This is a genomic window from Moritella dasanensis ArB 0140 (assembly GCF_000276805.1).
GTDB lineage: Bacteria > Pseudomonadota > Gammaproteobacteria > Enterobacterales > Moritellaceae > Moritella > Moritella dasanensis.
Genome location: NZ_AKXQ01000021.1, coordinates 1 through 57,671, shown reverse-complemented (window position 1 = coordinate 57,671; position 57,671 = coordinate 1). Strand labels below are relative to the sequence as shown.

General features: G+C 41.0%; 57 protein-coding genes (1 of these 57 running past the window's edge). 29 read left to right on the top strand and 28 right to left on the bottom strand.

Annotated elements, in window-relative coordinates; all coding sequences use genetic code 11:
* A protein-coding gene (locus A923_RS0116295) for an aminoacyl-histidine dipeptidase (RefSeq protein ID WP_017222754.1) crosses the window boundary here: on the bottom strand, positions 1 to 1,445 show its 5' portion. It extends 13 nt beyond the left edge of the window; 1,445 of the gene's 1,458 nt are visible here — the first part of the coding sequence; it begins with the start codon at positions 1,443 to 1,445; the stop codon falls past the left edge of the window.
* A 324-nt stretch (positions 1,446 to 1,769) separates the two neighbouring features.
* Between A923_RS0116295 and gpt the strand changes: the two genes are divergently transcribed.
* The 5 genes from gpt (at position 1,770) to A923_RS0116270 (ending at position 6,287) form a co-directional block, all read left to right on the top strand.
* Positions 1,770 to 2,231 (top strand): xanthine phosphoribosyltransferase, encoded by a 462-nt coding sequence (gpt, locus tag A923_RS0116290; protein WP_017222753.1) that lies wholly within the window; start codon positions 1,770 to 1,772, stop codon positions 2,229 to 2,231.
* Positions 2,232 to 2,472: 241 nt separating this feature from the next.
* Positions 2,473 to 2,883 carry a sigma factor-binding protein Crl gene (crl, locus tag A923_RS0116285; RefSeq protein ID WP_017222752.1) on the top strand — a complete coding sequence of 137 codons (411 nt, stop codon included), beginning with the start codon at positions 2,473 to 2,475 and terminating at the stop codon, positions 2,881 to 2,883.
* Positions 2,884 to 3,070: 187 nt separating this feature from the next.
* On the top strand, positions 3,071 to 4,174 hold the full coding sequence (gene proB, locus A923_RS0116280) for a glutamate 5-kinase (protein WP_017222751.1): 1,104 nt from the start codon (positions 3,071 to 3,073) through the stop codon (positions 4,172 to 4,174).
* Positions 4,175 to 4,184: 10 nt separating this feature from the next.
* Positions 4,185 to 5,441 carry a glutamate-5-semialdehyde dehydrogenase gene (locus A923_RS0116275; RefSeq protein WP_017222750.1) on the top strand — a complete coding sequence of 419 codons (1,257 nt, stop codon included), beginning with the start codon at positions 4,185 to 4,187 and terminating at the stop codon, positions 5,439 to 5,441.
* Between the two features lie 111 nt (positions 5,442 to 5,552).
* Positions 5,553 to 6,287: a hypothetical protein gene (locus A923_RS0116270; RefSeq protein ID WP_017222749.1), complete on the top strand. Its 735-nt coding sequence runs from the start codon at positions 5,553 to 5,555 to the stop codon at positions 6,285 to 6,287.
* Between the two features lie 164 nt (positions 6,288 to 6,451).
* Here the strand turns inward: A923_RS0116270 and lipA are convergent, their stop codons facing one another.
* The 14 genes from lipA to leuS form a co-directional block, all read right to left on the bottom strand.
* Positions 6,452 to 7,417 (bottom strand): lipoyl synthase, encoded by a 966-nt coding sequence (gene lipA / locus A923_RS0116265; protein WP_017222748.1) that lies wholly within the window; start codon positions 7,415 to 7,417, stop codon positions 6,452 to 6,454.
* On the bottom strand, positions 7,410 to 8,066 hold the full coding sequence (gene lipB, locus A923_RS0116260; protein ID WP_017222747.1) for a lipoyl(octanoyl) transferase LipB: 657 nt from the start codon (positions 8,064 to 8,066) through the stop codon (positions 7,410 to 7,412). Before lipB ends, lipA begins: the two co-directional genes overlap by 8 nt.
* 83 nt (positions 8,067 to 8,149) lie before the next feature.
* Entirely contained in the window at positions 8,150 to 8,419 is a 270-nt protein-coding gene (gene ybeD, locus A923_RS0116255; RefSeq protein ID WP_017222746.1) for a DUF493 family protein YbeD, read from the bottom strand.
* Between the two features lie 92 nt (positions 8,420 to 8,511).
* The gene (locus tag A923_RS0116250; protein ID WP_017222745.1) at positions 8,512 to 9,678 is read right to left on the bottom strand and encodes a D-alanyl-D-alanine carboxypeptidase family protein; all 1,167 of its coding nucleotides are present in this window, start codon (positions 9,676 to 9,678) and stop codon (positions 8,512 to 8,514) included.
* 144 nt (positions 9,679 to 9,822) lie between these two features.
* Positions 9,823 to 10,614: a septal ring lytic transglycosylase RlpA family protein gene (locus A923_RS0116245; RefSeq protein ID WP_017222744.1), complete on the bottom strand. Its 792-nt coding sequence runs from the start codon at positions 10,612 to 10,614 to the stop codon at positions 9,823 to 9,825.
* Positions 10,604 to 11,599, bottom strand: a complete 996-nt coding sequence (gene mltB, locus A923_RS0116240) for a lytic murein transglycosylase B (RefSeq protein ID WP_017222743.1) — start codon at positions 11,597 to 11,599, stop codon at positions 10,604 to 10,606. Before mltB ends, A923_RS0116245 begins: the two co-directional genes overlap by 11 nt.
* A gap of 9 nt (positions 11,600 to 11,608) precedes the next feature.
* Complete coding sequence (gene rodA / locus A923_RS0116235) at positions 11,609 to 12,709, bottom strand: rod shape-determining protein RodA (RefSeq protein ID WP_017222742.1); 1,101 nt, start codon at positions 12,707 to 12,709, stop codon at positions 11,609 to 11,611.
* Positions 12,709 to 14,568 (bottom strand): penicillin-binding protein 2, encoded by a 1,860-nt coding sequence (gene mrdA / locus A923_RS0116230; RefSeq protein WP_017222741.1) that lies wholly within the window; start codon positions 14,566 to 14,568, stop codon positions 12,709 to 12,711. The genes rodA and mrdA overlap by 1 nt, the downstream gene beginning before the upstream one ends.
* A 5-nt stretch (positions 14,569 to 14,573) precedes the next feature.
* On the bottom strand, positions 14,574 to 15,044 hold the full coding sequence (gene rlmH / locus A923_RS0116225) for a 23S rRNA (pseudouridine(1915)-N(3))-methyltransferase RlmH (RefSeq protein ID WP_017222740.1): 471 nt from the start codon (positions 15,042 to 15,044) through the stop codon (positions 14,574 to 14,576).
* A gap of 4 nt (positions 15,045 to 15,048) precedes the next feature.
* On the bottom strand, positions 15,049 to 15,378 hold the full coding sequence (gene rsfS, locus A923_RS0116220) for a ribosome silencing factor (RefSeq protein ID WP_017222739.1): 330 nt from the start codon (positions 15,376 to 15,378) through the stop codon (positions 15,049 to 15,051).
* A 68-nt stretch (positions 15,379 to 15,446) separates the two neighbouring features.
* The gene (gene nadD / locus A923_RS0116215) at positions 15,447 to 16,130 is read right to left on the bottom strand and encodes a nicotinate-nucleotide adenylyltransferase (RefSeq protein WP_017222738.1); all 684 of its coding nucleotides are present in this window, start codon (positions 16,128 to 16,130) and stop codon (positions 15,447 to 15,449) included.
* Entirely contained in the window at positions 16,130 to 17,167 is a 1,038-nt protein-coding gene (gene holA, locus A923_RS0116210) for a DNA polymerase III subunit delta (RefSeq protein ID WP_017222737.1), read from the bottom strand. Before holA ends, nadD begins: the two co-directional genes overlap by 1 nt.
* Entirely contained in the window at positions 17,167 to 17,916 is a 750-nt protein-coding gene (locus tag A923_RS0116205; protein WP_017222736.1) for an LPS-assembly lipoprotein LptE, read from the bottom strand. Before A923_RS0116205 ends, holA begins: the two co-directional genes overlap by 1 nt.
* A 222-nt stretch (positions 17,917 to 18,138) precedes the next feature.
* Positions 18,139 to 20,745: a leucine--tRNA ligase gene (gene leuS, locus A923_RS0116200; RefSeq protein ID WP_017222735.1), complete on the bottom strand. Its 2,607-nt coding sequence runs from the start codon at positions 20,743 to 20,745 to the stop codon at positions 18,139 to 18,141.
* A 330-nt stretch (positions 20,746 to 21,075) separates the two neighbouring features.
* Between leuS and A923_RS0116195 the strand changes: the two genes are divergently transcribed.
* Entirely contained in the window at positions 21,076 to 21,582 is a 507-nt protein-coding gene (locus A923_RS0116195) for a zinc ribbon-containing protein (protein WP_017222734.1), read from the top strand.
* Positions 21,583 to 21,678: 96 nt separating this feature from the next.
* Here A923_RS0116195 and A923_RS0116190 read toward each other — a convergent pair whose 3' ends face one another.
* Entirely contained in the window at positions 21,679 to 21,912 is a 234-nt protein-coding gene (locus tag A923_RS0116190; protein WP_017222733.1) for a hypothetical protein, read from the bottom strand.
* A gap of 275 nt (positions 21,913 to 22,187) precedes the next feature.
* Between A923_RS0116190 and A923_RS0116185 the strand changes: the two genes are divergently transcribed.
* The gene (locus A923_RS0116185) at positions 22,188 to 23,414 is read left to right on the top strand and encodes a hypothetical protein (RefSeq protein ID WP_017222732.1); all 1,227 of its coding nucleotides are present in this window, start codon (positions 22,188 to 22,190) and stop codon (positions 23,412 to 23,414) included.
* Positions 23,415 to 23,591: 177 nt separating this feature from the next.
* Positions 23,592 to 25,046, top strand: a complete 1,455-nt coding sequence (gene thiI / locus A923_RS0116180) for a tRNA uracil 4-sulfurtransferase ThiI (RefSeq protein ID WP_017222731.1) — start codon at positions 23,592 to 23,594, stop codon at positions 25,044 to 25,046.
* Between the two features lie 112 nt (positions 25,047 to 25,158).
* On the opposite strand, the gene A923_RS0116175 is transcribed toward thiI, so the two are convergent.
* A complete protein-coding gene (locus A923_RS0116175; protein ID WP_017222730.1) occupies positions 25,159 to 26,058 on the bottom strand; it encodes a ketopantoate reductase family protein in 900 nt (299 codons plus the stop codon).
* Positions 26,051 to 26,398 carry a VanZ family protein gene (locus tag A923_RS0116170; protein ID WP_017222729.1) on the bottom strand — a complete coding sequence of 116 codons (348 nt, stop codon included), beginning with the start codon at positions 26,396 to 26,398 and terminating at the stop codon, positions 26,051 to 26,053. Before A923_RS0116170 ends, A923_RS0116175 begins: the two co-directional genes overlap by 8 nt.
* Before the next feature lie 160 nt (positions 26,399 to 26,558).
* On the opposite strand from A923_RS0116170, the gene A923_RS0116165 reads away from it, so the two are divergent.
* Positions 26,559 to 27,041 (top strand): YajQ family cyclic di-GMP-binding protein, encoded by a 483-nt coding sequence (locus A923_RS0116165; protein ID WP_017222728.1) that lies wholly within the window; start codon positions 26,559 to 26,561, stop codon positions 27,039 to 27,041.
* 110 nt (positions 27,042 to 27,151) lie between these two features.
* Here A923_RS0116165 and A923_RS0116160 read toward each other — a convergent pair whose 3' ends face one another.
* Positions 27,152 to 28,531 carry an AmpG family muropeptide MFS transporter gene (locus tag A923_RS0116160; protein WP_017222727.1) on the bottom strand — a complete coding sequence of 460 codons (1,380 nt, stop codon included), beginning with the start codon at positions 28,529 to 28,531 and terminating at the stop codon, positions 27,152 to 27,154.
* Between the two features lie 128 nt (positions 28,532 to 28,659).
* Entirely contained in the window at positions 28,660 to 29,001 is a 342-nt protein-coding gene (locus A923_RS0116155; RefSeq protein ID WP_017222726.1) for a hypothetical protein, read from the bottom strand.
* 345 nt (positions 29,002 to 29,346) lie between these two features.
* On the opposite strand from A923_RS0116155, the gene A923_RS0116150 reads away from it, so the two are divergent.
* A complete protein-coding gene (locus A923_RS0116150; RefSeq protein WP_157532865.1) occupies positions 29,347 to 29,871 on the top strand; it encodes a peptidylprolyl isomerase in 525 nt (174 codons plus the stop codon).
* A gap of 156 nt (positions 29,872 to 30,027) precedes the next feature.
* Here the strand turns inward: A923_RS0116150 and A923_RS0116145 are convergent, their stop codons facing one another.
* Both A923_RS0116145 and A923_RS0116140 read right to left on the bottom strand, forming a co-directional pair.
* Positions 30,028 to 30,588, bottom strand: coding sequence for a YajG family lipoprotein (locus A923_RS0116145; RefSeq protein WP_017222724.1), 561 nt, complete (start codon positions 30,586 to 30,588; stop codon positions 30,028 to 30,030).
* 1 nt (position 30,589) lies between these two features.
* Positions 30,590 to 31,717, bottom strand: a complete 1,128-nt coding sequence (locus A923_RS0116140; protein WP_017222723.1) for a methyltransferase — start codon at positions 31,715 to 31,717, stop codon at positions 30,590 to 30,592.
* Positions 31,718 to 31,791: 74 nt separating this feature from the next.
* Between A923_RS0116140 and A923_RS0116135 the strand changes: the two genes are divergently transcribed.
* From A923_RS0116135 to cysQ, 18 genes are all read left to right on the top strand, one after another.
* A complete protein-coding gene (locus A923_RS0116135; RefSeq protein WP_017222722.1) occupies positions 31,792 to 32,103 on the top strand; it encodes a BolA family protein in 312 nt (103 codons plus the stop codon).
* 412 nt (positions 32,104 to 32,515) lie between these two features.
* The gene (locus A923_RS0116130) at positions 32,516 to 33,856 is read left to right on the top strand and encodes a Na(+)-translocating NADH-quinone reductase subunit A (protein WP_026006283.1); all 1,341 of its coding nucleotides are present in this window, start codon (positions 32,516 to 32,518) and stop codon (positions 33,854 to 33,856) included.
* A gap of 2 nt (positions 33,857 to 33,858) precedes the next feature.
* Positions 33,859 to 35,067, top strand: a complete 1,209-nt coding sequence (locus A923_RS0116125) for an NADH:ubiquinone reductase (Na(+)-transporting) subunit B (RefSeq protein ID WP_017222720.1) — start codon at positions 33,859 to 33,861, stop codon at positions 35,065 to 35,067.
* A complete protein-coding gene (locus A923_RS0116120; protein ID WP_017222719.1) occupies positions 35,060 to 35,833 on the top strand; it encodes a Na(+)-translocating NADH-quinone reductase subunit C in 774 nt (257 codons plus the stop codon). Before A923_RS0116125 ends, A923_RS0116120 begins: the two co-directional genes overlap by 8 nt.
* Positions 35,826 to 36,455: an NADH:ubiquinone reductase (Na(+)-transporting) subunit D gene (locus tag A923_RS0116115; protein ID WP_017222718.1), complete on the top strand. Its 630-nt coding sequence runs from the start codon at positions 35,826 to 35,828 to the stop codon at positions 36,453 to 36,455. Before A923_RS0116120 ends, A923_RS0116115 begins: the two co-directional genes overlap by 8 nt.
* Before the next feature lie 3 nt (positions 36,456 to 36,458).
* Positions 36,459 to 37,067, top strand: a complete 609-nt coding sequence (gene nqrE / locus A923_RS0116110; protein WP_006033405.1) for an NADH:ubiquinone reductase (Na(+)-transporting) subunit E — start codon at positions 36,459 to 36,461, stop codon at positions 37,065 to 37,067.
* Positions 37,068 to 37,115: 48 nt separating this feature from the next.
* Positions 37,116 to 38,336, top strand: coding sequence for an NADH:ubiquinone reductase (Na(+)-transporting) subunit F (nqrF, locus tag A923_RS0116105; protein WP_017222717.1), 1,221 nt, complete (start codon positions 37,116 to 37,118; stop codon positions 38,334 to 38,336).
* A 45-nt stretch (positions 38,337 to 38,381) separates the two neighbouring features.
* Positions 38,382 to 39,371, top strand: a complete 990-nt coding sequence (locus tag A923_RS0116100; protein WP_017222716.1) for an FAD:protein FMN transferase — start codon at positions 38,382 to 38,384, stop codon at positions 39,369 to 39,371.
* 8 nt (positions 39,372 to 39,379) lie between these two features.
* Positions 39,380 to 39,604 (top strand): (Na+)-NQR maturation NqrM, encoded by a 225-nt coding sequence (gene nqrM, locus A923_RS0116095; protein WP_017222715.1) that lies wholly within the window; start codon positions 39,380 to 39,382, stop codon positions 39,602 to 39,604.
* A gap of 179 nt (positions 39,605 to 39,783) precedes the next feature.
* Positions 39,784 to 42,078 carry a M4 family metallopeptidase gene (locus A923_RS0116090; RefSeq protein ID WP_017222714.1) on the top strand — a complete coding sequence of 765 codons (2,295 nt, stop codon included), beginning with the start codon at positions 39,784 to 39,786 and terminating at the stop codon, positions 42,076 to 42,078.
* A gap of 237 nt (positions 42,079 to 42,315) precedes the next feature.
* On the top strand, positions 42,316 to 43,446 hold the full coding sequence (locus A923_RS0116085; RefSeq protein ID WP_017222713.1) for a TDT family transporter: 1,131 nt from the start codon (positions 42,316 to 42,318) through the stop codon (positions 43,444 to 43,446).
* A 212-nt stretch (positions 43,447 to 43,658) separates the two neighbouring features.
* Complete coding sequence (ompW, locus tag A923_RS0116080; RefSeq protein ID WP_017222712.1) at positions 43,659 to 44,321, top strand: outer membrane protein OmpW; 663 nt, start codon at positions 43,659 to 43,661, stop codon at positions 44,319 to 44,321.
* 241 nt (positions 44,322 to 44,562) lie between these two features.
* Positions 44,563 to 45,615, top strand: a complete 1,053-nt coding sequence (gene dinB / locus A923_RS0116075; protein WP_017222711.1) for a DNA polymerase IV — start codon at positions 44,563 to 44,565, stop codon at positions 45,613 to 45,615.
* Between the two features lie 175 nt (positions 45,616 to 45,790).
* Positions 45,791 to 46,699: a sulfate adenylyltransferase subunit CysD gene (gene cysD / locus A923_RS0116070; protein ID WP_017222710.1), complete on the top strand. Its 909-nt coding sequence runs from the start codon at positions 45,791 to 45,793 to the stop codon at positions 46,697 to 46,699.
* Positions 46,700 to 46,714: 15 nt separating this feature from the next.
* The gene (gene cysN / locus A923_RS0116065) at positions 46,715 to 48,136 is read left to right on the top strand and encodes a sulfate adenylyltransferase subunit CysN (RefSeq protein ID WP_017222709.1); all 1,422 of its coding nucleotides are present in this window, start codon (positions 46,715 to 46,717) and stop codon (positions 48,134 to 48,136) included.
* A gap of 9 nt (positions 48,137 to 48,145) precedes the next feature.
* On the top strand, positions 48,146 to 49,876 hold the full coding sequence (locus A923_RS0116060; RefSeq protein ID WP_017222708.1) for an SLC13 family permease: 1,731 nt from the start codon (positions 48,146 to 48,148) through the stop codon (positions 49,874 to 49,876).
* Between the two features lie 7 nt (positions 49,877 to 49,883).
* A complete protein-coding gene (cysC, locus tag A923_RS0116055; protein ID WP_017222707.1) occupies positions 49,884 to 50,525 on the top strand; it encodes an adenylyl-sulfate kinase in 642 nt (213 codons plus the stop codon).
* An 18-nt stretch (positions 50,526 to 50,543) separates the two neighbouring features.
* Positions 50,544 to 51,332 (top strand): 3'(2'),5'-bisphosphate nucleotidase CysQ, encoded by a 789-nt coding sequence (cysQ, locus tag A923_RS0116050; RefSeq protein WP_017222706.1) that lies wholly within the window; start codon positions 50,544 to 50,546, stop codon positions 51,330 to 51,332.
* Positions 51,333 to 51,363: 31 nt separating this feature from the next.
* Here the strand turns inward: cysQ and A923_RS0116045 are convergent, their stop codons facing one another.
* The 6 genes from A923_RS0116045 to metN all read right to left on the bottom strand — a co-directional run bounded on the left by A923_RS0116045 (position 51,364) and on the right by metN (position 56,758).
* On the bottom strand, positions 51,364 to 52,197 hold the full coding sequence (locus A923_RS0116045) for a TIGR03899 family protein (protein ID WP_017222705.1): 834 nt from the start codon (positions 52,195 to 52,197) through the stop codon (positions 51,364 to 51,366).
* Between the two features lie 213 nt (positions 52,198 to 52,410).
* A complete protein-coding gene (locus A923_RS0116040; RefSeq protein WP_017222704.1) occupies positions 52,411 to 52,959 on the bottom strand; it encodes a YtfJ family protein in 549 nt (182 codons plus the stop codon).
* A gap of 145 nt (positions 52,960 to 53,104) precedes the next feature.
* Positions 53,105 to 54,028, bottom strand: a complete 924-nt coding sequence (locus A923_RS0116035; RefSeq protein ID WP_237716230.1) for a hypothetical protein — start codon at positions 54,026 to 54,028, stop codon at positions 53,105 to 53,107.
* 212 nt (positions 54,029 to 54,240) lie between these two features.
* Entirely contained in the window at positions 54,241 to 55,047 is an 807-nt protein-coding gene (gene metQ / locus A923_RS0116020) for a methionine ABC transporter substrate-binding lipoprotein MetQ (protein ID WP_017222700.1), read from the bottom strand.
* 30 nt (positions 55,048 to 55,077) lie between these two features.
* On the bottom strand, positions 55,078 to 55,734 hold the full coding sequence (locus A923_RS0116015; RefSeq protein WP_017222699.1) for a methionine ABC transporter permease: 657 nt from the start codon (positions 55,732 to 55,734) through the stop codon (positions 55,078 to 55,080).
* Positions 55,724 to 56,758 (bottom strand): methionine ABC transporter ATP-binding protein MetN, encoded by a 1,035-nt coding sequence (metN, locus tag A923_RS0116010; protein WP_017222698.1) that lies wholly within the window; start codon positions 56,756 to 56,758, stop codon positions 55,724 to 55,726. Before metN ends, A923_RS0116015 begins: the two co-directional genes overlap by 11 nt.
* Before the next feature lie 264 nt (positions 56,759 to 57,022).
* Here metN and gmhB point away from each other — a divergent pair, with 264 nt between their 5' ends.
* A complete protein-coding gene (gmhB, locus tag A923_RS0116005; RefSeq protein ID WP_017222697.1) occupies positions 57,023 to 57,577 on the top strand; it encodes a D-glycero-beta-D-manno-heptose 1,7-bisphosphate 7-phosphatase in 555 nt (184 codons plus the stop codon).
* Positions 57,578 to 57,671 lie beyond the last annotated feature (94 nt).

Below are 57,671 nucleotides of genomic sequence, written 5' to 3'. Positions count from 1 at the left end.
ATCGCTTTTAAGATCGCTTGTAAGTATTTCCAGAACATGCCGACTGTTTCGATGTTCACTTTCTCGTCTGGAGAATGTGGGAAACAGATCGTTGGGCCAAATGACGCCATGTCCATTGTTGGGTATGAAGTCTTGAATAAACCACATTCTAGACCTGCATGAATAACCATGATTTTTGGCACTGAACCAAATTCTTTTTCATATACGTCACGCATGATCTGCATCACTGGTGAACTAGTATCAGGTTTCCAGCCTGGGTAAGCACCGCTAAATGTTACGTCGGCACCCGCAAGTTCAAATACTGATGCGATCATTTCTTGTGCATCAAGACGGCAAGAATCAGCTAAAGAACGGATCAAGCATTGAATATGCACGGTTTTACCGCGAGATTGGATAACACCAAGATTAGATGATGTTTCAACAACACCTTCAATCTCATCACTCATGCGCAGTACACCATTGAATACACCGTTCAGTGCAGCAATAAGGCGAGTCTGGCAATCTTGAGTCATCACTACTGCTTCATTTGGAACAGGGATGAGTGAGATTGAAAAATCAGGTTCTGTTGCAATAAGCTCTTTTTTCACTGCCTGAGCAAAGAATTCTAAACACGCTTTAAATTCTTCACGTTGTGTTGGTGCAACCGTAATAACGGCAAACGCTTCACGTGGAATGGCGTTACGTAGTGAACCGCCATTTATCTCAACCAAGCGAACGCCCATATCACGACCAGCTTCTTTTAAGAAACGAGCCAGTAATTTATTGGCATTACCACGACCAAGGTGAATATCAACACCCGAGTGACCGCCTCTTAGACCAGAGATAGAAATTTCAAATGTTTGGTGATCGGTCGGCGTGTCTTCACGTTCGATAGGGAAAGAGACGGTGGTATCGATACCGCCAGCACAACCCATGTAAACTTCGCCTTCGTCTTCTGAATCTGTGTTTAGTAGGATCTCACCTTCTAACCAACCCGCTTCAAGGCCAAATGCGCCAGTCATGCCAGCTTCTTCATCGATTGTCACTAATACTTCAAGTGGGCCATGTTCAATATTGTCAGAGAAGATAACCGCAAGGCTTGCTGCTAGACCAATACCGTTGTCTGCGCCTAATGTGGTGCCACGGGCTGTAACCCATTCGCCGTCAACATAGGCATCGATAGGGTCTGTCACAAAGTCATGCACTGTGTCAGAATTTTTTTGTGGAACCATGTCCATGTGTGCTTGCAAAACCACACCTTTACGGTCTTCCATGCCTGAGGTTGCGGCTTTACGTAGGATAAGGTTACCGACTTTATCTTCTTTGCATTCGATATTATGATCTTTCGCTAATTGTTGGATCCACGCAGAGACTTTCTCTTCATGTTTTGAAGGGCGTGGGTTAGCACACATTTGCTCAAAAATATTCCAGACAACTTGCGGTTCTAAATTATTTAAATTTGCCACTTGGGTAGCTCCTTAATTGGAATTAATCATTATATTTAGCATGAAACAAAGGATGTTCCAGTTTATTAAGATAGTAAAGCGTAATATTCCAAATGTACTGTGTTAATCTATCGTTATGCGATACCGTAAACAAGTTGCTGTTTTATCCTACTCCATAAGGGGTGATTACTGGCTAATAACTTGTCCTGAGGGTCAAGTACTGGTATCTTTGTGGGTTACAAATTGAGTGTGCAAATTGGAATTTTTTGTGCATAAACCCGTCGTTGATGATTTTATATAGCTACACATTAGTTCGTTCGCTAAGTGTATATAGAGGTTGGTTAAATGAGTGATAAATTTATAGTATCTTGGGATGATTTACAGCGTGATACGCGTAAACTTGCTCGTAAGCTGCTTCCTGCAACACAGTGGAAAGGTATTATTGCGGTTAGCCGTGGTGGTTTAGTACCTGCTGCTATTCTTGCGCGTGAATTAGAATTACGTCATGTAGATACAGTTTGTATCTCAAGCTACGACCACGATCATCAGCGTGATATGACCGTATTAAAATCAGCACCGGGCGACGGCGAAGGTTTTATTATTATTGATGACTTAGTGGATAGTGGTGACACCGCGAAGAAAATTCGTCAGATGTACCCTAAAGCTAAATTAGTGACTGTTTACGCTAAGCCACTTGGTGAGCCTTTAGTTGACGATTTTGTTACTGCTATCGCGCAAGATACTTGGATCGAGTTACCTTGGGATATGGCTATTGAGTTCGTAGAACCAATCTGTAAACAAGGTTAATTAAATAATCGAGAATATACGTCAGTCTGTATTCTCGTTGTTAAACAGTGTCGTAAATCGCGACACTGCATTTTATTAGTATTATACTCTGCACAAATCAAGTTAATTAGTCGTTTTGTTTGCCCTGCCATTATTGTTAACTATACTTAATAGTTATCCCCTGACATTTATAGTGAATTATTGATAGCGCTTAGCTCATCACGCCTTGCTCATCACGAACAACCAATGAGAGATAATTATTATGGCAATACCGACTGACCCAAACTTGATCTATTTTCGTAAACGTATTCGTATTTTGAATGCGCTTGGCCCTTATTTAAGAGAAAATAATTGCCAGCCCACCGACTTTTACTTCGATTGTTTTAGTGTCTGTATTGATGCCAACGCGGAACCTGAAGAACGCCAATTTTACGGTTGGTGGTTAGAGATGGAACTCGTGGAGGATACGTTTGAATATCACTATCAGTTTGGGTCGTATAATACAGCCGGTGAGTGGATCGTAACACCAATTCCTAAAGCCTTTCAGCAGGACGTAACACAATCGCTTAATGCATTTTATGAGAAGTTATCTGTTTGTTTGACAGAGCAATTGCACTTTAACCTTAAACCTTCCTCTATCTTAGCCAAGACCTTGATATTATCTGCCGCATAGCATCCTAATTATGTCGTTATTTTCATCAATTCTATCGGATCCTGCGGTTTGCCAATCAATGCCACGTGAGATCTGATAAAAGTACAGTGTTTCATTGTACTTTCCCCGCCTATCAAGCTTTCCGCTATTGTATAAAAGTGTTTCTCAGGTCAAAATACTAATTAAGTTAGTAACGAGAATGAGTTAAATGGCTAAGAAAACCATCGTGGTGAAATTAGGAACCAGTGTATTAACCAGTGGCACAGCGAAATTAGATCGTGCCCACATGGTAGAGCTGGTTCGTCAATGTGCGCAATTGTACAAACAAGGGCATGATATTATTGTTGTTACGTCAGGGGCTATTGCCGCTGGACGTGAGCATTTAGGTGCCCCTGAATTGGCCCCCACCATGGCGAATAAACAGATGTTGGCCGCGGTAGGTCAAAGTCAGCTTATTTTTACTTGGCAAAGCCTGTTTAATATCTACGGCCTGAATGTCGGCCAGATGTTATTAACACGTGCTGATCTTGATGATCGTGAACGATTTTTAAATGCGCGCGATACCATGCGTGCATTATTGGATAATCGCATTGTGCCAATTATTAATGAAAACGATGCGGTAGCAACAACTGAGATAAAAGTGGGCGATAACGACAATTTATCCGCGCTAGCAGCAATTTTAGCCAATGCCGATACCTTGATATTATTAACCGATCAACAAGGTCTGTTTACCGCTGATCCACGTCATAATCCTGATGCAAAATTGATTGAAGTGGTTGATGTGATTGATGATAAATTACGTCAATTAGCGGGTGGCTCTGTGGGTGGTCTGGGTACGGGTGGCATGGCGACGAAGTTACAAGCTGCAGAGATTGCTTGCCGTTCGGGTATTGATGTGGTGATTGCCGCTGGTATTGCTGAAGACGTGGTATTACGGGTTGCTGACGGCAAACGTGTTGGTACTTTATTCCCTTCGCATATTAGTCCATTAGAAAGTCGTAAACAATGGATCTTGGCGGGCCCGCCACCATCCGGTATCGTCATTATTGACGACGGTGCTGTGAATGCGGTAACGCAAAAAAACAGCAGCTTATTACCAAAAGGTATTACCGAAGTTTCGGCAACATTTAAACGTGGCGATGTGATCCAGTTGCAATCATTGCAAGGTAAGTTACTTGGACGCGGTATCTGCCGTTATACCAGTGATGAGCTTGCCACCATTGCTGGCTGTCATTCGTGTGATATCGAAAGTAAGTTAGGTTACGGCTACGGTGCTGTTGCTATACATCGCGATGATTTAGTTTTATTTTAAGGAAGATAACGTGTTACAAGAATTAGGAAAAAAAGCCAAGCTTGCGAGTTACGAATTAGCAACATTAACCACGGCGCAAAAAAATAACGCGCTGGAATGTATTGCTTGTGAATTAGAACAAAACCAAGCACAGATCTTGGTCGCGAATGCGCAAGATATCGATGCTGGTAAAGCCAATGGTTTAACCGATGCGTTACTGGATCGTCTATTATTAACAGATGACCGACTTGCAGCGATTATCGCTGATGTACGTAGCGTTATTGCACTGCCTGATCCTGTTGGCGCAGAGTCAGAAGGTAAGGTATTAGAAAACGGTTTACGCTTATCGAAACGTCGTATTCCATTAGGCGTGATGGGCGTGATTTATGAAGCCCGTCCGAATGTAACAATTGATATTGCGGCACTAAGCTTAAAAACCGGTAATGCGGCGATTTTACGTGGCGGTAAAGAAACGGTTCATTCTAACTTGGTGTTAGTCAGTTTGATCCAAGCGGCGTTAGAAAAAGCCCAGTTACCAAAAGACTCTATTCAGGTGATTGCAGATCCAAACCGTGAGTTGGTGACGGCACTATTGAAAATGGATAAATATGTCGACATGATCATCCCACGTGGTGGACCAGGTTTACATCGTTTATGCCAAGAGCAAAGTACTATCCCTGTGATCACTGGTGGTATGGGTATCTGCCATGCATTTGTTGATGCTTCTGCTAATGTTGAAGATGCACTGGCGATTATTGAAAATGCTAAAGTACAGCGTCCATCAGCTTGTAATGCATTGGATACGGTATTAGTACATAAAGATATTGCAGTGAGCTTCTTGCCATTATTAGCGGAACGTTTAGAGCAAAATGCAGTGGAGTTACGTGCTGAACCAAAAGCACACATTGCCTTATCAAACGTTAATGCGAAAAACTTGCATGTTGCGACTGCTGATTGTTTTGATCAAGAATGGTTGGCGTTGGTATTAGGCGTTAAAGTTGTTAATGATGTTGAAGACGCGATTGTACATATCCGTGAGCATTCAACAGAGCACTCTGATGCGATCTTAACGGATAACCTAACCAATGCGACGCGTTTCTTGAATGCGGTTAACTCAGCGGCTGTTTACGTCAATGCAAGTACACGTTTTACCGATGGCAGCCAATTTGGTTTAGGCGCGGAAGTCGCGGTATCGACACAAAAATTACATGCTCGCGGTCCGATGGGACTCGAAGAGTTAACCACCTATAAGTGGATTGCTATTGGTGATGGTTTAATTCGCCCATAAGTTTTGTAGTGCTAATTTGATTAGTCGTTTGAATTTGATTAAGTGCTAAGGCAGTCCCGTTATATGTGACTGCCTTTTTTATATTCGCTAAGGAAAAATGTGGGAGAACTTATGACTCAACAAGATGGAAATAAAGTGGCGGCACGGTTTAATACATCGACGGTATTCGCTGCAGCCTTGATGGCTGCTAGCTTAAGTTATTTTTCCTATGCGGTAGTGAATTTAACCAAAGAAGTGACCGAAGTACGTAAGGCCCTCCCTGACATATTAAAGCAAATAGATGATATTTCGGTACAAATACCGGCGATAGTCGCACAAGTTGAAATGATAAATACGCAAAATATCCCGGATATACTCGCTGAATTCGAAGCTGTGCGTGATACTGTGCCTGTCATTTTGGCTGAAACCGAGGCCATCCGTGTGGCGATACCAGCGATTTTACAAGAGGTGGAAGCTGTTCGTCTTTCTGTACCGGCGGTTTTGTCTGAGGTTGCAGCGGTTAGAGCTGAACTACCTGCGGTATTAAAACAAGTTAATGCTGTTAACAAGCAGATACCAAGCATTTTAACGCGAGTGGATGCGGTGAATAAACGTGTAGATGATATTAATCTCTTGATCCCACCTATTTTAACGCAGGTAGAGAAAGTGCGTGTGGACATCCCGCCGACATTAACCCGTGTTGAAGACTTGGTCGAAGCCAGTGATATGATTGGTGAAAATGCGTCTAAGGGTGCAACGAAAGGGGCGATTAAAGGTGTTTTTGAAATTCCGGTAGATGCGACGAAACGTTTATTTACTGCGCCAGGTTCTTATTTTGAGAAAGAAGCAACGAAGGCAACCGAATAACAAGCATCCGAATAAAATGGCGTTTCTGAGTGTGATAGCAGAGGTATTGTGCTGAAAGTCGTAGAGTGTCTGGATATTGGATATTGACGGAATAAATTAAAGCTAACAGCGGATTTAATTAATCGTGTTAGCTTTAATTCAATTTAATACCGAAAGGTTAAGAATTAAGAAACTGCTTTACCTTGTGCTTGCAAGTCTGCATGGTAAGACGAACGCACGAATGGACCACAAGCTGCATGCTCAAAGCCCACTTCTTTTGCGAGTACGCCTAGTGCATCAAAGTCATCTGGATGAACGTAACGTTTCACTGGTAAGTGATGACGGCTAGGCTGTAAATATTGTCCTAGTGTCAGCATCGTTACATCATTTGCAGCAAGATCTTTAATTACTTCTGCAATCTCTTCGTTAGTTTCACCTAAGCCCATCATTAGACCTGACTTAGTTGGTACTGTTGGGTGCATTTCTTTAAAGCGTTTTAATAAACGTAAAGACCACTGGTAATCAGAACCTGGACGCGCCATCTTGTAATGCTGTGGTGCCGTTTCTAGGTTATGGTTAAATACATCTGGTGGTGTATCTTTAAAGATTTCTAATGCTTTATCCATACGACCTTTGAAATCTGGCACCAAAATTTCGATTTTGATTTCAGGGTTCAATAGGCGAATTTCTCGGATACAATCGGCAAAATGCTGAGCACCACCATCACGTAGATCATCACGGTCTACTGAAGTGATTACCACATATTTAAGCTTCATCTTGGCAATGGTTTGTGCCAGTTTTAGCGGCTCTTCTTGCACTAGTGGTAATGGCTTACCATGGGCAACATCGCAGAATGGGCAACGACGTGTACAAATTGCACCCATGATCATGAAAGTTGCAGTACCGTGGTTAAAGCACTCAGATAAATTCGGGCACGATGCTTCTTCACAAACTGAATGCAGGTTGTTTTCACGCATCACGTTCTTAATTTCTTGGATGCGAGCAGAGCTTTTCGGTAGACGGATTTTCATCCACGATGGCTTACGCAGAATTTCATCAGTATCAGAAGCAATAATTTTCACTGGAATTTTAGCCATTTTATCTGCGTCGCGAAGTTTAACGCCAGGCTCTAATCGAACTGTTTTACTCATGCTCTGTTAATCCATCTTTGAAAGTTAATTGGGTGTAGTCTAGCAGGGAACATAGGTGTTCGACTAGCTTAGGTTGTATTTCTTCTAAGCTGGTAGCACCACCAAGATCACTTGTTTGGGTCATTTCCATACCCGCATAACCACAAGGGTTAATGCGCAGAAAAGGGGATAAGTCCATGTTTACATTCAATGCTAAGCCATGGAATGAACGCCCTTTTCTGATCCTTAAACCTAATGAAGCAACTTTTTTATCTGCGACATAAACACCGGGTGCGTCTGCGCGTGGGTAGGCTTCAACACCAGATTCTGCCAGTGTAGCAACAATACCATTCTCGATATGGGTAACAAGAGCACGCACGCCAAGCTTACGACGCTTAATATCGAGTAAGAAGTACACCACTTGCTGACCAGGACCGTGATAAGTCACTTGACCACCCCGGTCGGCTTGAACGACTGGAATGTCGCCTGTCGCGAGGATATGTTCAGCTTTGCCAGCCTGACCTTGGGTAAATACAGGATCGTGCTCAACAAACCAAAGTTCATCTTCAGTATTGTCGTCTCTATTTTCAGTAAACGACTTCATCGCGTCAAACACAGTGCTGTAAGGTTGGCGATTAAGTTGACGAATTATAATGCTATGTTCTGACAAAGTATGCCCTTCTATATGATTAACACCAACGCAAAAAATCTAATTAGCAACACTAATTAGATTTTTGATATCGACATTATTTTTTATAAAACGCGGACCACACCTGGGATCGCACCAAAAGCGATGTATAAGCTTTTTGCTTGTTCGTTATCTTGTACTTTAACTTTGATAGTAACAGAGTTGTAAGTGCCTTTACTGCTCATTCTAGAGCTAGGGGCATAGTTACCTACGACATGTTTTTGTGCCACAGCAACAATGTTATCTTCGAGTTTAGGATCGCTATTACCGATAACTTTAAAGTTAAATAGACAAGGGAAATCAAGAAATTCGTCGAATTTTGTATTTAAAGACATTAGTTTTTTCGTACCTTATAAATAATGGCAAAGGAGGCAACAGCCTCCTTTGTATTAGTTATTATAATCGGGTAACGGTGTCAGGGAAAGGATTAACCAAACCAACCCGTAAATAATAATTTGAAATAATCAATTAATCGGCTAAACCAGCTACCTAATTCGACGTCTTCAAGCGCAATTAAATCAGCCTGAGCAATCTCTTCATCGTTAAGGTTATAGAATACTTTACCGACGATATCGCCTTTCGCAATGGGTGCGCTTAGTTCTTTTTGAATTTCAAAGTTAGCGGTTAGGTTTTTTGCTTGACCACGTGGCACTGTCAGCGTTAATTTATTTGCTAGGCCTAGTTCAACTTGCTCTTGCTCACCCATCCATACGCGTTCTGCAACGATACTTGAGTTTGCTTCATGTAATGTCACTGTTTCGTAGAAACGGAAACCAAAGTTTAATAGCTTTTTACTTTCAGCTTTACGTGCATCACCACTTTTAGTACCCAGTACAACGGCTATTAGACGCATGTTGTCTTTGGTTGCTGAAGACACTAAGTTAAAACCAGCTCCTGAAGTGTGACCGGTTTTAATGCCGTCCACGTTCATGCTTTTATCCCACAATAAGCCATTACGGTTGTATTGCGTTATACCGTTATAAGTAAATTTCTTTTGCGAGTAAATGCGATATTCTTCAGGCACATCACGGATAAGTGCTTGGCCTAATGTGGCCATATCACGCGCTGTGGTGTATTGCTCTTTGCTATCTAAACCGTGGCTATTAGCAAAGTGGGTTGAGTCCATACCAAGCTGTTTACTCCATGAGTTCATCAGTTGAGCAAAGGCGCTTTCTGTACCAGCGATATGTTCAGCCATTGCGACGCAAGCATCATTACCAGATTGCACGATAATGCCTTGATTCAGTTTTTCTACTGTTATTGTCTTACCAACTTCGATAAACATTTTTGATGAATCAGGGAAGTTTTTAGCCCATGCATTTTTACTGATGGTTACTTGATCACTTAGATTGATATTACCAGCTTTAATTTCTTGGCCAATAACATAACTTGTCATCATTTTAGTCAGGCTGGCAGGTTTTAATGAGTCATCAGCATTTTTTTGTGCGATAACCTTGCCTGAATCAAAATCAACTAATATGAATGCTTTAGCCGCAACGACTGGCGTATCTGGAATGACGCTGGGTGCGGCACTTAATGAGAAACTCGCCACTGCTAGGCTCGTGAGGATAAATGTTTTTAATTGATTGGCCACGTTTCACTTCGCTATAATTAAAATTGTGATTAAGTTACTGATAACTTAGGTAAATAAACTTGAGTAAACGGTTTTTAATCAAGTTTATTCGAGAATAGCAGCTAGTCTATCAAACTAGCTGAATGATGTATTACTATTTAAAGTTTATTTATTAGATACAGCTTTGCTGGAAAGTTCCTTCAAAACATAAGCATTTGTATATTGTTGCTTAACTTTAGCTAATAAGCTTTGTGCTTGCGCTGACTCTGAAATCGGTCCTAGCTGTACTCGATGAAACTTACCACTGATGACTAAGCGGTTTTCGGTACTGTATTTAACCCCTAAACTGTCGGCGATTTGTTGTGCTTTAGCTTCATTACTTGAGGCTAATACTTGAATAAACCACTGCGGTTTTGGGGTGAATAAACTGCTGTTATCGGCCGTCGGAATAATTAATTCAACCCGCACATTCGCAGTGCCAGATTGTAACATATCTAATTTATACGCTGCCGCATACGATAAATCGATAATGCGTTCTGAATGGAACGGTCCACGATCATTAACGCGCACGATAACGGTTTTATCATTACCTAAGTTTGTGACTTTGACAAAACTGGGCAGTGGTAAATTCTTGTGTGCTGCCGACATTGAAAACATGTCATAAACTTCGCCGTTTGAGGTCTTGTGGCCATGAAACTTATTGCCATACCAAGATGCTTTACCTTCTTGGGTTAAGGTTTTGATATCTCGCCATACTTCATAATCAATACCACGCACTTGATAGTCGCGATTGGCAGAACGGCTATAGGTTTGCGGCGTTGGCACTGCATCTGCAATATCATCAAGCTGAGGAATGTTTTCTGGCGCGTGATCATCACTGTACTGATAACGCGAAGAAGAACATGCGGCCAACAGACCGCAGATACAAAGTAGAGTTAATCGTTGTTTATTGCGCATTTTTAGCTTGTTTAATTTTTTCACTTAATTGAAAAACAGCCATTGCGTACAGTGGGCTGTGATTGTAACGGGTAATGCTGTAGAAATTATCGAGGTAAACCCAGTACTCATCGCTATCAAGTTGCTGTAGCTTAAGTAACTTGGCCGGACTTGAGTCTTCGATGGTTATTGCTGGTACACGGTCATCGGATTCTTTCAATACCACACCAGCAGCTGTTAGGTCTGCCCATGTGTGTTTGATTCGTAATGATGAACTCAGTAATGCCTGTACTTTTTCACTGTCAGCTTTGACAGGATAAGCAACGGATGCACCGGTACTCCATTTATGCTTGTTAAAGTAGTTCGCAATACTACCAATCGCATCGACAGGATCGTTGATCATATCGACTTTACCGTCACCAGAAAAATCAACGCCGTAATGGCTGTAACTTGATGAGATAAATTGACCTAAGCCCATCGCGCCCGCATACGAACCTTGCGTTTCAGTTAGCTTCCAACCTTGTTGTTCGCTTAATTTAATGTATTGCGCGAACTCTTGACGGAAAAATTTCCCACGTGAAGGGTAATTAAAGCCCAGTGTATAGAGCGAATCTAATACCGAAAGATTACCTTTGTATTTACCGTAGAAAGTTTCAACACCCATAATCGCGACGATCACTTGTGCTGGTACACCGTATTCTTTTTCAGCCTTGGCAAAAACGTCTTCGTACTGATTCCAGTATTCTACACCTTTGTTAATTCGGCTTTCGGTAATAAAAATTGGCGCGTATTTATACCAAGGTTTCTTTTCCCAAGGTGTTTTGATTTTGGTTAATACATTTTCATCAAAATTAGCTTGCCCAATGGCATCAGTCAGAACCTGTTCTGAGATGTCATATTTACTACTTAATTCTTCGACCCAAGTCTTGTGCTCACTGGTTAACTCAGCACTATTAGCTTGAAACGCTGCTAAACCTAGCAGAAATAAACTTTTTTTACCTAGCATCTGGATTCCTCAACTTAAGCGACGGTGTGTTCTTACAGACATTAGAATGCCAAATCCAGCCATCAATGTCACCATCGAAGTGCCACCATAGCTAATTAAAGGCAGTGGTACGCCCACTACCGGTAATAATCCACTGACCATGCCTATATTTACGAACAAATAAATAAAGAATGTCAGGATTATACTGCCCGCAATAAGGCGCTCAAATATACGTTGGCCCTGTAATGCGATGATTAAACCGCGGCAGATAACAAATAAATACAATGACAGTAATAAAATAACACCGAATAAACCGAACTCTTCACTAAATACCGCAAAAATAAAATCGGTGTGACGTTCGGGTAAAAAATCCAACTGTGATTGGGTACCCGATAACCAACCTTTACCCCAAAACCCGCCAGAACCAATGGCAATTTTAGATTGGATAATATGATAACCAGAACCAAGTGGGTCTGTTTCTGGGTTTAAGAAGGTTAATACCCGTTGTTTTTGATAGGGGTGCATTAAGAAAAACCACAGCACCGGCGCAAAACCTGAAACCAGTCCAAATGCAATCATCACTAAGCGCCATGACATACCGGCCAAGAAGATCACAAATATGCCTGATGTAGCAACCAAGAGTGACGTACCTAAATCAGGTTGTTTGGCAATCAATAAGGTCGGGATAAGCACCATGATGACCGCGGTAATGATGGTTCTAAAGCTGGGTGGTATTTGCTGATTACTCATGTAGCGGGCAACGGCCAATGGCATCACTACTTTCATGATTTCAGATGGTTGGAACTTGGTAAAACCAAGATCAATCCAACGTTGCGCTCCTTTACCTACATGGCCAAACAGTAATACCGCGACTAATAATAAGGTCCCAATAATAAAAATAGGGAATGCCCAGCGTCGATAGGTCGATGGGGATATTTGTGCCAAAGCAAACATCACCGCTAAAGCGAGAACCATTCGAATGCCTTGTCTTTCCATTAGGGCCATATCAGCGCCACCGGCGCTGTAAAGCACGACAAGACTGACACCCATCAGGCTTAACAGGCCAAATAATAACGGGAAATCGATATGTAATTTATACCAAATACTCTGATTGTGACGACGATCTGGCATTAATTTTCCTTTTTATTGTCGAAGTAAACATCAAATAGACGACGTGCAGATGGTGCGGCTTGTGAGCTACCACCACCGGCATTTTCTAGAATGATAGTGGCCGAGATTTCGGGTTCTTCAAACGGAGCGTAAGCGACAAACATGGCATTATCACGTAACCGTTCGCGGATCTTACTTGCGTCGTATTTTTCTTCACCAAGCTGGTATAACTGTGCAGTACCCGATTTACCTGCGGCGCTATAAGATGCTTTAGCAAACGCGCGACGTGCGGTACCGTTACTGCTTGTCACTACACCGTGCATGCCATCTTTGGCGACTTGCCAGTTGGCTGGATCTTTTAATTTTAGCGGCGGTAATTCGACCACAGGTTCAAAGATATCACCATTAGTGTATTGGATATCTCTGATCAGTTGTGGAACAGGGCGTAAGCCTTTACTGGCGACAATCCCTGTTGCTTTGGCTAATTGGATCGGTGTTGCAGACCAGTAACCTTGACCAATACCCACGGAAATAGTGTCACCTTGATACCAAGGTTCATTGTAGCGTGCACGTTTCCATTCTCGCGATGGCAAAATAGCATTGGTTTCTTCTCTGACGTCAATACCGGTATAGTCGCCAAAACCAAATTCGCTCATGAAGCCATTTATTTTATCAATACCGACATTATAAGCGAGGTTATAAAAGAAGGTGTCCGAGGATTGCTCGATGGCTGTATAGACATTAATTTTACCGTGTCCCCAACGTTTCCAGTCACGAAAGCGACGTTTGGTATTGGGGATCTGGAACCAACCGCGGTCATTGATAATGGTACTCGGCGTGATAGCCCCATCTTCTAAACCTAAGATTGCCAGCTGTGGTTTCACTGTCGATGCGGGTGGATAACGGCCTTGTGTGGCACGGTTAATCAACGGGCGATCTTTTGACTGTAATAGGCGGTTGTAGTTTTTACTGCTAATGCCGTGGACGAATAAATTGGGGTCGTAACTCGGGCTCGACATCATCGCCAGTATTTCACCGGTTTTCGGTGCCAGCAAGATGATAGCGCCACGACGACCGGCTAATTCTTGTTGCGCTTTAAGCTGCAAACGAATATCGATATTTAAGTACAGGTCATTACCGGGTACGGGCTGGGTTATTTTGAGTGTTCGCACGATCTTGCCGCGGTTATTTACTTCAACTTCTTTAAAGCCGGGCTCGCCATGGAGGGTTTTTTCGTAATAACGTTCGATGCCTTGTTTGCCTATATCATGGGTCGCGGCATAAACTGCGCGTGAACCACTTTTTTCTAAGCGTTTAAGATCATTACTGTTAATTCTGGCGACATAACCGAGTGCGTGCGTGAGCGCGTCGCCAAACGGGTAATAACGTTTTAGCCGTGCAGTGACCGAAATACCGGGGTAATTATGGCGTTGAACTGAAAATAGGGCCACTTGGGATTCAGATAAATTGGTTAATATAGGCACTTGTTTAAAGCGACGCTGACGTTTTAAACGGAGATGGAAATCATCAATGTTATCTTCAGTAAGATTTAATAGCGTGGTTAATTTGGCAATGGTTGCATCAATATCAGTAAATTTTTCTGGTACCATATCTAAGCTGTAGACAGGTTTATTCTCAGCTAAGAGAATGCCATTACGGTCATAAATAAGTCCACGATTGGGCGCGATAGGCACTAGCTTTACACGGTTTTCGTTCGAGCGGGTTTTATAAGCTTGATATGAATCGACTTGTAAGTAATAAAGATTACTTAATAGCAAGCCAATGACGCAGAGGACAAAAATAAATGAGACCATGATGCGGCTGCTAAATAATGCTGTTTCCGCAGAATGGTCTCGTAAGGTTATACGCTTCCTTGCCACCAATATTACTCTCTATGATAAGGATGGTTTGTTGTTACACTCCAAGCGCGATATAACGCTTCGGCAACCACTACACGTACCATCGGATGTGGTAAGGTTAGTGGTGACAACGACCAGCGCTGTTCCGATGCTGCGATGCATTCTGGTGCAAGTCCTTCTGGGCCGCCAATTAATAGGCTAACGTCTCGACCATCATGCTTCCACTTATCTAGTTCAACGGCTAGTTGTTCAGTAGTCCAAGGTTTGCCGGTAACTTCCAGAGTTACGATGCGATTACCTTTCGGAATTGCTTGCATCGTTTTCACACCTTCAAGTTCTAAAATTCGTTTGATGTCCGCGTTTTTACCACGCTTACCCGCACTGATTTCAAGTAACTCAAAAGGCATATCTTTAGGGAAGCGACGTGCATATTCTTTATACCCGATTTCCACCCATGCTGGCATCTTACTGCCAACAGCAACTAGCTGAATCTTCATTTGACTATGCCCCTACAGACTGCCAAAGTTGTTCTAGTTGGTAAAGATCGCGCGTTTGTTGTTGCATGATGTGTACAACTACATCACCCATATCAACTAGAACCCATTCACTCTCTTCCGTACCTTCAACGCCCATCACGTATATTTCGTGACTTTTAGCTTCAAGGTAAAGATGATTAGAAATCGATTTTACGTGAGTTTTTGATGTGCCAGTACATACGATCATTAGATCTGTAACTGGTGATTTACCTTTAACATCAACAACTTCGATGTCGCGGGCTTTCATGTCTTCAATTTTTTCAAGTACAAATGCTTGCAGTTCAGAAATTTGCAAGGGTCCTCCAGAGGAACTTTATCAAGTTAACCGCGAATTATAACAGCGAATAATGTCTAAATATATACCTAGCTTGCTGTTGAGCTAGTATCTGCTGTCGTTTTCGCATACAAATTGTTTTTATGTATATAAGACAACACATTATCGGGTAATAGATATTGAGGACTTTGCTGTCTTTCAATTAACTGACGGATCCGTGTCGCCGATATTTCTAACTGTGTGCTGGGCCAGAGTAAAATTCGCCCTTGCTTTTGTTGCTGTAGGACTTCGACATCGGTTGTTTGCACTTGTTCAAATAATTTTTGTACTTCAGGCGTTAACGTTAATGCGTAGTTAGGGCGATAACTCACTACAAGATGACAATAGTCGAGTAGCTCTTGCCAGCGGTACCAAGTATGCAGGCTGTTGAGTGAATCTAAGCCAATTAAAAAGCATACGGGACTGGTTGGATTCTCAGCGGCAAGCTCAATTAAGGTGTCGATGGTATAAGAAGGTGTTGTACGGTTTAACTCACGAGTATCAACCGTTAACTCAGCACAGTTTTCTACCGCTAATGATGTCATCGCCAATCGATGCGCTGCATTTGAGCCTGGCGCCGCACGATGTGGGGGAATGTGATTTGGCATCAATCTGACTTCAGCTAAATTAAGCTGTTGTAATAGATCTAAGCAAGGACGTAGATGACCATAATGGATCGGATCAAATGTTCCACCTAAAATACCAATCGCGCGAGTCGGGATAAAATCAGTCATTAGTTAATGTCGGCATGATGAAAGTTGGGTAGCAAAGTGGAGTCGGTAAAGCTGATACTTAACATTTGTAATGATAACCAAGGGTCAATACTGCTGCTAGTTTTGATCGCACTATCAACACTTGAACACAATATTAACATTTGCTCAATTTTGCTTAATGATAAGCGACTTAAGCAGGCATTAATAATCTGCTGGCGACCTGCCCATAAACGCTGTTTCTTCATTTCATCAATCACAGAAAGTCCTTGCTGTTGCATTAAGCTGTAATGATAAAGTTGATTGATTTCTTTGTTTAGCGCCCAGTTAATGACGATTGGATCGACACCTTCGGCTTGTAATTGTTGCAGGATCCGCTGCCCACGATTTACTTTACCGGCAAGCAGCGCATCAACTAGCTGAAAACTACTGAAGTGTGAATGCTGGGTAATTGCTGCCTGCAATTGCGCCAAGGTGAGGGTCTGCCCTGGATGAAGCAGGGATAATTTATCAATTTCTTGCTTGGCCGCTAATAAGTTACCTTCAAAGCTACGGCAAAGCAGGGTGATCACATCGGCTTGGGCGTCAAGGTTAGCGCGTTTAAGACGATGACGCATCCAGTTGGCAAAAAATCGGCCTTCGGGATGACCAACTGGAATGAACAGCGCATTCTTGAAGTACTGTAGAAACCATTTTGCGCTTTGCTGGGCTTTGGTTAAGTAAGGACCACTGATGATGATAATCAGATCAGGGTTTAGTAGTTTAAACAAATCATTAAGTTGGCTGATATCTTCTTTCGTTGGTCTTTTTTCAAAGATCAGTTCAACAGTTTGACGACTCGAAAATAGCGACATGGATTGGCAAGCATTAAACACCGCGGGCCAGTCCATGATTGGTTCTGCATGAAATTTATGATGCTCGTCAAAGCCGACTTTCTGCGCGGCGGCTTTAATCTGTTCAATCGCTTCCATCTTTAATAACGGTTCTTCACCAAATATTAAATAGCAGGGTTTGATTTCAGTTTTTAAGTACTGATCGAGTTGTTCTGGATAAACGCGCATTAGTTAGCTTCAACTTCTGTATTTAGCTCTGTATTTAACTCTGAATTAAGTTCTGCATTCAATTTTGTACTTAATTCGGTAGTCAGCTCTGCGTCATTTAGCGTTGATTCTTCATCGCTATCGCCAGCTGTCTGTGGGTCAATAACAACTTGGCTTAGTGTGCGGACAACCTGTTGTGCTGCTGCTTCACGTAGTTCTCGCACTAATAATTCAGATTCACGTGAACGGGCAAGCGCTTCTTGAGAGTTGTTTAATTGATCACGTTGTAGGGCGATAGTGAAATACTGAGGATCTTGATTAGGTAAGCGAACTTCCATTTCTAAAACATAGCTAAGTTCATATTCCGCTGCCGTTGCATCTGAATACAGAGATACTGTGCGTGAACCGGTACTCTCTGACATGATTCTGAGTACAGGTGTTGTTGAGTTTAATAACGCCGGATCCATTGCGGTTATTTTAGTTTGGGTTGAGTCTTCCCCCATGTCATCTGACGTGTTATCGGTTTCTGTTGTTAACGATTCCATGCTGGTGACTGTCGGTTCTACGAGATTAATTTGGTTGTAACGTAATTCTCTTTTGATTAGGCGGGTTAGATCAGAATATTTACTCGATACTAAGGTTAAATTACGTAATTCATTGGGAATACCACTGCCATTCTTTAAATGGAAGCCGCAGCCGCTAAGCACTGCAGTAACAAGAAAGATGCAAATTAGTCGAATAAAACCAGGTTTAAGTGCCGATGCGATCATAATGCCTACAAAATAGATAAGTTAGTTGTAGGTAATTTTACACGTAATCTAAAAACAAAAAAGCCCTGTATTCTACTATAAAAATAAAAGCAGAATACAGGGCTTATTATTTGTGGCTAAATTGACGATTAACCGACTAAATACAGCGTTAATAGATTATCAATTAAGGTTGTATTTAGTGGTGATAAGTCGTCTTAGTCCACGACTTATTTAGTCAGCTACTTAGTTTGCAACAATGTTCAGTAATTTACCTGGTACGAAAATTACTTTACGTACTGTTTTACCGTCAGTGAACTTAGTTACGTTCTCATCTGCATTGGCTAATGCTTCAACAGATTCACGTGTTGCGTCAGCTGGTACTGTTAATTTAGCACGCAGTTTACCGTTCACTTGCACGATGATTAGTTTTTCAGACTCAACCATCGCCGCTTTATCAGCAACAGGCCATAGTGCTTCGTCGATACTACCTTCTTGACCTAATTTGCCCCAGAGTTCAAAACAGATGTGTGGCGTGATAGGTGCAAGTAGACGAACAACAGCCACTAATGCTTCTTGAAGTAGTGCGCGGTCTTGCTCTGACTCTTGTGGTGCTTTAGCTAGCTTGTTCATCAGTTCCATAACAGATGCAATTGCAGTATTGAACGTTTGACGACGTTCGATATCATCAGATACCTTGGCAATTGTTTTATGGATCTCACGACGTAGTTCTTTTTGCTTGCCGTTCAGTGCTGCAACATCTAGCGCAACAACGTCACCTTTACTGATGTGGTTGTAAGCTAATGTCCAGATACGACGTAGGAAACGGTGTGCGCCTTCTACTGCCGAGTCTTGCCATTCTAGTGTTTGGTCAGCTGGTGCTGCAAACATCATGAATAGGCGTACTGTATCAGCACCAAAACGTTCGATCATTGTTTGTGGGTCAATACCGTTGTTTTTAGACTTAGACATTTTTGTCATGCCTGTATAAACAAGTTCATTGCCTTCATTGTCGATGTACTTAGTTGGTTGACCTTTTTCGTCACGCTCAACTGTTACGTCTAATGGAGAAACCCAAACACGGCCGCCGTTGTCGTTGGTGTAGTAGTATGCATCAGCAAGTACCATACCTTGACAAAGTAGACGTTTGAACGGTTCGTTGCTATCAACCATTTGCTCATCACGTAGCAATTTATGGAAGAAACGGGCATATAATAAATGCATACAGGCGTGTTCAATACCACCAACATACTGATCTACTGGTAACCAGTGATTTGCATCATCACGGTTTAGCATTTCAGTTTCTGATGTTGCGCTACAGTAACGTGCATAGTACCAAGATGATTCCATGAAGGTATCAAATGTGTCTGTTTCACGTAGTGCTGGTTGACCGTTGTATGTGGTTTTAGCCCATTCTAAATCGGCTTTAATTGGACTTTGAATACCGTCCATTTTAACATCTTCAGGTAAGATAACTGGCAGTTGGTCTGCAGGTGTTGGTACAACTGAACCATCTTCAAGTGTCAACATTGGGATTGGAGCACCCCAATAACGTTGGCGAGAAACACCCCAGTCACGTAGACGGAAGTTAACTTTCTTGGTGCCTTGACCGTTTGCTTCTAATTTAGCCGCGATTGCATCTACTGCTGCGCCAAATTCTAAGCCGTCGAATTCACCTGAATTAAACAATACACCTTTTTCAGTGAATGCTACTTCAGAAACATCTAGCTCGCTACCGTCGCTTGGTTTAATAACCGGAACAATATCGATGCCGTATTTCGTTGCGAATTCATAGTCACGTTGGTCGTGAGCTGGAACCGCCATTACTGCGCCAGTGCCGTAACCCATTAATACGAAGTTTGCTACGTATACAGGTACTTTACGACCATTTAATGGATGAATAGCGTATAGGCCAGTAGCCATGCCTTTCTTTTCCATTTTTTCTAGATCAGCTTCAGCCACTTTCATGTTTTTACATTCAAGGTTGAATTCTGCTAGTGCTGGGTTTGTTAATGCTGCTTGCTCTGCAAGTGGGTGACCTGCTGCGATACCAACATACGTTACGCCCATCACTGTGTCTGGACGTGTTGTGTATACCGATAGCTTGCTTAGTTCATCACTGCTTTTTATTATAGGAGAAGCTTCAACTGTGAAGTCTAGTTCGATACCTTCACTGCGGCCGATCCAGTTACGTTGCATTGTTTTAACTTGTTCAGGCCAGCCATCAAGATCATCAATTGATGTGAGTAGCTCGTCTGCGTATTCGGTGATCTTAATGAACCACTGTGGAATTTCTTTCTGTTCTACAGGGGTATCACAACGCCAGCAACAACCGTCATTTACTTGTTCGTTAGCCAGTACCGTTTCATCGTTTGGACACCAGTTAACTGATGATGTCTTCTTGTAAACTAAACCTTTGTTGAATAGTTTAGTGAAGAACTCTTGTTCCCAACGGTAGTACTCTGGTGTACATGTTGCGATTTCACGACTCCAGTCATAACCAAAGCCTAGAGACGTTAGCTGACCTTTCATGTAATCAATGTTTTCATATGTCCAAGGCGCAGGTGCAGTGTTGTTCTTGATTGCTGCATTTTCAGCTGGTAGACCAAATGCATCCCAACCAATAGGTTGCAATACGTTTTTGCCTTGCATACGTTGGAAACGCGCGATTACGTCGCCAATTGTATAGTTACGTACGTGGCCCATGTGCAGTCTACCACTTGGGTATGGGAACATAGACAAGCAGTAAAATTTTTCTTTATTTTCGTCGTTTTTTACTTCGAATGTTTTATTTTCTTGCCAGTGTTGTTGAACCTGAGGTTCGATACTGCTTGGAGTATATTGTTCTTGCATGGGTAATATCCAGTCTGTTCTTGGTAGGATTTAGAAACAAAATTTTGCCATAGAATACCTTAGCACAGAGAGGGCAACAAGTTTCATTTGCAGATAGCGATAAGATTTCCTGACTGATAATGCAGAACCGTGGATTTTACAAGGAAAGTATGTGATGCAGACCGCTTGTTGGCTGGGCATTTTGGCATATACTTAAGTTATAGTAATGGCTTTTTTATCATCGTTAAATCGTCACGGTTACAGAACAAAAAGATTTTTTCATCGTGAATTGAGATTACTTTTTTTTGATAAAACGGCAAGGTTTGTTATTAAATTAGTTTGGAGGTTTATATGGCTAAATTAAACACTCAATATCAAAATTCAGTGCGTAAGTTATCTGTACATCCTCTGACTTATAAAAAAGGGGATGTATTTATGGGTAATGATTTTACGCAACGATTTATGCTGAAAGCCGAGGCGTATTTAGGCGCAGCGGGAGACTTAACCAAAAAAGAGTTAACGGAAGCGTCGGCTTATATTCGCCATGATCTTGGTGAATTTAATAAAGATTATCAAACCAGCCTTGCGGACTTTAAATTATCAGCATGGTATCAAGCATGGGATAAAGTCACTTGGGAGACGCTCGCATCGATAACGGATAAGACCCAAGTCGAGTGGACTGAGGTCGGAGACGATTTGCAGCATCAAGGACATTATAAATCCGGTGATAAAGTGGGCTTTGGTTTATTAATGTGTGTGCGCTGCGGTTATAAAAAAGAATTATTTCATCCTGCGGTTGTATTACCTTGTGCAAATTGTGACGGTAAAGCATTTATGCGTAAAGGTTTTGAACCGTAATTCGTAACGATATATGTGATTATTTTAAGCGGTAATTAGATAAATGGTCAGCGTCATATCTGCTGACCATATCCTTGCTGACTGGTTATTGGAGAGTTAAAATGATTCGTCTATTCTGACACTCGGAAAACCGACTTGTTGTGCGGTGGCAGTGGCAATATCTAAGTTTCGATAACATTTCTCATGGCCACTAAAATCAGTAAGCGGAATAATATCGCCATTCTCAGATTTAAATTCTACTATCCATCCATTCGCGACTAATGAGGGTTCGACAATTGCTTCGACTAACTCATGTCTGTGATACATGCTTTTGATATCGGAAAGTTGCATGGTAATACCTCTCAGGACAGAACGTTGGGAATTATAATCTTAGTGTAGTTGATGATGAAGTAAGTTCAAGAATATCGTTTCGTGCAATGCGTGCAAACACGTAAATAAGCCACATTAATACGCATTCATTGAGTTACTGATTTGTGATGGCACACGATTAACAGTCCGCGAAAGTTACGCTATTCGACGCTTCTGTTCACCGCCATGAAATTAATCGGTTAACTTCCATCTTGTTTATCATACTGAATTGTATCACCATATTGTTTGGAACTCAGATGTTTATACGCACGTCTTCATTACTTGTACCCTTATTTCTATCAAACACCCAGTCATTGTTGGCTGTTGAAGCTATACCAGTATTATCAATCCATTCACAGACTAAAAGTGCTGATAGTCACTCCCGTTGTCCAAGCGTCCTTAATCAGCACCGCATCAGTTACCTAGAAACACAGATCGTTAAGCATCGACAAATTTATTATGCTGGCAATACGCCATTATTACATGATGGTGAATTTGATTTACTCGTCGATGAACTTAGGGTGTTATCGCAGTGCTTGTCGCCGGTATTAACGCAGATTGGCAGTCAGACCGCGCAATATAATGATCGACAGCTGCACCGACAGCAGATGCTCAGTTTAAACTCGGTAAGGGAAAGAAGCCTGGTCGATAAATTTTACCAACGTCATCACGACCAGCAACTGTTAATTCAGCCTAAGGTTGATGGCATGGCGGTTGAATTGGTTTATGAGAAAGGCATGCTCGTGGCCGCATCAAGCAGAGGCAATGGCAAACACGGTCGTGACTTATTGGCGTTGATGTTACGCAGTCATGCGGTCGACAGTATTATCGCTTATCCACATACTTTAGTTATTCATGGCGAGTTATATGTTGGTCAGCAAGATTGGCTGCAACGCGGTAAATATGTTTCTTCTCGTCATATGACTGCGGGTATCACTAGCCAGTTATCACCAACACAAACTGATGTCATGAGTCTGCGCTTTATGCCTTGGCGTTGGGTTGATGCTCCTTATAATGACGAAGTGATGGCGTTAGCCCAGTTAGCCATGCTCGGCTTTGCTGATATGTCGAAAATGAGTCATGCCATCGACAACCCTAAAGACATCGATTATTGGTTCGCACATTATCAAAATACAGAGACGTTATTACTCGATGGTATTGTGATTAAGTTAGCTAAAAGCGCTCGACAACGTCAATATGGTCAAACCCAGCATGCACCGCGCTGGGCGTTGGCGTTAAAATTCACGGGTCCGAAAGGCTTCAGTAATGTCACTGATATTACTTATCAAATCGGGAAAAGTGGACGTATTACCCCTGTTGTTCATGTGCAGCTACTGGCGTTGTCGGGACATCAAGTAACCCGCGTTTCTGGTCGCTCTCAGCCGTGGTTATTACAGTCTAAGATTGAAGTCGGTAGTCAAGTCGAAATTGAGTTAGTAGGCAATGCAATACCGCAATTAACCAGGCTTGTGAGCAGTCGTTAGCATCTTGCATATTTAGACATTTTGGGTATACTGCTGTCCAGCAACAGGAACGGGCTCATCTAAAGGTGCGCCCGTTTTTTTTATTTTGATTTAAGTTAATCGAATATATCAGCTAAACACCCAGCGCGATGAAATGCTGGGCCAACTGTTTGTTTGAACTATGATGTAGGCAAAACCATGAAATTTATTGTAAAGATATTCCCAGAAGTAATGATGAAAAGTAAATCCGTGCGTCAGCGTTTCAGTAAAATGCTGCAATCGAGTTTACGTAATATTTTACGTCGTGAAGATGAACATGCTCGCGTGATCCTTGAATGGGATAAAATTGTTGTTCGTACTACCGACGACAGTGATAAAAACCGCGACTTCTATCGTGAAGTATTAAGAAATACTCCGGGTATTGCCCATTCATTAGAAGTACACGAATCTACTTTTACCGATCTGGATGATATTTTCCAACAAGCATTACCAGTTTATAAAGACTTGCTTGCGGGTAAAACATTCTGTGTACGCGCTAAACGTAACGGCAAACATGATTTTACCTCGATTGACGTAGAACGTTATGTTGGCGGTGGCTTAAATCAGCATACTGATGCCGCTGGTGTTAAATTAAGAAAACCACAAGAAACAATCAAAATTGAAATTGAACACGAAAAGCTTTATTTAGTGACTGAACGCCACGAAGGCCTGGGTGGTTTCCCAATGGCTGGACAAGAAGATGTTCTATCATTAATGTCAGGCGGTTTTGACTCGGCAGTATCAAGCTACTTAACGATTAAACGTGGTAGTCGTACGCATTTCTGTTTCTTCAATCTTGGCGGTGATGCGCATGAGATCGGTGTGAAACAAATTTCATATTACTTGTGGAACAAATACAGCTCGTCACATAAAGTTAAATTTATTAGTGTGCCGTTCGATCCAGTTGTTGCAGAGATCTTAGAAAAAGTAGATAACTCGCAAATGGGTGTGGTACTGAAACGTATGATGATGCGCGCAGCGTCTAAAGTTGCAGAACGTCTCGGTATCGAAGCGCTAGTAACGGGTGAAGCAGTAGGCCAAGTATCAAGCCAAACTATCCGTAACTTATCGTTAATCGATTCTGTTACTGATATGCTGATTTTACGCCCATTGATTGTGGCTGATAAGCAAGACATTATCGATACGGCGCGTAAAATTGGTACGGCTGAATTCTCTGAAACAATTCCTGAATACTGTGGTGTTATTTCAAATAAACCAACAGTTAAAGCAGTGAAAGAGAAGATTGAAGCGGAAGAAGCTAAATTCGATATGGCATTGATTGACCAAGTTGTTATGGATGCTAAAGTTATCGATATTCGTCAAATCGCGACAGAAACACAAGAACAAGTAAGCGATGTTGAAGCAGTAACTGAAATCGCAGCAAACGAAGTGATCTTAGACATTCGTAGTATCGATGAAGTTGAAGATTCACCACTTGATGTGGATGGACTTGAAGTGCAGCACATGCCTTTCTTTAAGTTAGGTAATCAGTTCGGTGAATTAGATCAAGACAAGACTTACTTACTATACTGTGATCGTGGTGTGATGAGTAAGCTACAAGCGCTTTACTTGATTGAAAAAGGTTATGGTAACGTTAAAGTTTACCGTCCTTAACTTTTAATATCCTTAAGCAATAATATTGCTGAGGCTAAGGTTTGAGATTTAGGTCTTAGCGAGGTTATGAATAAAAGCCAGCAAGTGATTGCTGGCTTTTTTGATCTCGGGTTTAAACTAATACCCTTTCTTGCTGCTTGATTTTATCGAATAAAGCTTGGTTCGTTGGTATAGGGATACTGTAGGCATTCGCCACTTTCAGTACATAACCGGTAATAAAATCAATTTCGGACTGACGATTAAAGTGCTGGTCTTGATGCATTGAAGAATAGTTTTCAGCGGTACGCTCGATGACGTTATCAACCTGAGCTTGTAGTTCGGCATAAGACCAAGGTAAGCGCGCTTTTTCACAGACTAATGCTAACTCTTGCACAATCTTAACGACCTGTGGATGTAACGCTGGCTTTGCTAATTCGCCATTATTGCATTGATGGATCGCGGTTAACGGGTTTATCGCACAGTTAATCACGAGCTTAAGCCACAACTTCTGACGAATATCATCACACCAGGTTAATTCTTCCAACGCCCATAATTGCTCGGCTATATCTTTGTAGCGTTTGGCCTGGTTATTAAATGGCCCTAACCAAGTGACACCTGCGCCAGTGTGGCGAACATGATCATCAGAGACTTTCAATACGCCGTTGGATGTGGTGCCGACCATGATAGCGTGGCGTGGAAACAATTTTTCAGTTTGCTCTGCCGTACCCATGCCATTGTGTAATAACACGATACAACAATGCTTATCAATTTGTGATTGCAATAAGGTTAATGCTGGGAGCACATCTTGAGCTTTTAAAGTCACTAATAAAAAATCACATTTAGGCGTGAGTTTGGCTTGTGCCATGACGGTATTACTGGTGTTTTCACCGGCTAAGTTTTCAAAGTTAAAACTGCGAATATGCGATTCACTTTCGGGACGTAAAACAAACGCGGCATGTTGGCCTGATTTTAATAATTTTTCTGCAAAGAAATGCCCGATAGCACCCGCGCCGAGAATGTTCCAATTAGCCATGTATTTTTGCTCGTAATGGTTGAAGAATTAAGTAACTGGTTATACCGACTAAATCGGCGATGATATCCCAATGACTGGTAGTGCGACCGGGTATCATACCTTGAATAAACTCAATGAAAATACCAAATCCCAGTAATGTCATAAACAGCGTGATAGTCCTATGTGGGAAACTATAATCAAACAGCAAGGCTAATGTCACAAAGGCGATGAAGTGATTTAATTTGTCGTAGCTTAATTTGGGGATATTCGTCGAGGGTTTACCAAAAGCAAGCATACAGATCGCGAGTATGACGATGACTAATAGTAATCGAAACCAAAATTTATGTTTGTTTAATGCCATGCCAATCTCAACAAAATGGAGCTTAATATAATTATAGTCGTTTATTTATTGTATTAATCGTAACTTAATGCAATCGAGTGGCTTACTTGCGTAGTTAATGGTTGAACTACCGCTATCATCTATTAGATAATCAGATCATTATAAATAATAGGATATGATGATGCCGCAATTTGATATTATTTCTGAAGTTGACATGGTTGAAGTGAAAAACGCAACTGACAATGCAAACCGTGAATTAAGCACACGTTTTGATTTCCGTGGTGTTGAAGCAAGTTTTGAGCTGATTAAAGAAAAAGTAAAAATGCGCACAGATGAAGATATGCAACTTCGTCAAATGGCTGACATTTTACGTAGTGCCTTAGTTAAGCGTAATATTGATTCATCTTCGATGAGCGTAGGTAAAACTGAATTTTCAGGTAAAACGTGCAGTGCAGACGTTGAGTTTTTACAAGGTATCGAAGGCGCAGTTGCTAAGAAAGTTGTAAAATCAATTAAAGACAGCAAGATTAAAGTGCAAGTATCTATTCAAGGCGACAAAGTGCGCGTTGTTGGTAAAAAGCGTGATGACTTACAAGCTGTTATGCAACACATCAGAGCTGCTGAACTAGGTCAACCGTTCCAGTTTGATAACCAAAGAGATTAATCGCTGAGCGCTTAATTTTAAAGTGACGAGTTACTTTTTATTTTAAAATTACTGAGTTACTCATAGCAAAAAAGCCTAACGTGTTGATACCTGTTAGGCTTTTTTTATGGCTATGATTCAATCCATTTAAAGCGCTTGGTTATCTGCAGGTAAATTAATACCATAATAAAGATCACTGGAATCACCCCTAAGAATGCGGTGCCAATGAAGAAAGCTGAATAATCCCACGCATCGACAATCACCCCTGAGAATCCGGCAATAAACTTCGGCAGTAATACCATGATGGATGAGAACAGTGCATATTGGGTTGCAGTAAACTGGGTATTGGTTAAGCGTGATAAAAAGACCACAAAGGCACAAGTGGCAATACCGGCACTTAAGTTATCAGCACTGATCACCAAGGTTAATAACAGCAGGGCAGGGTCTTGCGCTTGTAACCAGGTCTCTGGCAGTATCAAAGCCAGTGTCGCCATTAATTGACTCGTTGCCATGCTACCCGCCATCCAATGAAACAGCACATTGGTTAGCGCGGCTAATATACCGCCGAGTAACAAAGTAGACAGTAGTCCAAAACCATTGACTAATAAGCCACCTAATCCTGCGCCCACTAGTGTCATGATAACCCCAAAGACTTTTGCTACCGTGGCCACTTCTGCTTTTGAGTAACCCATATCGACATAAAAAGGATTGGCCATAATGCCCATGACAATGTCACTGATACGATAAGTGATAACAATCCCCAGCAGCAACAGACAGGTTTTGCCATAACGTTGAAATAGGTCGGTAAGCGGTTTGACGATACCGGTGATAAGGAAATCACGCATGTTATGCACGGCTTGTACTTTATGCTTAGCGACTGGTTCTTTGGAGAGCAAGGTGGCAAACACCCCGAATAACATAAACAGCGCCATACAAGCATAAGCGAACTGCCAGGCCGCGGCATTATAGACCGCGCTATTATCATAAAATGCAGCGATGGCTAATGAACCAGCACCAGCCACGATCATGGCAAGACGATAACCTGTCATGTAAGTGGCCGCCATTGCCCCTTGTAAGTGAGTATCGGCACTTTCTATTCGAAACGCATCTACCGCGATATCTTGGGTGGCAGAGAAAAGCGCCAAGCCCAATGACGCGATAATGAATAAGATCACGCTTTGTTGTGGATCTTGGGTGGCCATAATCATCAGCATGGCAATGATCATGATTTGGGTAAATAGTAGCCAGCTTCGACGACGCCCTAGTTTGTTGTGTAACCAAGGTAATTGGATCTGGTCGATCAGCGGTGACCAAGCCCATTTAAAACCATAAGCAAGGGCTATCCAGCTAAAGAAACCAATGCTGGCACGCTCAACGCCTGCTTCACGTAGCCAAAACGACAATGTCGAGAAAACCAGAAGGATAGGTAATCCAGAAGAGAAACCAAACAATCCCATAAATAGTACACGGGGATTAAGGTAAATTGATAAGGTTTGAAGAATAGTCGGCAATGTCAGCAATCCATCTAACGTAAGTGTTTGCTGATACTACCGTATTTTTGTGGATTTAATAAGCCCGACAACAAACTGGGCTTGGTTTAACTATTAACTATTAATTATTACCGTTCGTAATAGCAAAGTTAGTCCAAGTATTCCGTTATAGGTCTAATGCCAATACAGTTGTATGGTTTAACACCTTGACCTTGTAGAAATAAAGCACCCGTGTGTAGTTGTTGGCGCAATATACGATTGGCAAAAATCTGTTGGCTTGACCAACTTTTTAGCTCAAATAGCAGGAACCAAAAAACTTGTTCCTTACAACTATCGGTAGACTCATCATAAATATCTAAATTGTCCCATTCCCGTAATGTGTCCCACAGGAAATGGTTTAATTGTGAATAAGTCAGTTTCTTCATAAGAAAAAAGTCTAGGTATTCGGCTAAAATGCCAGATTTATCGTCAATGAACTTTTTCGCTTCCATGCAAATCTCCTCATTTGTTAGTACCAACTTTAATCCTAGACTAAAAAATGTAACTGTCAGCCATTAGCGTATTGTTAATGCGTATTTATGGGGAAAGTGTGAATGATCTCAAATATTGGTTTAATAGGCGTTTAACTTAAAAATGAAAAAAACTTCATATTTATGTCATCAGTTCCGTCAACAATTGCTAAGCTATTGATTGTACATTTGAGGTGGCATGGATATGTAGAGCAAACATCTGATATAGTGCTAGTAATACGCTTATTTTTATAACTGAATGGAAGTTACATCATGCGAATAAATCATTTTTTCACCAAATCATTGTTAATATTATGTTCAACATTTATGTTTAATACCGCATTTGCAGCAGAGACAAAAGCGCTAATAAAAACTAACCTCGGTGATATTACGGTTGAGCTATACCCAGAAAAAGCCCCTGTATCCGTTGCTAACTTTATCAACTATGTTGAAAGCGATTTTTACAGCGGTATTATTTTTCACCGTGTGATCCCTGGCTTTATGGCGCAAACAGGTGGCTTTAAAGCGAATATGGACAAGCAGACTGCAGGCAAGCCAGTCATTAATGAAGCGAGTAATGGCTTAAGTAATGAACGTGGTACATTAGCGCTAGCACGTACGAATAATCCTAACTCAGCAACGTCACAATTTTTCATTAACTTGAAAGACAATAATTTCTTAAACCGTTCTGGTTCACAGCCTTCACAAGCGGGTTATGCAGTATTTGGCCGAGTAATACAAGGCATGGATGTGGTTGATAAAATGGCGAAGCAGCCAACCGGTAAGAAGCAGTATTACAGTGATGTACCACTGACTGATATCGTGATTGAAAGTGTGACGATTTTGAAATAAAGAGTATAAAAGGTACTGCTGAATAGTAGCTAATCAACAGTATCAGCATTGCAAAAAGAAAAAGCCTCGCTGGTGATCTTATATTAAGTCACCAGCGAGGCTTTTTACGTTATGCACTGCTTTACGTTTTACATGTAAGTTATATCGTGTGGTTAACTAGCGTGCTAGATAATCACGGATCTGTTGATCATTAAATACATCGTTCAGTAGTGATGACAATTGCTGTGAAAACTTAGCTTCCAAATCACTCATTGACGGGCCAAACGCGCCTGTTAATGTTGATGCACTGTGGAATTGCTTGGTCAGTGTTTGACCCTTATTTTCAATCGAGATGATCAACACTAAAGTCGAATCAGCTTGATGCTCAAAACTATCTTGCTGAACATCAATTCTCGCTGTTTGCAATTCAAGGCTTATCGCGATATCTGCTTGCGACGTAAACACTAGCCCTTGCTGCTCCCAACCTTGTTGCAGTTTCGCGGTCGTCAGCTTCACCAGTGAGCCTTGATTATTCAGGAGCTGCGCTGGTTCACCAACTTTGTGAATAGCGATGAGGTAATTGGCATCACGAATATCTTTGCTCGTGAGCGTAACCTGAGTCTCGCTATATTGCGTTGTTAATGGTGCTGGCTCAGCGGTAATATTCACTTGCTGAGGCGCACTGGCGCAGGCTGTTAATAATATAATACCTGCACTTAATAGCAGTTTTTTCAGCATATTATTTCTGTGCCTTAATTATCACAAACTTAGCATTTGATGCAATAACTTCATGATTATCGAATAAACGATCAAGTTTCACGTGATAGTCAAGATGACGGTTACCGACAATGTAAAGTGCGCCGCGCCAAGCTAGTGCTCGGTGTGCATCTTTAAACATTTGCCATGCGATATGGTCAGTAATGGCTTTTTCTTGGTGGAACGGAGGGTTACACAATACCAGATCCACACTGTGTGGTTCGTAATCGTATAAGCAGTTGTTCACCAAGAAATCAATTTCAGGTTCGTGACCTTTAACGTTTGCTGCAACGTTTTCTTTTGCTGATGCGATAGCCATGAATGACTCATCAACAAAAGTGATTTTAGCTTGTGGGTTTAGTTTTGCCGCCGTAATACCGATAATACCGTTACCACAACCTAAGTCGATAATATGCTGATATTCACCTTTTGGTAAATGCTGCATAAAGAAGTTGCCGCCAATATCTAAATTGTTACGTGAGAATACATTGGCATGATTAGAGAGTGAAATATTGGTTTTTGCTACATCCCAAGTCACTGGCGCTGGTACTTCTAGTGCTTTAGTTTCTGTGATTGTTGCAAAGATCAAACGGGCTTTTTTCTTCGCTAATGATGTCTTCGTTTCACCAAGGTATTTTTCAAACAAGGCTAACGTCGAATTATGGATATCTTTCGCTTTTGCACCAGCGATGATAGTCGTGTTTGGAGTAACAACATGACTTAGCATTGCAAGTTGGTGTTCTAATAAAGACAAAGTGCGTGGGATCTTGATTAATACTAAATCAATATTTTCCGGTAACGCCGCAAGACAGTCTTGGACTTTGACCTGTTCTGTGCTTAACTCATTTTCATCTAGATTTTGCGCGATTGCTGCATGCGTGATCCATGAATCACTCACGGCAGTGACATTATGCTTATTGTAAGCACACGTTAATGCACCAAAACTATCATTGAAGATAAGAACTGAAGATTGTTCAGCAAGCGTTAAATCTGCAACCGTATTAATAATATACTCATCGGCTGAGTCCCATGCTTGCAGTTGCTCAACGCTACGTTTAGGGTAGCGGTACAAAGATAATTCGGTACTTTCAAGAGATAGTTCAGTGTTCATAGTGTGTTCCATTTAAGGTTGATCGTGCATTTTACACTGTTATTTTACTAAATATATAAAGAAGAGGTTTTTAAATGTCATTAGGTAACGATATTCAACAGCAATTATTAGCTAGTTTTGATATTCAACATTTAGAGGTGGTTTGTGATAGCCACAAGCACAATGTACCACCGGGTAGTGAAATTCACTTTTCAGTGGTGATCGTCACTGCCGAGTTTGATGGTAAAATGTTGATTGCACGTCATCGTATGGTGAACACTGCGCTGGTGGCTCAATTTGAAGCGGGTATTCATGCGTTATCAATCCATGCTTATACGCCGGCACAATGGGCTAAAAAAAATGAGCAAGATCAAAGTGTACCTGAATCACCAGATTGTTTAGGTTAATTAGAAATTAATGCTTAAAAATGATTGATTAAATGTTACTTGTTGTGAGTGAATGTTAACTTTCATGATTTTATTTTAATTAATAAAGATATCGTTATATATGAATAAAATCAGTGCAACAAAACCACTGATTTTATTTAAACGTTTAACTTAAGTTATTTAAAATATTTTTAAATAACTGTTTTAATTGGATTATATTTATACCTTTAGGCAGCGTTAAAAGTTTACCTTATTCGAGTCTGTTACTTGATGAAGTGCAAGCAATCATCTTAAATTAGTGCTAGAATAACCCCAAATTTTTTGTTAATGAAACCACTCCACTTTGTGAATACTCACTAATTGGTATTCTCGTGTGTGATTTTCACTAATAAAAGTGTTCTTTATCTTCCTAAAAAAAGTAGTGCATGTGAGTATGATTACGATAAAAAAAGGACTGGATCTACCTATCGCAGGTAAACCTGAGCAAGTAATTCATGATGGCCCTGCTATCAAACGAGTTGCTGTTCTAGGTGAAGAGTATATTGGAATGCGCCCAACAATGAGTGTTAAAGTTGGTGATCGTGTTAAGAAAGGTCAGGTACTTTTTGAAGACAAAAAGACGCCAGGCGTTAAATATACAGCCTTCGCTGCAGGAACAATTGCTGAAGTTAACCGTGGTGCTAAGCGGATCTTACAATCGGTAGTGATTGACGTAGACGGTAACGAAAGTGAGAAATTTGCTCAAGTTACATCAGCTGAAATTACTAATCTTGACCGCGATGTCGTGGTTACCAATCTTGTAGACTCAGGTTTATGGACTGCATTACGCACTCGTCCATTTAGCCGTGTTCCTGCAATTGATAGTAATGCATCAGCAATTTTTATTACAGCAATGGACACAAATCCACTTGCTGCAGATGCTGCATTAATTATTAATCAAAACAGCGATGCCTTTGTTGATGGTTTAAATGTTATTTCTCACTTAACAAGCGGTAAAGTTTACGTTTGTAAAGCAGAAGGCACATTACCTAAATCAGCTGCATCTAACGTTGAAGAGCAAGCTTTTGCTGGTCCTCATCCTGCTGGTCTTGCTGGTACGCATATTCATTTATTAGAATCAGCTGGTACTAAACGTACTGTTTGGTCTATTGGCTACCAAGACGTTATTGCTTTCGGTAAGTTGTTCACTACAGGTGAATTACATACTGACCGTGTTATTTCATTAGCAGGCCCTGCTGTGAAAAACCCACGTTTGATTAGCACTCGTCTAGGCGCATCAATTACAGAATTAACTGCAAGTGAACTTAACGCTGGTGAGAACCGTGTTATTTCAGGTTCTGTTTTATCTGGTGTTCAAGCTTACACAGTAAATGCTTATCTTGGTCGTTATCACAACCAAGTCAGTGCTTTAACTGAAGGTCGTGAGAAGGAATTTCTAGGTTACATGAAACCTGGTAGTGACAAATTCTCAGTTGCTAACGTCTTTACCTCTGCATTCAATCGCGCACGTCAATTCAACTTTACTACAACCACTGGTGGTAGTGATCGTGCAATGATGCCTATAGGTAACTACGAGCGCGTTATGCCATTAGATATCTTACCAACTATGTTATTACGTTCGTTAGTAACAGGTGATACAGATGAAGCGATTACGTTAGGTTGTCTTGAATTAGACGAAGAAGATTTAGCGTTATGTACTTTTTCTTGCCCAGGTAAGTACGACTTTGGTCCAATTCTACGTGATTGTCTAACGACAATTGAGAAGGAAGGTTAAGCATGGGTCTTAAGAATTATATCGAAGGGATGGAACATCACTTCGAACCAGGTGGTAAACACGCAAAATGGTTTGCCTTGTATGAAGCGGTTGCAACCGGTTTATTTACACCAGGTTTTGTGACAAAAGGTAAAACACACGTACGTGATAATATCGATTTAAAACGTATTATGATTTTAGTGTGGATGTGTGCATTGCCGATGGTTTTCTGGGGCATGTACAACATTGGTGCTCAAGCAAACACGGCTATTGCATCAGGTGCAGGTATCGCATTTGACGATTGGCATGTAGCTATACTAAGTGCGCTTGGTGTGACTATGGGTGAAGGCGCTGGCGTTATAGCAAATATGCTATATGGTGCGGTTTACTTCTTACCTATTTACGCAACAGTGTTTGTGGTTGGTGGTTTCTGGGAAGTGTTATTTGCTGCAGTGCGTAAGCATGAAGTGAATGAAGGTTTCTTCGTAACATCTATCCTATTTGCACTTATCCTGCCTGCTAACATTCCATTATGGCAAGCGGCTATCGGTATTACTTTTGGTGTTGTAATCGCTAAAGAAGTATTCGGTGGTACAGGTAAGAACTTCTTAAATCCAGCACTTGCTGGTCGTGCGTTCTTATTCTTCGCATACCCATCTGATATTTCAGGTGATGCTGTTTGGACTGCTGTTGACGGTTTCTCTGGTGCTACAGCACTGAGTTCTGCGGCTGCTGGCGGTCTTGAAGGTCTAACGAGTTCACTGACTTGGACTAATGCTTTCCTTGGTAACATGCAAGGTTCTACTGGTGAAGTATCTGCGCTAATCATCCTGTTATCGGGTGGCGTATTACTTATCGCTGGTGTTGCATCTTGGAGAATTGTGTCAGGTGTTCTGATTGGTATGGTAGCGACAAGCTTACTATTCAACATGATTGGTTCAGATACTAATCCAATGTTTGAAGTACCATTCTACTGGCATTTAGTTATCGGTGGTTTTGCGTTTGGTATGATGTTCATGGCGACTGATCCTGTATCAGCTTCATTTACTGATAACGGAAAATGGGCTTACGGTCTACTTATCGGCCTAATGGTTGTACTAATTCGTGTAGTTAATCCTGCATTCCCTGAAGGTATGATGCTAGCAATCCTATTTGCTAACTTATTCGCACCTCTATTTGATCACTTTGTTGTTCAAGCTAACATTAAACGGAGACTTGCACGCAATGGCTAGTAAAGAAACTCCACTGAAAACTATCACAGTCGTTGCGGCGTTGTGTTTAGTATGTTCAATCATCGTATCTGGCGCAGCTGTGGGCTTACGTGATGCTCAAAATGCTAACAAAGCATTAGACAAGCAAACTAACCTACTTTCTGTCGCAGGCAAATTAGAAGCAAATGCGAACGTTGGCGAAATTTACGCTAAGTTTGTTGAAGCTAAATTTGTAGATTTAACTACGGGTGAATATGTTGAAGAAAATGCAGCGACATTTGATCAACTTAAAAACGTAAAAGATCTAACGAAAAGTACTGACTTAACGGGTAACGATGTTGCTGGTATTAAGCGTCGTTCAAATGTTGCTGATGTTTATCTTGTAAAAGATGCGCAAGGTAACATTGAATCTTACGTTTTACCTGTATACGGTCGTGGCTTATGGTCAACGATGTATGCATTCATTGCAATTGATAAAGACGCTAAAACAGTAAAAAGCATTCAGTACTATGACCAAGGTGAAACTCCGGGTCTAGGTGGTGAAGTGTTAAACCCACTGTGGACAGCTAAATGGGAAGGCAAGCAACTATTCAATGCGAATGGCGACGTTGCAATCCGTGTAGTTAAAGGCGGCGGTCAAGATAAGACTCCTTCAGGTATTGATGGACTATCTGGTGCAACTCTAACTAGCCAAGGTGTTGAAAATACATTCCAGTTCTGGATTGGTGACAGCGGTTTTGGTCCTTTCTTGAAGAAATTGCAAAACGGAGGCTTAAACAATGGCTAAGTCTGACTTAAGAGAAGTAGTTACTTCCCCTATTGTTACGAACAACCCTATTGCATTACAAATCTTAGGTGTTTGTTCTGCTCTAGCTGTAACAACTAAGATGGAAACTGCGTTTGTAATGACAATCGCTGTGATGGTAGTAACTGCCTTCTCAAGTTTCTTTATCTCATTAGTGCGTAACATGATCCCGAACAGTGTGCGTATTATTGTGCAAATGGCAATTATTGCATCACTTGTAATCGTCGTTGACCAAGTACTTAAAGCGGTAGCCTTCCAGCTATCAAAAGAGCTTTCGGTATTCGTTGGTCTGATCATTACAAACTGTATCGTAATGGGTCGTGCTGAAGCATATGCAATGAAGAATAAACCTCTACCAAGTTTCTTAGATGGTATCGGTAACGGTTTAGGTTACGGTGCTATCTTACTTGCTGTTGCGACAGTACGTGAAATATTTGGTTCAGGTACTTGGTTTGGTATTGAAATTTTACCACTTATCCAAAACGGTGGTTGGTACCAGTCAAATGGCCTATTACTACTTCCGCCAAGTGCATTCTTCATCATTGGTTTATTGATTTGGGCTCTACGTACGTGGAAACCAGAACAAGTTGAGCCAAAGGGGTAAACGATGGAACATTATATTAGTTTGTTCGTACGTGCTATTTTCATTGAAAACTTAGCATTATCATTCTTCTTAGGTATGTGCACATTCCTTGCTGTATCTAAGAAAGTGACAACAGCGATTGGTCTTGGTGTAGCTGTAACAGCTGTACTGACAATTTCAATCCCTGTTAACCAAGTTATCTATAGTGGCGTACTTGCACCAGGTGCACTTGCATGGGCTGGTTTCCCTGAAGCAGATTTAAGCTTCTTAGGATTCATTACGTTCATTGGTGTAATTGCTGCACTAGTACAAATCTTAGAGATGGTATTAGATAAATACTTACCAGCTCTATATAACGCACTGGGTATTTTCCTACCGTTGATCACAGTAAACTGTGCAATCTTCGGTGGTGTATCTTTCATGGTACAGCGTGACTATAACTTCACAGAATCAGTAGTATATGGTTTTGGTAGTGGTCTAGGTTGGATGTTAGCTATCGTTGCGATGGCTGGTCTTCGTGAGAAAATGAAATATTCAGATGTGCCAGATGGACTACGTGGTTTAGGTATTACCTTTATTACAGCGGGTCTTATGGCGCTAGGTTTCATGTCATTTTCTGGTATTCAGTTATAACAAACAGCTGGCTTCGGTCAGCATGTTTCAAGAGCAAAGGATAAGTCGATGGAAATCATTCTCGGCGTAGTCATGTTCACAATTATCGTTTTAGCACTAGTAACAGTAATTCTGTTTGCTAAGTCTAAACTGGTAAGTGAAGGTGATATTACAATTAGTATTAATGGTGACCCAGAGAAATCTGTGGTTACTGGTGCAGGTGGTAAACTTTTAGGTTCACTAGCGGCAAGCGGTATTTTCGTTTCTTCAGCGTGTGGTGGCGGTGGTACTTGTGGCCAGTGTCGTGTGAAAGTTAAATCAGGTGGTGGTGATATTCTACCAACTGAACTTGACCATATCTCTAAAGGTGAAGCTCGTGATGGCGAACGTCTATCATGCCAAGTTAGCGTAAAAGTTGACATGGATATTGAGCTGCCAGAAGAAATCTTTGGTGTTAAAAAATGGGAATGTGAAGTTATCTCTAACGATAACAAAGCTACTTTCATTAAAGAACTTAAGATGGCTATTCCAAACGGTGAAGTGGTTCCTTTCCGCGCCGGTGGTTATATCCAAATTGAAGCGCCTGCTCATCACGTTAAATATTCAGAATTTGAAATTCCTGATGAATACCGTGGCGACTGGAAACACTTCGGTTTCTTCGATGTTGAATCTAAAGTTGATGAAGAGACTATCCGTGCTTATTCTATGGCTAACTGCCCAGAAGAAGCGGGTATTATCATGCTTAACGTGCGTATTGCTACGCCACCGCCGCGTGATCTGTCTTTACCTGCAGGTAAGATGTCTTCGTACATCTTTAGCTTAAAAGCGGGCGATAAAGTCACGATTTCAGGTCCATTTGGTGAGTTCTTCGCGAGAGAAACTGACAATGAAATGGTATTTGTTGGTGGTGGTGCTGGTATGGCGCCAATGCGTTCACACATCTTCGATCAGTTAAACCGTTTAGATACAAAACGTAAGGTTTCATTCTGGTACGGTGCGCGTTCTAAGCGTGAAATGTTCTATGTTGAAGATTTCGATATGCTTGCAAAAGAGAACGAAAACTTTGAATGGCATGTTGCACTGAGTGATCCACAACCAGAAGATAACTGGGAAGGTTACACAGGCTTCATCCATAACGTGATTCTTGAGAACTACTTAGCAGATCACGAAGCGCCAGAAGATTGTGAGTACTACATGTGTGGTCCACCAATGATGAATGCTGCTGTTATCGGTATGCTGAAAGACCTTGGTGTTGAAGATGAAAATATCATGCTAGATGACTTTGGCTAATATTTTTTGATTCAATTCAAATCGATGTATCGATGGCTAGCTCTGATGGGGCTAGCCATTTTCATTCTTGGTTGTAGTGAACAAAAAAGTACAGAAGAAGTACTGTTTTCTGGTCCTACTATGGGTACTACTTATCATATGAAGGTTGTGGGTTTCCCACTGTCTGAACAAGATAAGCAAGACATCCAAATCGAGATTGATAAACGTTTAGAATTAGTTAACGATCAGATGTCGACTTATCGTCCTAATTCAGAGTTATCGCGCTTTAATCAAAGCGTTGCGGTTAGTGGTTTTGAAGTATCTCGTGATACGGCAAAAGTAGTGCTAGAAGCTCTTCGTTTGAATAAGCTGACAAATGGTGCACTTGATGTAACCGTTGGTCCGTTAGTGAATCTGTGGGGATTTGGTCCGGATAATAAACCGGAAACAATACCATCACAGCAACAATTAGATAAAATTAAGCTACGTATTGGTATCCAACATTTAGCTGCTACTGACACGACGTTAAGCAAAGACATTGATGGGTTATACGTTGATTTGTCTTCGATTGCGAAAGGTTATGGCGTTGATGTTATCGCTGATTACTTTGCTTCTTTAGGTATTGAAAATTACCTGGTTGAAGTGGGTGGTGAACTGCGTATTAATGGTGTTAATGCACGCGGTATTGATTGGCAAGTTGCGGTTGAGAAGCCGACGAGTGACAATCAAAGTGTGCAAGAAGTGATTGCGGTTGGTAACAATGCGATTGCAACATCTGGTGATTATCGCAATTATTACGAGTTAGATGGTGAGCGTTTTGCGCATACCATTGACCCGACAAGCGGTAAACCAATTAAGCATAAGCTGGTATCTGTAACGGTGATCCATGCTTCGTCAATGACGGCTGATGCACTAGCAACGGCGTTAATGGTGATGGGTGAGAAAGACGGCCTTGAGTTTGCAAAACAGCAAGAGTTAGCTGTTTTGATGATTTCGAAGTCAGATTCAGGTTATAATGAAGTGTATACCAAACAGTTCGAACCTTATTTAAAATAGAGGCTAATATGGCTTATTTTGCTGCAACATTTGTTATTTTTGCGTTAGTTATTGCTGGTATGTCTATCGGTTATATTGTGCAAAAAAAGACTATCACAGGTAGCTGTGGTGGTATTAGTGGTTTAGGAATGGAAAAGGCGTGTGATTGCCCCGATCCTTGCGAAAAGCGCAAAGCTAAAATGGCAAAAGAAGAAGCTAAACAGCAGATGTTAAACGAAAATCGTATCATCTAGTTTATGCCAAGCATCTAGCTATAAAGTGCAGGACGTGCTTTATAGCTTTTCTTCTCTTTAACCTCACCGATTCCCCCCTGAAGAAAACTCATTAGCAACAGCGTTCTGGAGTGGAATAACTTCCGAATTATTCTATACTTTACTCTCACCTGTATTAACCAGTTTGGTAGGGAGTGATTGTGAATTTAAATCTACTGTTTAGTGTTGCAGTGGTTGTTTTAAGCTTATCGAGCGGTTCCGCTCTTGCTGCAAACAGCAAATCATTAACTCGGTCATTAAATAACTCACCTCAAGTATTACAACGAATTAATCAAAGCGCCACGCTCAAAGATGCATTCAATCTATCTCCACACCAAACATTAATTAAGTCAAAGTCACGCGTTGATAAACGTGGATCCAGTCATACTCGTTATCGCCAAGCCTATCGTGGTGTGCCGATATGGGGAGAAGAGATCATTATTAATCGCGACCCATCTGGCAAAGCCGTTTATGTTAACGGCCGTATTTTTAAAAATATCAGTGTATCACCGCTGGATATCATGCCTTTTATCAGTGCTGATAGTGCGCTTGATACCATGAAATCCCGAGTTGAAAATCGATCAAACAATCGACTAAATAACAATAGCCCGCTGATATTTCGTGACGAATCATCTGAGCTGGCGATATTCCTTGATGCAGGTAAACCTAAATTAAGTTATGCGGTGAGTTTTTTTGCTGATAGCGCGATTGGTGGACAACCAACACGCCCGACTTTTCTGGTTGATGCATATGATGGCTCGGTATTATTTGAGTATGAAGGATTAGCCCATGTTGAAGTTGCGACTGGGCCGGGTGGTAATGTTAAGACCGGCCGTTATTACTTCGGGACAGACTTAGATATGTTAGATGTAGATATCGATGCGGCGGCAGCGACGTGCGTGATGAACAGTACGAATGTTAAAACGGTGAATCTAAATCATGGTACAACTGGCTCAACCCCTTTCTCGTTTACCTGTGGCGGTAGTGCTGACAACAGTTATGAGAATACCTATCAAACGATTAATAATGCATACAGCCCGCTCAATGATGCTCACTATTTTGGTGGCGTAGTGTTTGATATGTACAATGAATGGTTAGGTGTTTCGCCTTTGGTGATACCGGGTACTGAGGACCCAATGCAATTAATGCTGCGTGTACATTATAGTAATAACTATGAAAATGCGTTTTGGGATGGTTCGTCGATGACGTTTGGTGACGGGGATAGCACTTTCTATCCACTGGTTAGCCTTGATGTAATGGCGCATGAGGTCAGCCATGGTTTTACCGAACAGTATTCTGGTTTGATTTACTCCGGGCAGTCCGGTGGTATTAATGAGTCCTTTTCAGATATTGCCGGCGAAGCTGCTGAAGTTTATATGAAAGTCGATGCTGACTTTCAGGTTGGCGCTGATATTAAAAAAATCGGCGCACTTCGTTATATGGAGGATCCGACGCTTGATGGATCATCAATCAAACATGCTGCGAATTATTACAATGGCATGAATGTGCATTACTCTAGTGGTGTATATAACCGTGCATTTTACCTGTTAGCGAATACTCCTGGTTGGAATGTGAAGAAAGCGTTTATATTATTTGCAACAGCGAACCGAAATCATTGGACCGCGAGAGATGGTTTTGATGATGCTTATGAAGGCTTAATAGATGCCGCTGAATCACTCAATTATAGTGCTGATAAGTTTGCAGGCGTAGCCGATATTACTGATATTGAAGCTGCATTCGCACAAGTCGGCATACCCAAACCACCACCGGGACCTGTGTGTAATGACAGCAATATTGTAACATCACCTTTAGCTAACGGAATACCTACAGATAACCTCAGTGGTGTTGCCGGTGAATGGCGTTGTTGGGTACTTGATGTGCACGCTGAAGCGACAAAGCTGGATGTGGTATTACGTAATACTGCCAAAGGTAAAAATACTAATCCTGGTGACGCAGACTTATATATTAAATTTGGTGATTCACCAGAGGTTGATCCATTAATCGCAGATGGCGTATTCGATTGTGGTTCGTATACACCAAGTAGTGACGAAATCTGTGAAATGCCTAATACAGGGATGCCTGACTTAGATATACCTGTAGCGGGTGAAAAGCTATATATTGCCGTTTATGCTTTTAGTAACTTTCCTTCGGTCAAGTTAACGGCGACTTATTCCCCCGATACAAGTGGAGAAACACCGCCGTTACCCACAGGCGATATAACCTTAATTGCCACTGAAAAGGGCGGGCGTAATAACAAATTCGTGTCGCTAAGCTGGACAGGTGCAACGACAGAGAGGGTTATAATTTATGTTAACCGTAACGATGAAGAACATAAGCGTGTAGTCGATACTGAAAACGATGGTGTGTATAAAGATAGCGAGGGAAGTAGCAGTAACTCTTACCAGCTTTGTGAAGTTACAGATCAGGAGCCTGTCTGTTCTAACGTGACACCGTAGAATGGGTTTCTAGTGTCTATTAATGCATGATGGTAAACGAAAGTAACATCATTTAGTTTATGCCAAGCATCTGGCTATAAAGTGCAGCGTTGTATTTTATAGCTTTTTAAACCTACCTTATTTCTCCCTCGACGATAAAGTACTATAGTGGTAAATCCTCAGCGATATCTATTTTTGCGATATAATATTTTAGATGGTTAATCAAGATACAAAATTACACTGTGTGTGGAGACATTAATGAGCGTTAAAACAGAAGCTAAATTTGGTAAAGAAATTGGTCCTAATTGGTTTGCTTCGGTGATGGGAACCGGGATTATTGCTAACGCCGCGATAGGACTGCCACTAATCGGCATCCATCTTACTGGCTTTGCGCTGATTGTCTGGCTGTTAGCTGCCATGTTATTAATCGTCATGTTAGCGATTAAGACCGTACAGACAATCACTCGCCCTGACATTATCAAACGTCAATTTAACGATCCTGTCATGGCTCAATTTTTTGGTGCGCCTCCGATGGCCTTGCTGACTATCGCGGGGGGGACTATATTAATGGGTCACCATATTTTTGCCCCAGAAACGGTGCTGACAATTGCCTGGACTCTATGGTTAGTGGGTACTGTCGCCGGTTTATTGAGTGCAGTGATCATTCCTTTTCGGCTTTTCACCCACTATGAAGTTAATAGTCACGCTGCTTTTGGTGGTTGGTTAATGCCGGTTGTACCGCCGATGGTCTCTGCCACTATTGGCGCGATGCTTATTCCGCATGCCGAAGGTATCGTGTTACAGCAAACTCTTTTGTATGCCTGCTATGCGATGTTTGGTGTCAGCTTGATCGCAGCGATGATTATAATTACTCTGATTTGGAATCGCTTAGCCCATGCTGGTAGCTCTGGTGGGGCACGCGTGCCAACATTGTGGATCGTGTTAGGACCGCTTGGTCAATCTATCACCGCTATTGGCGCTTTAGGAACTGTGGCCTTGGCGGTTGTCGATCAACCGATTGCGAGTAGTTTAAATACCATGGCGATACTCTATGGTGTTCCAGTTTGGGGCTTTGCAGTATTCTGGTCATGCATCGCAGGATTACTGACTGTGCGGGCTATGCGCAGAAAAATGCCTTTCGCACTGACTTGGTGGGCTTTTACATTTCCTGTCGGCACTTGTGTTACAGGCACTACCCAACTCGCATTGCATACTGGTTTACCTGTGTTTCAATGGGCCGCTATTATATTGTTTGCTGCGCTCATTTGTGCTTGGGTTATTGCTGCAATCGGTACCATAAAAGGCTTTAAAGGTGGGTACATTTTGAAACCCGCAATTAACTCACCTGCAGTACAGGTCGCTAAAGGTCACGATAAAGATAATAATTAATCGTTAATTTTCAATGTTAAAAAATAGTTTCATTTAATTGGTACCCACTTGTGAGTAATCACAAAGTGGTTGATCTATATCAATATGTTGTTTCGTGTATATGTCAAAGTATGTCTAAGTTAACTGTTTGTTACTAAATGATGCAAAAGAACATCAACTGTAAACAAACGGTATTTGAAATGAAAAACATACTCGAATTTATGGAGCACTACATGAACAAAAACATATTATCTGGATTAATCACTGCCTCTCTATTATCAGCAACGCTTGCAGCCCCGGCTATTGCTCATCAACAAGGTGATTTTATTGTTCGTGCAGGTGCAATGATGGTTGCTCCAAATGAGTCTAGTGCTGATGTTGATATTGCTGGTGTAGGTAATTTAGGTGAATTCCAAGTGAATGATGATACCCAGCTGGGTCTTAATTTTACTTATATGGCAACAGATAATATTGGTATTGAACTCGTTGCTGCGACGCCATTTACTCATGAAGTTGCACTACAAGATACGGGTGTGATTGCGGAAGTAAGCCATTTACCTCCAACATTACTGGCACAATATTATTTTGGTGATGCAAGCTCTAAATTCCGTCCTTATGTAGGTGCTGGTGTTAACCTTACAGTGTTCTTTGATACGGATTTAAATTCAACAGGAACAGGTGCTGGCTTAAGTAATCTTGATATGAGTAACTCAGTGGGACTCGCTGCACAGGTTGGTGTTGATTATATGATTAACGATAAATGGCTTGTAAACGCATCTGTGATGTATGCAGATATCAGTACTGATGTAACATTTGATGTTGGCGCTGATAGCTATAAAATCAAAACAGACCTTGATCCATTGGTTTACATGGTTAGTATCGGTTATGTGTTTTAATTAGTTTTATAGTTTATAGTTTATATTAGCTAAACAAAACAAGGTGCATTGGCACCTTGTTTTGTTTTTGACTGTTTATATCCTTCAAATTTATTGCCCACTCTTCTCTGCGTTATCTTTTATTTCTGTCATTTGTTATTTAATCATTTGTTCTCAGCCTTAATTTTAATTATAATCAACTGATCTTTTATACAGTGCTATTTATGTTGTACAACTTAGTTGGTTATGACTCGTTAAGCTTATGAAAAAAATTATCCACATCGATATGGATGCCTACTTCGCAAATGTGGAAGTGAGGGACAATCCTGCTTACAAAGATATCCCTATCGCGATTGGTGGCATGAGCGATCGCCGTGGCGTGATAGCAACGTGTAACTATATAGCCCGTCAATATGGTGTGCGCTCAGCTATGTCTTCGTATAAAGCGTTGCAGCTCTGTCCTGATTTAACATTAGTACCCTCACGTATGCAGGTTTATAAAGACGTTTCAGCCCAGATCCATGAAATATTTTCTCGCTATACCGACTTGATCGAACCGCTGTCGTTAGATGAGGCCTATTTAGACGTTACTGACTGTAAATTATTCTCTGGTAGTGCGACGTTAATTGCCGAAGATATTCGTAAAGTTATTGAATCTGAGTTAGCACTTACTGCGTCAGCGGGTGTTGCACCCATTAAGTTTTTGGCTAAAGTTGCGTCAGATATTAATAAACCTAATGGACAGTTCGTTATTACCCCATCACAGGTGAAATCCTTCGTTGCTGACTTAGCCTTGAACAAGATCCCTGGTGTGGGTAAAGTGACTTGGCAAAAGCTAAATCGCGTTGGTTTATATACTTGTGCTGACGTACTTAAGTTCCCTGCAGAAGACATTATTGAAAGCTTTGGAAAGCTCGGCCACAGTTTGTTAGAACGCTGTCAGGGCATTGATAATAGACCCGTTTGTAACGAACGTAACCGTAAATCGGTAGGGGTTGAAATCACGTTACCTGAAGATATTGTCACGTTAGATCAATGCATGGCTTTATTTCCGCAGTTATATCAAACGCTGTTACAACGTCTGCAAAAAGCATCACCAGATATGCGCATAACTAAGCAAGGCGTTAAGTTAAAATTTAATGATTTTACCCTCACCAGTGCCGAGCAAAGCATCACCACCCTCGATGAGCACCTTTTCACTGACTTATATGCACAAGCACTGACAAAACAAGAACAACGCAGTATTCGTTTAATTGGTTTATATGTCGGCCTTGCTGGCGACAATGACAGTGAGCAATATAACCTGCTGTTTTAGCATCGAATTTATTCTATTCAATAATGTCCTTTCGCTTTCTATAATCATTCCGTTATTTCCCTATATTCCTAAAAGTTATTAAGAATCAGCTTTTGTTCTTTGGCGGTTATAAGTAAAAGGACTATATTGATCCAAACGATATGAAATTATCCAATTTGGTCTGATGGAGTAGAAGATGAATCAACAGAGGTTGACCCACCTTAAACAGCTGGAAGCTGAAAGTATCCACATAATCAGGGAAGTGGCTGCAGAGTTTGATAATCCGGTAATGATGTATTCAGTCGGTAAAGACTCATCTGTAATGCTACACCTTGCACGCAAGGCTTTTTACCCAGGTAAAATACCGTTTCCATTATTGCATGTTGATACTAACTGGAAGTTTCGCGAAATGATTGAATTTCGTGACAAGACTGTAGAGAAATACGGTTTTGACCTGTTAGTACACCAGAATCCTGAAGGGATCGCGATGGGTTGTAGCCCATTTGATCATGGCAGTTCAAAGCATACCGATATTATGAAAACCCAAGGTCTGAAACAGGCGCTGGATAAATACGGTTTTGATGCAGCATTTGGTGGTGCACGACGTGATGAAGAAAAATCACGTGCTAAAGAACGCGTGTATTCATTCCGTGATAAACATCACCGCTGGGATCCGAAAAACCAACGTCCTGAATTATGGCGTACTTATAACGGCCAAGTGAATAAAGGTGAAAGCATTCGTGTGTTCCCATTATCAAACTGGACCGAGCTGGATATTTGGCAATATATTTATCAAGAACAAATTGAAATTGTGCCGCTTTATCTTGCCGCAAAACGCCCTGTTGTCGAACGTGATGGCGCGTTGATCATGGTTGATGATGATCGTATGAAGTTACAAGCGGGTGAGAAAATCGAAGAGAAGATGGTGCGATTTAGAACGCTCGGTTGTTACCCATTAACAGGTGCTGTGGAATCTGAAGCATTAACATTACCTGAAATTATTGAAGAAATGTTACTGGCGACAAGCAGTGAACGACAAGGACGTATGATTGACCATGATTCTTCAGCTTCAATGGAACAGAAGAAACGTCAAGGTTATTTCTAGGTAGGAGCAGGGTAGATGAACAGTCAAATAGCAAATGAATTAGCACAAACAGATATCGAAACCTACTTACACCAACAACAGCACAAAAGCCTATTACGTTTTTTAACGTGCGGTAGTGTTGATGATGGTAAAAGTAGCCTTATTGGTCGTTTATTACATGACTCGCACCAGATCTATGAAGATCAATTAGCGGCGTTACATGTTGATAGCCAAAAGTCAGGTACAACTGGCGAAGCAATTGATTTAGCCTTATTAGTTGATGGTCTTGCTGCTGAACGTGAGCAAGGCATTACCATTGATGTAGCATACCGTTATTTCTCGACAGCAACACGTAAATTTATTATTGCTGATACACCGGGACATGAGGAGTATACCCGTAATATGGCCACGGGTGCTTCTACTTGTGATCTTGCTGTGATCTTGATTGATGCACGGAAAGGCGTATTAACGCAAACTAAACGTCACTCTTATATTGCCTCATTATTGGGTATTAAACATTTTGTTGTTGCCGTGAATAAAATGGATCTAGTTGATTTTTCTGAGCAACGTTTTGAAGAGATCAAAGAAGAGTACTTAGGTTTTACTGAGAAGTTAAACGATATTACTATCGAGTTCACACCGTTATCAGCGTTAAAGGGTGACAACGTCGTTGACCGTTCTACGCGTACGCCTTGGTTCAAGGGCCGTACATTATTAGAATGTTTAGAAGCGGTTGATACCTCTGATGGCACGCTTGATAAGCCGTTCCGATTACCAGTGCAATACGTCAATCGTCCTAATCTCGATTTCCGTGGTTTTGCTGGTACGATTGCAGCTGGGCAAATTAGTGTCGGCGATAAAGTTGTTGTTTTACCATCAGGTAAATCAAGTACGGTTAAATCGATTGTTACTTTCGATGGTGAACTTGCTTCAGCACATCAAGACCAGGCAATTACGTTAACCCTTACTGATGAAATTGATGTGAGCCGTGGTGATATTTTAGTGTCGGCTACGCAGCAACCAGTTATCTCTGATTCGCTTGTCGCAAACGTGGTATGGATGTCAGATCAAGCCCTTGAAATTGGTCGTCAATACGATATCAAATTGTCGAGCAAGCAGACCACAGGTCAATTTACAGCGATCCGTAATAAGGTTGATGTGAATACGCTGGAAGAATCGATGGCGACAGAATTAGCACTGAATGAAATCGGTCTATGTGAGTTAACACTAACTGAAGCCGTTCCAGCTGACAACTATCAAGACGTTGCTGACACGGGTAGCTTTATTGTTATTGACCGACTGACTAACGTCACTGTTGGTGCGGGCATGATTGAGCAAGTACTCGATACTAAAGGAAGTACTCACTTACACGAATTTAGTGAGTTTGAAGTTGAATTGAATGCGTTAGTACGCAAGCACTTCCCAAAATGGCAAGCTGTCGATATTAGCAAGCTGTAGGACGTTGTTATGAATGTGATACAGGGAAGTATTTTAGTCTCGCTGGTGATCTTTATAGGTTTACTTATTTCAGGTAAGTTTCGACCTTCAAGTTTATTTGGTGCGATGGTTATCTTCGCTTACTTGTCCGGCTCTATTGAGATGCCACAAGTGATGGCTGGATTTACCAATCCTTCTCTTATCACATTAATTTTATTATTATTGATTTCGATTACCATTGAAAAAACACGTTTAATCAGTTGGATTGGGCGACAGTTATCCACGGGGCGTTTTACCGTTGTGGTGGCAAAATTAGGTTTCTCTACTGCACTATTATCTTCTTTCACTAATAATACCGCTGTTGTTGCATCACTTATTGGTGCGGTGAAGCGTAATAATACCCATGCACCTACTAAACTACTTATTCCACTTTCTTATGCTGCTATCTTTGGCGGTACTTTGACCTTGATTGGTACTTCGACCAATCTTATTGTTAATAGTTTTGTGGTTGATGCAGGGCTTCCGCCATTAGGTTTTTTTGAATTTTCTATTATCGGTTTAGCTGGTTTTCTTGCGGGAATGGTTGTGCTTATTACCATGAGCCACCGATTACCCGACCACAGCCAAGATGAGACGGAAGAATTAGTTTATTTTTTAGAAGCACATGTAAAACCAAACTCAGAACTGGTTGGAAAAACCATTACTGAAAACAATTTACGTGCGCTAAAACAGCTATATCTTGCGGAAATATTACGGGATGGCGAGGTTATTTGTCCCGTTTGTCCAGAAGAAGTATTGCAAGCGAACGATCAGTTGTTGTTTTGTGGTGACGTTGACTCGGTCGGTGTTCTACAAGATATTAAAGGCTTGAAATTGTTCGGCCAAGGCGAGTTGAATGGTCAGCATCTTGTTGAAGTGATCGTCAGTCATTCTTCAAAATTAAATGGTTTAACGCTTAAAGAAAGTAAATTTAGAGCGCATTTTGATTCTGTGGTTGTGGCTATTCGCCGTGGTCATAGCCCGTTGCGAGGCGGGCTCGGTAATGTACGTTTACGTGCCGGTGATACATTATTGTTGGCGCCAGGAGCTGAATTTAAAAACAACAAAGATCTGAATCGTGATTTTGTTGTCGTCAGTGGCTTAGATGCGGCCACACGCTTAAGTGATCATCGAAGTATTGGCGTTTTAGCTGGGTTTGTAACGACGATTGCGTTAGCACTCACTGGCACCTTGCCGTTATTGAAAGGGCTGGTCATATTCGTGTTGTTATTATGTATGAGTGGCACGTTATCTTTGCAAGAAATCCGCAGACGTTTACCGCTCGATCTGTGGATTGTGGTTGGTAGTGCCTTGGCGTTATCGAATATGCTACAAACTACCGGTGTATCTGATTTATTAGCCGATTATTTATTAGAGGCATTTAATGGTTGGGGTGTACTTGCTGCATTTATTGCAACTTACCTTGCGACATTATTACTCAGTGAATTAATCACCAATAACGCTGCCGCTGCGCTCGCATTTCCCATCGCGTTTAGCTTGGCGCAAAGTTATGGCGTGAGTGAATTGCCTTTTATTATGGCGGTTATCTTTGGTGCCAGTGCGAGCTTTATCTCGCCGTATGGTTACCAAACAAATTTAATGGTTTATAGTGCCGGAAATTATGCACTATCAGACTATCTGAAACTCGGTGTACCGACATCGATTGTCTATTCCACTGTGGTATTAATCATGATCCCATATGTATTCCCATTTTATCTGTGAGCGTGTAATGACTACAATTATCAAGGACAAAGAGGCTGGCGCAACAGTACCAGCAACTGACAATATCGTATGGCATCAACATAGTGTTGATAAAGCAGCAAGAGCAGCGAACAAACAGCAGCAACCTTGCGTACTTTGGTTTACTGGTTTAAGTGGCTCAGGTAAGTCGACCGTCGCTGGCGCACTCGAGAATGAGTTGCACAAAGCCGGTTACCATACATATTTATTAGACGGCGATAATGTGCGTTTTGGTTTATGTGGTGATCTGGGTTTTAGTGATGACGATCGTAAAGAAAATATTCGCAGAGTGGGAGAGGTGGCAAAGTTAATGGTTGATGCGGGTGTTATTGTATTAACAGCATTTATCTCACCACATCGTCAAGAGCGTGAATTAGTGCGTTCACTACTCGGTGACAATGAGTTTATTGAAATACATGTGGATGCCGATCTTGCCACGTGTGAGCAGCGCGATCCGAAGGGACTTTATAAAAAAGCCCGTGCAGGTGAAATCAAGAATTTTACCGGTATTGATTCTGTGTATGAAGCGCCAATTGAACCTGAACTGTATTTAGATAATGGTAATAATCCTGTGTCTATGTCAGTGCAACAGATCATTACGTATCTTGCCCAGCAAGGTCATATTAAATAAGGGAGTAGTGGTCAATAAATGGATAATTTAAAGGATAGTTCAATCGATCATTCAATCGATCATTTAGTCAGTCAGATTAATGATATTGCAGTGGCTGCGGGACAAGAAATTTTAGAGATTTATCAGCGTGATTTTAAAGTTGATATGAAAGATGATAACTCGCCGGTGACGGAGGCTGATGTTGCTGCCAATGACATTATTGTCGCAAGTTTACGAACTATCACTCCTGACATTCCGATTTTATCTGAAGAGGGAAGTAGTATTCCTTGGGATGAAAGAAAGCACTGGCAAACATTTTGGCTAGTCGACCCACTCGATGGCACCAAAGAATTCATCAAACGTAATGGTGAATTTACCGTTAATATCGCCTTGATCCACAATCAACAGCCAATATTAGGCGTTGTTTATGCGCCAGTCTTAGACAAGTTATATTACACGACAACGCAAGGTGCATTTTTATTGCATGCAGGCGAGACAACCCAATTAAGTGCATTAGCAATACCTGATTATGAACCAGTTAAAGTGGTCGGTTCACGTTCTCATGCAAGTCCTGAAATGGCCTTGTATTTAGCGCGTTATAAAGACACTGATATTATACCGGTTGGCAGTTCACTGAAGTTTTGTTTGATTGCTGAAGGCAGTGCACATTGCTATCCACGCTTAGGCCCTACTTGTTGGTGGGATACCGGCGCTGGACATGCCGTTGCTTGTGCTGCAGGCGCTAAGGTTGTACAACTTGATGGTTCACCTTTATTGTATAACCATCAAGAGTCGGTATTAAATCCATTTTTTGTTGTTGCTAAGTGATATAGCATTTTGAAGTAACTTGGGTATCGATTTAAAAATGGAACGCATGATGTAAATGACTGGTTAGCTCTGCGAAATATTCACCCTTGCTTTCGTGAGGGATGAGTTTAGCCAGTTCATCACCAATATTAGTAAAGCGGTAATACTTCATACGCGATGAACGGTTTTTGACTTTCATTGTTAACGTCTCTTCCCCATAGCTTATCGGTAGATCTTTATCTAAAGGTAAATTAACCATTTCTAATTCATTGTGATGAATTAACCCCAGATCCGCTAACGTTAAAAAGCTACTGTAAGGTAATTTGTGTCGGCCTAAGTTGATCGATTTAAATTGTGGTTTATTAAACAACAAGAAGCTTTTGCTGTTATTTTGGCAATTCAATATAATCTTTCGATTAGAGTCATTACCGACCTGCGAGCTTAAGTTGCAAGCAACCTGAAACATTTGCGCTTCGCGTTGTGTCATTTGATTGAGGGTGCGTAATGATTTTACCGAAAAACTACCCGAGTGACTTAATTCTAACGCAAAAATTTGTCCCCATAGTGTTTGCATATGTAGACCTGAAATATCTTTTGCCATGGACATGAATGCACCCAGCCAATCAGGGTCTATATTCTCACTGGTGACGTCATCACAGAAATTATTCGCACGCATGACAATACTTTCTAGGTTTTTTTGCTGTTTTATCTGTTCTTGGTTAACCCGCTGAATGGCCCTGTGTTCAAATGTCGTATGCTTATTGACTGTTAACATACCATCGATGCCTCGTTCTTTGGCAACTTTACGTAACTGTTGAATACTGTTTAAAATATTCGATTCAACTTTATTTATATTGGTATTTATATTGGTATCAGTAACAGACATAGTAAACCTAGCAGCGTATTAAAATGGTGTGGGAGTAAGCCTTTATTTATACCTGATATGGCAATAAAAGTATTGTTTTGGGAAGTGAATTTGTTAGATAGCGAGGAATATTTTTATGAGGGATGATATCTGGAAATCATGTAGGCGAGTCATGTGCTCATAAATTGAGTTGACTCGCCCATTGTGCCTCTTACGGTAGCTTAGATAACTCTATTATATATTCGCGTTAATTAGCCCTATCACGTTATCAATCTCTGTTGGATTCATTTCACCATCTTTGATGAACAGGATTTTCCCTGCAGGATCTAACAGGATGATCGCAGAGCTGTCTTCAGTGAGTCCCCATTGATTGCGGAGATCGCCATCTTCATCGACAACGAAAATAGCATCAGGAAACTCTTCTTTGTTTGATTTTATTTGACTGGCTACGATGGCGCCAGTACCCCAAATCGCGTCATCTAAATTAACGAGCGTTGCGGTGTTATATTTTTCGAATGGAAAGTCAGAACTCTTCAATGCATCAATCATAGGTTCGTTCAATTCTTTTGCCGACGTACGACCCGCAATATGCTGAACTAAAATAACTTTGTTTTGTAATTCACCTGTAGACCACTGGCGGTATTCAAACTCACCTTCAACTAAATCTACGTAACCTTTCTCTGCAATGGTTACTTGAGGTAAGAGCTCTCCGATGGTCAAATTATGGCTTAAAGCAATAAATGAAGTGAGAGATAAGGTGATCGCCGCCAGTATTCTTTTCATTATTTTTATCCTTATAAATATAAATATGAAAATGAGATGGAATTACATTTATTCGATAGCAAAATAGCTCGCTACTTTGAATGTAATAATTTCACATATTATTATATTTACCAAGATAATCTGATCGGAAAACCCAAATATGTGCTCAATATAATGATTCACTAATTAATTCTGTGTTTGAGGAAAGGATTTTATCTAATTTTGTTTTAGAACCTGAGATTACTGTGTATTGATTTTCGTTAATCATTATTTTTTGGCCTTCAACACCACTTTTACTATCAATCGTTAACCAGACTGGAGAGACGCTGCCAATACTGTCAGATGGATAAAGCATGAAAAGCTCATACTCGGGTGCGAGTTGACTAATCAATGTCGCGAGTAGTAGTACTTTTTCATCGCTGTCTGCTTCATTGGTTTTTAATACGCTGATGGGCGAAAAGAAACTGTCGTCATGCTCTTCTCTATCTGGGATCGCATACACCCATTGTTGCGCATTTTTAACGGCCGTGGTGAATGACTGTTGCTCAGCTAACTGTGTTGCTATGTCTTTTAGGTAGGCTCTGTATTCGTAAAAAAGTTGAGAGTAATTCGGTCTCACACAAGGCAGATCTTTGTTATCAGGGTGAACGCACGGGGTTATTTTAAGATGATAGAAGGCATCATTTTGATATTGGTCGTATGCTTGCCAAAAAAGCTGTGATGCATTGCTGTCATCTTTATTGGTAAACGCATATCTGATATCAATCAGCTTTTCCTGATCATCTGGGGTATAAAAATTAATGCGCTCGATGGCAAATTCAAGTCTTGGCGTTAGGTAGGTATGAATTGCTTTGATGGGGTAGCTTAATGAGAAGGATAATTTATAACTGTCTAATAATGATGTTTCGACAATTTCAGTGTCAAAAAATGAGTTAACCTTTAAGTTTTTACCTTCTTTATCTGTCCATTGCCAGTTTATTGAAAATGAATTTGTTTCACTGTTAGGCAGGTTCATCATGCTTGAAGAAAGATTATGTCGCTCATCGGTATCACCTGACAGTGATGCCATTACGGGGACAGACAGAAACATTATTATACTTGTGGCGATAGATGACCACAAAGGGGCTTTACACAATGAAGAGTGAGACATTGAATGAATCTCAGGTAATGAGCGATTCACTAAGCTTGGTAGAAAATGTGATTGATATCAAAAAAAATACAAATTATTTTTTGTTATCAACCACACAATATATTCAACATCGTTGCTATTACGCTAATTTACTTGGCGCAGTTAACAGCTGATTACCAGCCTTTTACGATTGCATTATTAAATATTTTGTTCGCTTCTTCATACACTTCTTGTGTTTGGAATGCCGCGATGAACTGCTTCACTTTCTCTGAATCTTTATTGTCATTACGTGCAACAATTAAGTTTACGTATGGTGATTCTTTATCTTCAACGAATACACCATCTTTTGTTGGTGATAAGCCAATTTTAGTCGCGAATGTTGTGTTTATTACAGCAAGTGTCACGTCTTCTAAGTTACGCGCTAGTAATGCTGCTTCTAATTTTATAATCTCAACACCGAATGGGTTTGCTGTAATATCTAATTCAGTAGCTTTGATTCCAACACCCGGTTTAAGTGCAATGATACCTTGCTGTTCTAACAATAATAACGAACGACCTAGATTTGTTGGATCGTTTGGCACTGCAACCTTGTCACCTTCTTTTAACTCGTCAACGCTTTTTATTGACGTTGAGTAAGCGGCAATTGGGTAAACAAATGTGTTTGCTACTGCTGTAATATCGTAACCACGTTGTTCGATTTGAGCATCTAAGTAAGGCTTATGTTGGAAAGCATTTACATCAATACTGCCTTCTTCTAAAGCGCGGTTTGGTGTGACATAATCGGTAAAGGTTACAATTTCAATATCAAGATTATATTTTTCTTTAGCGATATTTTTTGCAATCTCAACAACTTCAGCTTCAGGGCCAGCCATTGCACCCACTCTTAATACTGTCGAGTCTTTATCGCCACTACATGCACCCAATAATACACTTGATGCGATAGCCGTTACTGATACTAATTTCTTTAGTGAAAAATCCATGATTATTACTTCCTTTAGTTGTTAAGATTATTATCTGTGGTCGACTTTACTGACTAAACGTTCACCGATAGATTGAATAATCTGGACGATGATCACCAGTAAAATAACGGTAATTAAAATAATTGTAGGGTTAAAACCAATATAGCCATGCTGAATACCGACATCACCAAGACCACCGCCGCCAACTGTCCCAGCCATTGCTGAATAGTTTACTAATGTCACTAACGTGATGGTAATGCTGTTGATAATACCTGGCATTGCTTCTGGTATAAGCACTTTCGTTACAATTTGTAACGGTGTTGCACCCATGGTTTGCGCCGCTTCAACTAAGCCTGTCGGAACATCTAATAATGCACCTTCAATTAATCGCGCAATAAATGGGATTGAAGCGACGGTTAATGGCACGATCATCGCGCCAGTACCGATTGATGAGCCAACAACGAGACGTGTAAACGGAATAATAGCGACAAGTAAAATAATGAAGGGTACCGAGCGTCCAATATTGACGATGATGCTTAATACATTATTTAATTTATTGTTTTCTAAAATGCCATCTGCTTTTGTTACATGTAATAAGATGCCAGTCGGCATGCCAAGTAAACACGCAATTGCAGCAGCGATGCCAACCATCACCAATGTTTCAAGGGTCGCAGTGAAAAGTAAATTAATCATTTGTTCAGTCGACATAACCGATAACCTCTACGTTAACTGCGTGTTGTTGGAAGAATGCTTTCGCAGCAATGGTGTTTTCTTTCGTACCAATAAGCTCGGCAAGCATATAACCAAATTTAATGCCGCCAGCAAATTCAATATCGGCACTTAAAATGTTTACATCAACATTTAAAGTTCGGCTTACTTCGGAAATAACCGCTGAATCAACACTGTTACCGGTGAAACCAAGGCGCACTAATGGCATTGAGTTATCTTTTCTATTTAATGACAGACGCTGTTTGTATTCATCTGGAATTTCAAGGTTAATCGTTGCTTCAATAAAGATTTGTGCTAATTCTGTTTGCGGGTTAGCGAAAAAGTTAGCAACGGTATTTTGTTCAATAAGTTCGCCTTTATCGATGATCGCGACGTGATGACAGATGTTCTTTACGACTTCCATTTCGTGCGTGATAAGTAGAATGGTGAGACCGAGTCGCTCATTGATATCTTTTAATAACGCTAAAATCGACTTTGTTGTGCTTGGATCGAGTGCTGATGTTGCTTCATCGCAAAGCAATACTTTAGGTTCAGACGCTAACGCGCGTGCAATCGCTACGCGTTGCTTTTGACCACCACTTAATTCAGCGGGGTAGGCGTTATGCTTTGTCGTTAAACCAACAAGATCAAGCAGAGGCGTGATCTTATCTTTAATTTCACTTTTAGATATACCAGCTAATTCAAGTGGCAGTGCCACGTTATCAAATACTGTGCGTGATGATAGTAAATTGAAGTGTTGGAATATCATGCCTATTTGACGTCTTGCAGTACATAGCTCTGCTTTGCTTAATTGTGTTAACTCAACGCCATCGAGTTGAATTGAACCCGAAGTTGGTGTTTCAAGTAGATTTACACAACGTATCAATGTGCTTTTACCTGCACCTGATGAGCCAATTACACCGAATATTTCACCACGTTTAACGTTTAAGTTAACGTCTTTTAGGGCATAAACAGGATTTTCTGTAGTTTCAAATATTTTATTTATATTTGCTAATTTGATCATTTCAACGCCCAAAACGAAAAGTAAGAATTAATATATAAGAGTAGATATTAATTCTTTATATATAAGTAGTAACTGGATACATATGCTAATTAGTTAGTGGAATAAAGTCAATGGACTTTTTTACATCTAGACGTCTAAACGTTTATTTATATCATTATTAGGTAATAAAAAGGAATTAGAGATTAAAAAGGTAACGATTGCGAAATTCTGGTGGCGTGGAATAATGACCGATTGTATTTCATAGTTAAATGAAGGTGAAAAGTAGTGGCGACTCCAGCTGTGTTTTTAGATCGCGATGGTGTGATAAATAAAGATAAAGGTTATGTTTCACAAATTGATGACTTTGAATTTATCGAAGGCAGTATTGAAGCAATGCAACTATTAAAGCAACATGGTTATCTTATTGTTGTTATCACTAATCAGTCAGGTATTGCACGGGGTTATTATAGCGAAGATCAATTCATGACCTTAACTGAATGGATGTGCGGATTACTTGCTGATCGCGGGGTTGATCTAGATGGTGTTTATTATTGTCCTCATCATCCTGACAAAGGTATCGGTGATTATAAGCAAGACTGTTTATGCCGTAAGCCAAATACTGGGATGTTGGATAGTGCAGCACAAGCACTGGATATTGACTTTAAACAGTCGTTTTTAGTGGGTGATAAATTATCTGATATTCAAGCAGGTCAAAAATCACAGCTTAAAGGTAATTATTTAGTGTCGACAGGTAAAGTTGTATGTGAAAAAGGCGCTAAAGTCGCTGATGGTGTATTTCACGACCTTTTATCTGCAGCTAAGGCGATAATTAAAGACTAAATATATACTTTGTGATTACTATTTGAGCGATTGCATTTTTTTTAATAAAAGAACTTGCCAATAAAACGCAGATCTCTATAATCGCTCCCACTGA

Excerpts from the sequence above, each read along its gene's own strand:
- ompW (WP_017222712.1), top strand. The coding sequence starts at position 43,659 with ATGAACAAAAACATATTATCTGGATTAATCACTGCCTCTCTATTATCA.
- cysC (WP_017222707.1), top strand. The coding sequence starts at position 49,884 with ATGACTACAATTATCAAGGACAAAGAGGCTGGCGCAACAGTACCAGCA.
- A923_RS0116245 (WP_017222744.1), bottom strand. The coding sequence starts at position 10,614 with ATGCGCAATAAACAACGATTAACTCTACTTTGTATCTGCGGTCTGTTG.
- A923_RS0116145 (WP_017222724.1), bottom strand. The coding sequence starts at position 30,588 with ATGCTGAAAAAACTGCTATTAAGTGCAGGTATTATATTATTAACAGCC.
- A923_RS0116175 (WP_017222730.1), bottom strand. The coding sequence starts at position 26,058 with ATGGCTAATTGGAACATTCTCGGCGCGGGTGCTATCGGGCATTTCTTT.
- A923_RS0116165 (WP_017222728.1), top strand. The coding sequence starts at position 26,559 with ATGCCGCAATTTGATATTATTTCTGAAGTTGACATGGTTGAAGTGAAA.
- A923_RS0116150 (WP_157532865.1), top strand. The coding sequence starts at position 29,347 with ATGTTTAATACCGCATTTGCAGCAGAGACAAAAGCGCTAATAAAAACT.
- mltB (WP_017222743.1), bottom strand. The coding sequence starts at position 11,599 with ATGCTAGGTAAAAAAAGTTTATTTCTGCTAGGTTTAGCAGCGTTTCAA.
- A923_RS0116135 (WP_017222722.1), top strand. The coding sequence starts at position 31,792 with ATGTCATTAGGTAACGATATTCAACAGCAATTATTAGCTAGTTTTGAT.
- cysD (WP_017222710.1), top strand. The coding sequence starts at position 45,791 with ATGAATCAACAGAGGTTGACCCACCTTAAACAGCTGGAAGCTGAAAGT.
- cysN (WP_017222709.1), top strand. The coding sequence starts at position 46,715 with ATGAACAGTCAAATAGCAAATGAATTAGCACAAACAGATATCGAAACC.
- thiI (WP_017222731.1), top strand. The coding sequence starts at position 23,592 with ATGAAATTTATTGTAAAGATATTCCCAGAAGTAATGATGAAAAGTAAA.
- A923_RS0116035 (WP_237716230.1), bottom strand. The coding sequence starts at position 54,028 with ATGTTTCTGTCTGTCCCCGTAATGGCATCACTGTCAGGTGATACCGAT.
- A923_RS0116045 (WP_017222705.1), bottom strand. The coding sequence starts at position 52,197 with ATGTCTGTTACTGATACCAATATAAATACCAATATAAATAAAGTTGAA.
- dinB (WP_017222711.1), top strand. The coding sequence starts at position 44,563 with ATGAAAAAAATTATCCACATCGATATGGATGCCTACTTCGCAAATGTG.
- lipA (WP_017222748.1), bottom strand. The coding sequence starts at position 7,417 with ATGAGTAAAACAGTTCGATTAGAGCCTGGCGTTAAACTTCGCGACGCA.
- A923_RS0116170 (WP_017222729.1), bottom strand. The coding sequence starts at position 26,398 with ATGGCATTAAACAAACATAAATTTTGGTTTCGATTACTATTAGTCATC.
- A923_RS0116155 (WP_017222726.1), bottom strand. The coding sequence starts at position 29,001 with ATGGAAGCGAAAAAGTTCATTGACGATAAATCTGGCATTTTAGCCGAA.
- proB (WP_017222751.1), top strand. The coding sequence starts at position 3,071 with ATGGCTAAGAAAACCATCGTGGTGAAATTAGGAACCAGTGTATTAACC.
- metN (WP_017222698.1), bottom strand. The coding sequence starts at position 56,758 with ATGATCAAATTAGCAAATATAAATAAAATATTTGAAACTACAGAAAAT.
- nqrE (WP_006033405.1), top strand. The coding sequence starts at position 36,459 with ATGGAACATTATATTAGTTTGTTCGTACGTGCTATTTTCATTGAAAAC.
- metQ (WP_017222700.1), bottom strand. The coding sequence starts at position 55,047 with ATGGATTTTTCACTAAAGAAATTAGTATCAGTAACGGCTATCGCATCA.
- A923_RS0116190 (WP_017222733.1), bottom strand. The coding sequence starts at position 21,912 with ATGCAACTTTCCGATATCAAAAGCATGTATCACAGACATGAGTTAGTC.
- rodA (WP_017222742.1), bottom strand. The coding sequence starts at position 12,709 with ATGCCAGATCGTCGTCACAATCAGAGTATTTGGTATAAATTACATATC.
- A923_RS0116270 (WP_017222749.1), top strand. The coding sequence starts at position 5,553 with ATGACTCAACAAGATGGAAATAAAGTGGCGGCACGGTTTAATACATCG.
- A923_RS0116195 (WP_017222734.1), top strand. The coding sequence starts at position 21,076 with ATGGCTAAATTAAACACTCAATATCAAAATTCAGTGCGTAAGTTATCT.
- nqrF (WP_017222717.1), top strand. The coding sequence starts at position 37,116 with ATGGAAATCATTCTCGGCGTAGTCATGTTCACAATTATCGTTTTAGCA.
- A923_RS0116205 (WP_017222736.1), bottom strand. The coding sequence starts at position 17,916 with ATGATCGCATCGGCACTTAAACCTGGTTTTATTCGACTAATTTGCATC.
- leuS (WP_017222735.1), bottom strand. The coding sequence starts at position 20,745 with ATGCAAGAACAATATACTCCAAGCAGTATCGAACCTCAGGTTCAACAA.
- crl (WP_017222752.1), top strand. The coding sequence starts at position 2,473 with ATGGCAATACCGACTGACCCAAACTTGATCTATTTTCGTAAACGTATT.
- A923_RS0116115 (WP_017222718.1), top strand. The coding sequence starts at position 35,826 with ATGGCTAAGTCTGACTTAAGAGAAGTAGTTACTTCCCCTATTGTTACG.
- A923_RS0116120 (WP_017222719.1), top strand. The coding sequence starts at position 35,060 with ATGGCTAGTAAAGAAACTCCACTGAAAACTATCACAGTCGTTGCGGCG.
- A923_RS0116015 (WP_017222699.1), bottom strand. The coding sequence starts at position 55,734 with ATGTCGACTGAACAAATGATTAATTTACTTTTCACTGCGACCCTTGAA.
- A923_RS0116140 (WP_017222723.1), bottom strand. The coding sequence starts at position 31,717 with ATGAACACTGAACTATCTCTTGAAAGTACCGAATTATCTTTGTACCGC.
- A923_RS0116060 (WP_017222708.1), top strand. The coding sequence starts at position 48,146 with ATGAATGTGATACAGGGAAGTATTTTAGTCTCGCTGGTGATCTTTATA.
- A923_RS0116125 (WP_017222720.1), top strand. The coding sequence starts at position 33,859 with ATGGGTCTTAAGAATTATATCGAAGGGATGGAACATCACTTCGAACCA.
- nadD (WP_017222738.1), bottom strand. The coding sequence starts at position 16,130 with ATGACTGATTTTATCCCGACTCGCGCGATTGGTATTTTAGGTGGAACA.
- nqrM (WP_017222715.1), top strand. The coding sequence starts at position 39,380 with ATGGCTTATTTTGCTGCAACATTTGTTATTTTTGCGTTAGTTATTGCT.
- A923_RS0116100 (WP_017222716.1), top strand. The coding sequence starts at position 38,382 with ATGGGGCTAGCCATTTTCATTCTTGGTTGTAGTGAACAAAAAAGTACA.
- A923_RS0116130 (WP_026006283.1), top strand. The coding sequence starts at position 32,516 with ATGATTACGATAAAAAAAGGACTGGATCTACCTATCGCAGGTAAACCT.
- ybeD (WP_017222746.1), bottom strand. The coding sequence starts at position 8,419 with ATGTCTTTAAATACAAAATTCGACGAATTTCTTGATTTCCCTTGTCTA.
- A923_RS0116185 (WP_017222732.1), top strand. The coding sequence starts at position 22,188 with ATGTTTATACGCACGTCTTCATTACTTGTACCCTTATTTCTATCAAAC.
- A923_RS0116040 (WP_017222704.1), bottom strand. The coding sequence starts at position 52,959 with ATGAAAAGAATACTGGCGGCGATCACCTTATCTCTCACTTCATTTATT.
- A923_RS0116085 (WP_017222713.1), top strand. The coding sequence starts at position 42,316 with ATGAGCGTTAAAACAGAAGCTAAATTTGGTAAAGAAATTGGTCCTAAT.
- rlmH (WP_017222740.1), bottom strand. The coding sequence starts at position 15,044 with ATGAAGATTCAGCTAGTTGCTGTTGGCAGTAAGATGCCAGCATGGGTG.
- holA (WP_017222737.1), bottom strand. The coding sequence starts at position 17,167 with ATGCGCGTTTATCCAGAACAACTCGATCAGTACTTAAAAACTGAAATC.
- gpt (WP_017222753.1), top strand. The coding sequence starts at position 1,770 with ATGAGTGATAAATTTATAGTATCTTGGGATGATTTACAGCGTGATACG.
- cysQ (WP_017222706.1), top strand. The coding sequence starts at position 50,544 with ATGGATAATTTAAAGGATAGTTCAATCGATCATTCAATCGATCATTTA.